The 47,757-nt window shown below is 75.2% G+C and carries 30 protein-coding genes and 1 pseudogene; 24 read left to right on the top strand and 7 right to left on the bottom strand.

Features of this window, described 5'->3' with window-relative positions:
- The 16 genes and pseudogenes from ABZW32_RS15920 to ABZW32_RS15845 form a co-directional block, all read left to right on the top strand.
- Positions 1-920: pseudogene (locus tag ABZW32_RS15920) on the top strand (hypothetical protein); the annotation flags it as partial.
- Positions 921-1,530: 610 nt separating this feature from the next.
- Positions 1,531-7,950, top strand: a complete 6,420-nt coding sequence (locus ABZW32_RS15915; protein ID WP_356215907.1) for an amino acid adenylation domain-containing protein — start codon at positions 1,531-1,533, stop codon at positions 7,948-7,950.
- Positions 7,947-8,750, top strand: a complete 804-nt coding sequence (locus ABZW32_RS15910) for an alpha/beta fold hydrolase (protein ID WP_356215904.1) — start codon at positions 7,947-7,949, stop codon at positions 8,748-8,750. Before ABZW32_RS15915 ends, ABZW32_RS15910 begins: the two co-directional genes overlap by 4 nt.
- A gap of 68 nt (positions 8,751-8,818) precedes the next feature.
- Positions 8,819-9,862 carry a TauD/TfdA family dioxygenase gene (locus ABZW32_RS15905; protein WP_356215901.1) on the top strand — a complete coding sequence of 348 codons (1,044 nt, stop codon included), beginning with the start codon at positions 8,819-8,821 and terminating at the stop codon, positions 9,860-9,862.
- A 5-nt stretch (positions 9,863-9,867) separates the two neighbouring features.
- A complete protein-coding gene (locus tag ABZW32_RS15900; protein ID WP_356215898.1) occupies positions 9,868-11,691 on the top strand; it encodes a non-ribosomal peptide synthetase in 1,824 nt (607 codons plus the stop codon).
- Positions 11,692-11,701: 10 nt separating this feature from the next.
- A complete protein-coding gene (locus ABZW32_RS15895) occupies positions 11,702-16,960 on the top strand; it encodes a condensation domain-containing protein (RefSeq protein ID WP_356215895.1) in 5,259 nt (1,752 codons plus the stop codon).
- A gap of 363 nt (positions 16,961-17,323) precedes the next feature.
- Complete coding sequence (locus ABZW32_RS15890; protein WP_356215892.1) at positions 17,324-24,430, top strand: amino acid adenylation domain-containing protein; 7,107 nt, start codon at positions 17,324-17,326, stop codon at positions 24,428-24,430.
- Positions 24,427-24,636, top strand: coding sequence for an MbtH family protein (locus tag ABZW32_RS15885; protein ID WP_356215889.1), 210 nt, complete (start codon positions 24,427-24,429; stop codon positions 24,634-24,636). The genes ABZW32_RS15890 and ABZW32_RS15885 overlap by 4 nt, the downstream gene beginning before the upstream one ends.
- Before the next feature lie 189 nt (positions 24,637-24,825).
- Complete coding sequence (locus ABZW32_RS15880; RefSeq protein ID WP_356215921.1) at positions 24,826-25,257, top strand: methylaspartate mutase; 432 nt, start codon at positions 24,826-24,828, stop codon at positions 25,255-25,257.
- Positions 25,254-26,567 carry a methylaspartate mutase gene (locus ABZW32_RS15875; protein WP_356215886.1) on the top strand — a complete coding sequence of 438 codons (1,314 nt, stop codon included), beginning with the start codon at positions 25,254-25,256 and terminating at the stop codon, positions 26,565-26,567. Before ABZW32_RS15880 ends, ABZW32_RS15875 begins: the two co-directional genes overlap by 4 nt.
- A gap of 62 nt (positions 26,568-26,629) precedes the next feature.
- Positions 26,630-27,613, top strand: a complete 984-nt coding sequence (locus ABZW32_RS15870; RefSeq protein WP_356215883.1) for an asparagine synthetase A — start codon at positions 26,630-26,632, stop codon at positions 27,611-27,613.
- The gene (locus tag ABZW32_RS15865) at positions 27,610-28,875 is read left to right on the top strand and encodes a glutamate synthase-related protein (protein WP_356215880.1); all 1,266 of its coding nucleotides are present in this window, start codon (positions 27,610-27,612) and stop codon (positions 28,873-28,875) included. The genes ABZW32_RS15870 and ABZW32_RS15865 overlap by 4 nt, the downstream gene beginning before the upstream one ends.
- A complete protein-coding gene (locus ABZW32_RS15860) occupies positions 28,872-29,252 on the top strand; it encodes a hypothetical protein (RefSeq protein ID WP_356215878.1) in 381 nt (126 codons plus the stop codon). Before ABZW32_RS15865 ends, ABZW32_RS15860 begins: the two co-directional genes overlap by 4 nt.
- Before the next feature lie 32 nt (positions 29,253-29,284).
- Entirely contained in the window at positions 29,285-30,544 is a 1,260-nt protein-coding gene (locus tag ABZW32_RS15855; RefSeq protein WP_356215875.1) for an MFS transporter, read from the top strand.
- Positions 30,545-30,636: 92 nt separating this feature from the next.
- Positions 30,637-31,329: a 4'-phosphopantetheinyl transferase superfamily protein gene (locus ABZW32_RS15850; RefSeq protein WP_356215918.1), complete on the top strand. Its 693-nt coding sequence runs from the start codon at positions 30,637-30,639 to the stop codon at positions 31,327-31,329.
- 73 nt (positions 31,330-31,402) lie between these two features.
- Positions 31,403-33,703, top strand: coding sequence for an immune inhibitor A domain-containing protein (locus ABZW32_RS15845; protein WP_356215872.1), 2,301 nt, complete (start codon positions 31,403-31,405; stop codon positions 33,701-33,703).
- A gap of 64 nt (positions 33,704-33,767) precedes the next feature.
- Here the strand turns inward: ABZW32_RS15845 and ABZW32_RS15840 are convergent, their stop codons facing one another.
- Positions 33,768-34,823, bottom strand: a complete 1,056-nt coding sequence (locus ABZW32_RS15840; protein ID WP_356215870.1) for a phosphatidylinositol-specific phospholipase C domain-containing protein — start codon at positions 34,821-34,823, stop codon at positions 33,768-33,770.
- Positions 34,824-35,019: 196 nt separating this feature from the next.
- Between ABZW32_RS15840 and ABZW32_RS15835 the strand changes: the two genes are divergently transcribed.
- Positions 35,020-35,961, top strand: a complete 942-nt coding sequence (locus tag ABZW32_RS15835; RefSeq protein ID WP_356215867.1) for a serine protease — start codon at positions 35,020-35,022, stop codon at positions 35,959-35,961.
- Between the two features lie 24 nt (positions 35,962-35,985).
- Here ABZW32_RS15835 and ABZW32_RS15830 read toward each other — a convergent pair whose 3' ends face one another.
- On the bottom strand, positions 35,986-36,369 hold the full coding sequence (locus ABZW32_RS15830) for a VOC family protein (protein WP_356215864.1): 384 nt from the start codon (positions 36,367-36,369) through the stop codon (positions 35,986-35,988).
- Between the two features lie 205 nt (positions 36,370-36,574).
- Here ABZW32_RS15830 and ABZW32_RS15825 point away from each other — a divergent pair, with 205 nt between their 5' ends.
- The gene (locus ABZW32_RS15825; protein WP_356215862.1) at positions 36,575-37,783 is read left to right on the top strand and encodes a serine hydrolase domain-containing protein; all 1,209 of its coding nucleotides are present in this window, start codon (positions 36,575-36,577) and stop codon (positions 37,781-37,783) included.
- Here ABZW32_RS15825 and ABZW32_RS15820 read toward each other — a convergent pair.
- The 3 genes from ABZW32_RS15820 to ABZW32_RS15810 are packed head-to-tail and all read right to left on the bottom strand — an operon-like array spanning position 37,780 to position 40,471.
- Positions 37,780-38,424 (bottom strand): response regulator transcription factor, encoded by a 645-nt coding sequence (locus ABZW32_RS15820; RefSeq protein WP_356215859.1) that lies wholly within the window; start codon positions 38,422-38,424, stop codon positions 37,780-37,782. The genes ABZW32_RS15825 and ABZW32_RS15820 overlap by 4 nt on opposite strands.
- Positions 38,388-39,653, bottom strand: coding sequence for a sensor domain-containing protein (locus ABZW32_RS15815; protein WP_356215856.1), 1,266 nt, complete (start codon positions 39,651-39,653; stop codon positions 38,388-38,390). The genes ABZW32_RS15820 and ABZW32_RS15815 overlap by 37 nt, the downstream gene beginning before the upstream one ends.
- Positions 39,650-40,471: a CPBP family intramembrane glutamic endopeptidase gene (locus ABZW32_RS15810; protein WP_356215853.1), complete on the bottom strand. Its 822-nt coding sequence runs from the start codon at positions 40,469-40,471 to the stop codon at positions 39,650-39,652. The genes ABZW32_RS15815 and ABZW32_RS15810 overlap by 4 nt, the downstream gene beginning before the upstream one ends.
- A gap of 177 nt (positions 40,472-40,648) precedes the next feature.
- Between ABZW32_RS15810 and ABZW32_RS15805 the strand changes: the two genes are divergently transcribed.
- Positions 40,649-41,236: a pyridoxamine 5'-phosphate oxidase family protein gene (locus tag ABZW32_RS15805; protein WP_356215851.1), complete on the top strand. Its 588-nt coding sequence runs from the start codon at positions 40,649-40,651 to the stop codon at positions 41,234-41,236.
- 32 nt (positions 41,237-41,268) lie between these two features.
- On the opposite strand, the gene ABZW32_RS15800 is transcribed toward ABZW32_RS15805, so the two are convergent.
- Entirely contained in the window at positions 41,269-42,669 is a 1,401-nt protein-coding gene (locus ABZW32_RS15800) for an FAD-dependent monooxygenase (RefSeq protein WP_356215849.1), read from the bottom strand.
- A gap of 282 nt (positions 42,670-42,951) precedes the next feature.
- Between ABZW32_RS15800 and ABZW32_RS15795 the strand changes: the two genes are divergently transcribed.
- The 5 genes from ABZW32_RS15795 to ABZW32_RS15775 all read left to right on the top strand — a co-directional run bounded on the left by ABZW32_RS15795 (position 42,952) and on the right by ABZW32_RS15775 (position 46,579).
- Positions 42,952-44,199 carry a helix-turn-helix transcriptional regulator gene (locus tag ABZW32_RS15795; RefSeq protein WP_356215846.1) on the top strand — a complete coding sequence of 416 codons (1,248 nt, stop codon included), beginning with the start codon at positions 42,952-42,954 and terminating at the stop codon, positions 44,197-44,199.
- Positions 44,200-44,446: 247 nt separating this feature from the next.
- A complete protein-coding gene (locus ABZW32_RS15790) occupies positions 44,447-45,670 on the top strand; it encodes a helix-turn-helix transcriptional regulator (protein ID WP_356215843.1) in 1,224 nt (407 codons plus the stop codon).
- Positions 45,671-45,787: 117 nt separating this feature from the next.
- Positions 45,788-46,111 (top strand): DUF6415 family natural product biosynthesis protein, encoded by a 324-nt coding sequence (locus tag ABZW32_RS15785; protein ID WP_356215841.1) that lies wholly within the window; start codon positions 45,788-45,790, stop codon positions 46,109-46,111.
- Positions 46,108-46,275, top strand: coding sequence for a hypothetical protein (locus tag ABZW32_RS15780; RefSeq protein WP_356215838.1), 168 nt, complete (start codon positions 46,108-46,110; stop codon positions 46,273-46,275). The genes ABZW32_RS15785 and ABZW32_RS15780 overlap by 4 nt, the downstream gene beginning before the upstream one ends.
- Positions 46,276-46,345: 70 nt before the next feature.
- Positions 46,346-46,579, top strand: coding sequence for a hypothetical protein (locus ABZW32_RS15775; protein WP_356215835.1), 234 nt, complete (start codon positions 46,346-46,348; stop codon positions 46,577-46,579).
- A gap of 13 nt (positions 46,580-46,592) precedes the next feature.
- Here ABZW32_RS15775 and ABZW32_RS15770 read toward each other — a convergent pair whose 3' ends face one another.
- Entirely contained in the window at positions 46,593-47,540 is a 948-nt protein-coding gene (locus tag ABZW32_RS15770) for an oxidoreductase (protein WP_356215832.1), read from the bottom strand.
- Positions 47,541-47,757 lie beyond the last annotated feature (217 nt).

Raw genomic sequence — 47,757 nt, 5'->3', positions numbered from 1 at the left:
TGCTCGGCGCCTCCTCCGCGGCCGACGCCCTGAAGATCCTGGACTCCCTCGACGAGCGCGGTCACGACCCGGCCCTGTTCCTCGTCGACCAGCGGCGATCTCCACGCTCGGCGCCTCCCAGCACGCCAACCGCCGCCACCGGCGGCGCCGGGGCCTTCGGCGAGGGGCCGGGAGGCGGGTTGTTCGAACTGCTCGGTGAGCAGCGGGTGTTGCTCGTGCTCGACGGGGCCCCGGCGGTCGCTCCCCGGTTCGACCGGCTCACCGCGCTGCTGCGGGCCTGCCCCGGACTGCGCGTGCTGGTCACCTCGGAGCAGCCGTGGGAGGTGCCGGGGGAACGGATCTTCCTGCTGTCCCCGCTTGAGGTCCCTGCCGAGGGCGCGGCGCCGGACGCCGCTGCCGCCGCCCCCGCCGTACGCGTGTTCCTCGACCATGTCCGGCGCGTACGGCCCGAGTTCACGGCCGGTCCGGCCGATCTGGCCCGCGCGGCCCGGCTGTGCCGCCGCCTCGACGGGCATCCGGGAGCGCTCGCCGCCGCCGCGTCCTGGCTGGTGGTCTGCGATCTCGCCACCCTGTGCCACAGCCTCGACGCCGACCCGGTCGCCCTGCTGGACCACCTCGGCGGGGGCGCGGGAGCCGACCGGTTCCGGGCCGCCCTGCACCGCCGGACGGACGGGCTCTCCGCCGGGGCCCGCGAACTGCTCGACGCCCTGTGCGCAGGGGATGCGCGGGGCGCGGAGGGGGAGTTCGGGCTGACGGACGTGGCGGCCCTGACGGGGCGCGGCCTGCCGGAGTCCGGCCGGATGCTGCGCGAACTGCTGCTCAGCGGGACGGTGCGGGCCGCGCACGAGAGCGGCGGCTCCCGCTTCCGGGTACTGGGCCTGGTCCGCGCCGCCACCCTCCGCACCCCACAGCGGGCCTGACGGCCCTCGGGTCCCGCGCACGAGCGGCCCGGGGCCCGCGGCCCGGCAACCTGTCGGCCCGCCCCTCCGCCCGGGCAGCCGACATCCCGGGACTGGAGCCCCGCCGACCCGGCAGGGCAGGCCACCGCCCGCAGGCCCACGGTCCCGCCGACCTGACAAGCCGCCGCCCGAAACCCCACCGGCTCACCATCCCACCGGCCCGGCACTCGGCCGGCCCCGGCGGCCCGGCACACCGTCCCGCCCCCCGGCACCCGAAGGCCGGGGTCCCCACCCGGCCCGGCACGTCGCCGGGCCCGATGGCGGCCCGCACCCCCGGGCGCCCAACGCCCCCGAGGCCCGGACCGGGCGCCTCCCGGGTCCGGCATCTCCCGCACCCGGCATCTCCCGCACCCGGCACCCCGTCGGCGCACGCCGACCAGCGGCACCCGCCCGGACGGCAACTGCTCCCGGAGTGCCGGAGCAACTGCCGCCGCGGCCAGCGGCCCGCGGGTTGTATGACGTACGGCCGGACGGCGCCCCTGAGCGACCGCGGCCACCGGCGCCCCCGCACGGCCGGATCCCGATCCGTACCCCCCGCCCCACCCCACCGCACCCTTCGAGGAGCCTCCGCATGTCTTCGACCGCGTCCGAACGGAGCAGCGCGCACGGGCCCGCCGCTGTGCGGCTGCCCCTCTCGGCAGCGCAGCGCGACATCTGGACGGCCCACGCCCTGGACGCCACCGGCAGCCGCTACAACATCGGCGAGTACCGCGAACTCGTGGGCCCGCTGGACGCGGACCTGCTGGCCCGTGCCTGGTACCAGCTGGCCCGCGAGGCCGACGTACTGCGCGTCCGGGGCACCGGCTCCGACGAGGACGGCGGCCTGTGGCAGCTGCTCCACCCCGACCCGGGCGAGCGGCGGCTGCGCGTCGTGGACCTGGACGCGGAGCCGGATCCCGTGGAGGCCGGCCGGGCGTGGATGGCGGCGGAGCTGGCGCGGCCGTTCGACCTGGCGGACGACTGGCTCACCCGGCACGTGCTCCTGAGGGCGGGCCGGACGGACGGCGGCGAACAGCGCTGGTTCTACTTCCACGCCTTCCACCACCTGGTCGTCGACGGCATGGGCGTCGCCCTCCTCGACCAGCGGCTGGTCGAGCTCTACGAGCGGGGGTCCGCCGGGGAGCCCTGGGGGCCGAGCCCCTTCGGTTCGCTGGAGGCACTGCTTGCCGAGGACGACGCCTACCGGGCCTCGGCGGAGGGGGCCGCGGACCGCGCCCACTGGGCGGAGCACCTGGCGGGGCTGCCGCAGACCCCGCGCCTGGGCGAGGGCCGGACCGGCCCCGCGGCGCCGGGCGCGCTGCCCTTCGTACGGCGGACCGTGGTGCTGCCGGCGGGGCGGACGGAGCGGCTGCGGGAGGTGGCGCGGGCGCACCGGACGCCGTGGACGATGCTGGTGATCGCGCTGGTCGCGGCGTACGTGCACCGGGTGAGCGGAAGTCCGGAGCTGGTGCTCGGCCTTCCGGTGACGGGCCGGCGCACCGACCTGGCCCGCCGTACGCCGGGGATGATGTCCAACGTGGTGCCGCTGCGGGTGGCGGTGCCGGCGGACGGGACGACGGGCGAGCTGCTGGCTGCGGTGGTCGCGGAGGCGCGCCGGGGGCTGAAGCACCAGCGCACCCGCTACGAGGACATGTGCCGCGATCTGGGGCTGGGCGAGGCGGAACGGCGGATCACCGCCCCCCTGGTCAACATCATGGCGTTCACCCCGGGCATGCGCTTCTGCGGGCTGCCGACCCTCCAGCACAACCTGGGCAACGGGCCCGTGGAGGACCTGGCGGTCGGCGTGTACGACCTGGGGCCCGAGGACGGGCTGCGGATCGACTTCGACGCCTCGCCCGAGGTGTGCGACGTCGCCGCGGTGGCGGCGCACCAGGACCGCTTCGTGCGGTTCGTGGAGTCGGTCCTGTCGTCGCAGGACGAACAGCCCTTGTCCCGAATCGAGTTGCTGGGCGCGGTGGAACGGCGTCAGGTACTGGAGGAGTGGACGGGCATCCGCGCCGACACCGGGAGGGCCACCCTCGTCGAACGGTTCGAGGAGCAGGTCCGGCTGCGCCCCGCGGCCCGCGCCCTGGTCTTCGGCGACCGGGAGCTCTCGTACGCCGAACTCGACTCCCGCGCCAACCGGCTCGCCCACCACCTCGCCGCCGGGGGCCTGGGCCGCGGCGACCTCGCCGGCATCCTCCTCGACCGCGGACCCGACTTCGCCGTCGCCCTCCTCGCCGTCGTCAAAACCGGCGCCGGATACGCCCTCCTCGACCCCGAGTTCCCCGACGAACGCCTCGCAGGCACCGCCCGGGACGCCTCCCTCACCGCCCTGGTCACCGACACCCGCCACCACACCCGGCTGACACCCACGGGCGGGGCCCCCTGGGCGACGGTCCGCGTGGACACCGAGGCCGACGCCATCGCCGCACGACCGGCCACCCCGCTCGAAACTCCGCTGACCTGGGACGACGTCGCCTGCGTGATGTTCACCTCCGGCTCCACCGGACGCCCCAAGGGCATCCTCTCCTCCCACCGCAACCTCGTCTCCACCCTCACCGCCCAGACCTACGCCACCTTCGGCCCCGGCGAAACCTTCCTCCAGTGCTCCCCCGTCTCCTGGGACGCCTTCAGCCTCGAATTCTGGGGCGCCCTCCTCCACGGCGGCACCACCGTCCTCCAACCCGGACAACGCCCCGAACCAGCCCTCATCGCCGCACTCACCCAGCAACACCGGGTGACCATGCTCCAACTCTCCTCCAGCCTCTTCAACTACCTCACCGACGAACACCCCGACACCTTCACCACCACCCGCATCGTCTACACCGGCGGCGAACCCGCCTCACCCACCCACGTCCACCGCCTCCACGGACTGCACCCGCACCTCACCATCACCAACGGCTACGGGCCCGCCGAGTCCATGGGCTTCACCACCACCCACACCACCACGCCCACCACCGAGGTCCAGGGCCCCCTCCCCATCGGCCGCCCCCTCACCAACAAGCACGCCTACGTCCTGGACGCACGGCTGCGCCCCACACCGCCCGGCACGACGGGCGAGCTCTACCTCTCCGGCGACGGACTCGCCCACGGCTACCTCGCCCAACCCACCACCACCGCAACCCACTTCATCCCCCACCCCTACGGACCCCCCGGCACCCGCCTCTACCGCACCGGCGACCAGGCCCACTGGGACACCCACGGCAACCTCCACTACACCGGCCGCACCGACACCCAGATCAAAATCCGCGGCTTCCGCATCGAACCCACCGAAATCGAAACCACCCTCACCACCCACCCCCACATCACCCAGGCCACCCTGCTCCACTCCGACGGGCAGCTGACGGCCTACGTGACCACCGCCCCCGGCGCGGCGGCCCCGGCCCCCGAAGCGCTGCGCGCCTGGCTGCGCGAGCGGCTGCCGGAGCACATGGTCCCCGCCCGGTTCGCGGTCCTGGACCGGCTGCCGCTCACCCCCAACGGGAAGATCGACAAGGCCGCGCTCCCGGCGGTCGAGCCGACGCCCACCGCCGGGGGCCGCCGGCCCCTCACCGAGACGGAGGAGCTCGTACGGACCCTCGTCAGCGAGGTGCTCGGCAGCCCGGTGCCCCTGTCCATGGACGACGGGTTCTTCGACCACGGCGGCCACTCCCTCCTCGCCGCCCGCCTGACGAACCGCATCGCCTCCACCCTCGGCGTCACCCTCACCCTGCGCGACGTCTTCCAGCACCCCACCCCCGCCGCCCTGACCCGCCGGATCGACGAGGTCGGCGACCGGCCCGCCCTGCCGCCCCTGCGGCACGCCGAGGATCGTCCCGAGCGGCTGCCGCTGTCCTACGCCCAGCAGCGGCTGTGGCTGGTCGCGGGACTCGGCGGCCCGGGGGCGACCGCCTACAACGTGCCGATGACGGTGCGGCTGGAGGGCGAGCCGGACGTGCCCGCGCTGCGCGCCGCCTTCGAGGACCTGGCCGCCCGCCACGCGCCGCTGCGGACCCGGTTCGCGACCGCGGAAGGGGACCCGTACCAGATCGTCGACCCGGTCCCGGCGCACGCGTTCGAGCTGCGCCGCGTCACTCCCGGGACCCTCGACGGCGAACTGCTCGCCGCCGCCCGCCACTCCTTCGACCTGAGCGCCGAACACCCTTTGCGCGTCACCCTGTTGCACTCCGGGGAGGGCGCGTACACGCTCCTGGTCCTGCTGCACCACATCGCCACCGACGGGCAGTCCCTGCGCCCGCTGTTCGAGGACCTGTCCCACGCCTACGCGGCCCGGCTGGCGGGGTCCGCACCCGACTGGGCCCCCCTGCCGGCCGACTACGCCGACTTCGCGCTCTGGCAGCGCACCGCCCTCGCTGGCGGCCCTCTGGAAACCCGGCTGGCCCACTGGCGGACGGCGCTGGCCGGGCTCCCGGAGGAGCTGGGGCTGCTCCCCGACCGGCCGCGTCCGCCGGTCGCCGGGCAGAGCGGCGGGGCGGTCCGGGTGGACTTCGGAACGGACCTGTACGAACGGGTGGTGGAGCTGGCGCGGGCCGAGCGGTGCACCCCCTTCATGGTGGTGCAGGCCGCGCTCGCGGCGACGCTGACCCGGCTGGGCGCGGGCACCGACGTCCCGCTCGGCTCACCGGTCGCGGGCCGGCCCGACGAGGCCCTGTCGGGGCTCGTGGGCTTCTTCGTGAACACCCTGGTGCTGCGTACCGACACCTCGGGGAACCCTGCCTTCCGGGAACTGCTGGCGCGGGTGCGCACCGCCGATCTGGACGCCTTCGCCCATCAGGAGGCCCCCTTCGACCTGGTGCTGGAGGCCTTGAACCCGGCCCGCTCCCTGGCCCGGCATCCGCTGTTCCAGGTGTGCCTGGCACTGGATTCGGGTCCCGGCATCTCGCCCGTGCTGCCCGGACTGCGGGCCGGTGAGGCGGAGCCCCTGGCCACCGGGGCCGTCAAGTTCGACCTGGAGTTCCTGCTGCGCGCCGACGCGGCGTCCGGCCTGACGGGGGCGGTGCTCTACAGCTCCGACCTGTACGAGCGGGCCACCGTCGAGCGGATGACCGGCATGCTGCGGCGGACGCTGGAGCAGGTGGCGCGCGAACCGGAGGTCCGGCTCTCGGAGCTGGAGCTGCTGGACGGGGCCGGCCGCCGGCAGGTGCTGGAGGAATGGACGGGCATCCGTACCGACACCGCCCCGGCCACCCTCGTCGAACGGTTCGAGGAGCAGGTCCGGCTGCGCCCCGGGGGCCGGGCGGTGGTCTTCGGCGGCCAGGAGCTCACCTACCGGGAGCTGGACTCCCGCGCCAACCGGCTGGCGCACCACCTCGCCGCCGGGGGCCTGGGCCGCGGCGACCTCGCCGGCATCCTCCTCGACCGCGGACCCGACTTCGCCGTCGCCCTCCTCGCCGTCGTCAAGACCGGCGCCGGATACGCCCTCCTGGACCCCGAGTTCCCCGACGAACGCCTGGCCGGCACCGCCCGGGACGCCTCCCTCACCGCCCTGGTCACCGACACCCGCCACCACACCCGGCTGCCGGAAGGGCCCTGGCGCAGCACCCTGGTCGACGCCGGGGCCGAGGAGATCGCAGGCTGCTCCGAGGAGCCGCTCGGAACTCCGCTGACCTGGGACGACGTCGCCTGCGTGATGTTCACCTCCGGCTCCACCGGACGCCCCAAGGGCATCCTGTCCTCCCACCGCAACCTCGTCTCCACCCTCACCGCCCAGACCTACGCCACCTTCGGCCCCGGCGAAACCTTCCTCCAGTGCTCCCCCGTCTCCTGGGACGCCTTCAGCCTCGAATTCTGGGGCGCCCTCCTCCACGGCGGCACCACCGTCCTCCAACCAGGACAACGCCCCGAACCAGCCCTCATCGCCGCACTCACCCAGCAACACCGGGTGACCATGCTCCAGCTCTCCTCCAGCCTCTTCAACTACCTCACCGACGAACACCCCGACACCTTCACCACCACCCGCATCGTCTACACCGGCGGCGAACCCGCCTCCCCGACGCACGTGGAGCGGCTGCACGGGCTGCACCCGCGGGTCACGATCACCAACGGGTACGGGCCGGCCGAGTCCATGGGCTTCACCACCACCCACACCACCGACCCCGACGCCCCCGCCACCGGCCCCCTCTCCATCGGCCGGCCCCTGACCAACAAGCACGCCTACGTCCTCGACGCCCACCTGCGCCCCACACCTCCCGGGACGACGGGCGAGCTCTACCTCTCCGGCGACGGACTCGCCCACGGCTACCTCGCCCAACCCACCACCACCGCAACCCACTTCATCCCCCACCCCTACGGACCCCCCGGCACCCGCCTCTACCGCACCGGCGACCAGGCCCACTGGGACACCCACGGCAACCTCCACTACACCGGCCGCACCGACACCCAGATCAAAATCCGCGGCTTCCGCATCGAACCCACCGAAATCGAAACCACCCTCACCACCCACCCCGACATCACCCAGGCCACCCTCGCCACGCACCCGGACCACCACCGCACGCCCCAGCTGACCGCCTACCTCGTCACCACCGACGAGGCCCTCTCGCCCCAGGACGTCCGCCTCTGGCTGCGCACGCTCCTGCCCGACCACATGGTCCCGGCCTTCGTCGTCCTGCTGGACCGGCTGCCGCTGACCCCCAACGGGAAGATCGACAAGAGCGCCCTGCCGGCACCGCAGGCCGTCACCACGGCGGGCGGACGCGCACCGCGCACCCCGCTGGAGGAGAAGGTGCGCACCTGGTTCGGGGAGGCGCTGGCCGCCCCGTCCCCGCTGTCGATCGACGACGACTTCTTCGACCAGGGCGGCCACTCCCTCCTCGCCGCCCGCCTGACGAACCGCATCGGCACCGCCCTGGGCGTCACCCTCACCCTGCGCGACGTCTTCCAGCACCCCACCCCCGTCACCCTCGCCCGGCACATCGAGACCCGGCTGCTGTCCGCGGGGGCGCCCGCTCCCCGGCGCGCCCGGCCCGCGCTGCGCCGCCGCACCCCCGAACAGGAACGGAGTTCCTCATGAGCACCACCGACCAGGACCAGGCCGACTTCACCCCCGCACCGGACGACGTGGTCTGGGACCTGCCGGGCGAGGGCCCCCAGCGCACCGCGCTGCTGGTCCTGCCGCACGCCGGCGGGAACGCCCACGCCTACGCGGAGTGGCGCGCCCACCTGCCCGCCGACGTCCGCCTGCTGATCGGCCAGTACCCGGGCCGGGGCGCCCGGTTCGCCGAGGACCTCCCCCGGGACATCGCCGATCTGGCCGGTCCGGTCGTGGCGGCGCTGCCCGCCGGGGTCACCGAGGACCTGGTGGTGCTCGGGCACAGCATGGGCTCGCTCGTGGCCTTCGAGGTCGTCCGCAGCCTGGAGGCGGCCGGACGGGGGCCCCGCGCCCTGATCGCCTCGGCGTGCCGGGCCCCGTTCCTGGCCAACCCGTGCGCCGTGTACCCGGAGCGGCTGGACGACGACGAGCTGGTCGCCGCCATCAAGGAGCGCGGCGGCACCGACGACGGCATCCTCGACGAGCCGGAGCTGCGGGAGATCATCCTGCCTTCCATCCGGGCCGACTTCGCCATCGACGACGTCTACCGCTGCGCGGAGTCCGAGGCCCGGGTGGCCTGCCCGGTGACGGTGATCGGCGGGGACGCCGACCCGGTCGCCCCGGCCGCCTCGCTGATCCGCTGGGAGCAGATCACCGACCGCGCGTTCGCCTCGTACGTGCTGCCGGGAGGCCACTTCTACTTCCAGGAACAGCTGCCGGAGTTCTTCTCCGTGCTCGGTCCGGTCGTCGGCGGACACGCCGCCGCCCCGGCCGCCGCCTGACCGCGCCGCGCGGCCCCGCTCCCCGCATCTCCGCACCCCTCGTCTCCGCATCCCCTTAAGGACGTTCGATGACCACGTACGCAGAGTCCCCCGCCCCGGCGGCCGGCTTCACCCCGGTGCGCGAGCCCGGCAGGCCCGTAGTCGTGCACGCGCCGGCCGGTCTCGACGCGGCCTCCGCCACCGCCTGGCTGACCGCCCACCGCGAGGCCGTCCAGGCCGAGTTGCTGCGCAGCGGGGCCGTGCTGCTGCGGGGCCTGCCCGTGAAGGACGCGGCCTCCTTCGCCGCCGCCCGGGACGCCCTGATCGAGCGGCGCGCCGGGTACAAGGAGAAGGCCACCCCGCGCACCGACTTCGGCGAAGGCGTGTTCTCCTCCACCGACCTGCCGGCGGTCCAGCCGATCCGGCTGCACAACGAGAACAGCTACACCCTCGACTTCCCCGGGGTACTGCTGTTCGGCTGCGTGACCGCGCCCGAGGAGGGCGGGGCGACCACCGTCGGCGACATGCGCGAGGCGCTGCGGCTGCTGCCGCCGGAGCTGGTCGAGCGGTTCGAGCGGGCCGGCTGGCTGCTCGTGCGCAACTACTCCGAACTGGCCGGGCTGCCCTGGTACAAGACCTTCGCCACCGAGGACAAGGCGGTCGCCGAGGCCTACTGCGAGGAGAACACCGTCGGCTACGAGTGGGTCGAGGAGGACGACTCGATGATCACCCGGCAGCGGCGGTCGGCGGTCGTCACCCACCCCGTGACGGGCGAGCGGACCTGGTTCAACCACTTCGCCTTCTGGAACAGCCGCACCCTGGACCCGGACGTCCGCGAGGTCCTCGTCGACACGTACGGGGAGGACGGGCTGCCCTTCAACACCTACCTGGGCGACGGTTCCCGGCTCACCGACGCCGAGGTCGACGCGGTCAACGCCGTCTACGACCGGGTCACGGTCCGCGAGACCTGGCAGCGGGGCGACCTGATGCTCGTCGACAACATCCTGTGCGCCCACGGCCGCGAGGCCTACAAGGGCGACCGGAAGATCCTCGTGGCCATGGGCGAGCCCGTCGCGCTGGCCGACTGCGCGCCCGTCACCCAGCCGTCCACCACCGTCTTCACCGGGAAGTGACCGCCATGACCGCCGTACTTCCCGAGCGCACCCGCCACCGCGCGGGCACCGCCGCCCCCGTCACCGACCTGCTGGCCCGGCTCGCCCTGGCCCCCGCCGACCGGACCGCCGTCGTCGCCGACGGCCGCGCCCGGAGCTTCGGCGAACTGCGCGCCGAGGCCATGCGGATCGCCGGCCGCCTCGCCGCCCGCGGCGTCGGGCCGGAGAGCGTGGTCGCCCTGTGCCTGCCGCGCGGCGCGGAGCTCGTCGCCGCACTGGTCGGAACCCTGACGGCGGGGGCCGCGTACCTGCCGGTGGACCCGAAGCTGCCGGCCGAGCGGCGGCGCTACCTCGTCGAGGACGCGGGCGCCGACCTGGTCGTCACCGCCGACGCGGACACCGAGCCCCTCGCCGAGGGCGTACCGCACGTGGCCGTGGCCGCGCTGGCCGCGCCCGGACCCGAGCTCCCGTACGTCCCGGTGGCCGTCCGCGGCGACACCCTGGCCTACGTCATCTACACCTCCGGCTCCACCGGCCGCCCCAAGGGCGTGGAGATCGGCCGGGCCGCCGCGTCCGCGCTGCTCGCCGAGCTGGAGGGCGCGGGCATCGCCGTCACCGAGGGCGGGCGGGTCGGCTGGAACGCCTCGCCGTCCTTCGACGCCTCCGTGCAGCAGTGGGTCCGCCTCTGCCGCGGCGACACCCTGGTGATGATCGACGACGAGACCCGCGCGGACCCGTCGCTGCTGGCCCGGCTGGTCGACGAACAGGCCCTGACCGACCTGGACATCACCCCCGCGCACGCCGATCCCCTGCTGGACCTGCTCACCCCGGACGGCGGCCCGCGGCCGCTGACCCTGCTGATCGGCGGCGAGGCCGTCAGCCCCGCGCTGTGGCGGCGCCTGGCCCGGCTCGGCGAACGGGGGGTGCTGCGCACGGTCAACCTGTACGGGCCCACCGAGTGCACGGTCGACGCCACCGCGGGCTGGGTGGACGGCGCCGACGAGCCGCACATCGGCAGCGCCCTGCCGGGCCTGCGCACGCGGGTCCTGGACGAGGGGCTCAACCCGGTCGCCGAGGGCGGCAGCGGCGAGCTGTACCTGGCGGGCCCCCGCGTGGGCCGCGGCTACCGGGGCCGGCCGGCCCTGACCGCGGAGCGGTTCGTGGCCGACGCCGCGGGGGAGGCGCACGGCGGCCGCATGTACCGCACGGGCGACCTCGTACGGCTCCTGCCCGGCGGCCGGCTGGCCTACCTGGGGCGGGCCGACGGCCAGGTCAAGCTGCGCGGCCACCGCCTCGAACTCCCCGAGGTCGAGGCCGCGGTGGCCGCGGTCCCCGGGGTCGCCGAGGCGGCCGTCGTGCTCCGCGAGGACGTCCACGGGGCGCCGGGCCTGGTGGCCTACTACCGGGCGGCCGGCCCCGTCACCGAAGCCGCGCTGCGCGAACGCCTCACCGCCGTGCTGCCCGCGTACATGGTCCCGGCGGCCTTCGTGGCCCTGGAGCGGTTCCCGGTCACCGTCAACGGCAAGGTGGACCGCGCCGCACTGCCCGCCCCGGCACCCGCCGCCGCGCCCGCCCCGGCCGGCGACGCCGCCGCCGGGGGCCTGACCGCCTCGCAGACGCTGATCGCGGGCGTCTGGGCCGCCGTCCTCGGCGCCCCGCACGTCGGCCCCGACGACAACTTCTTCAAGCTGGGCGGCCACTCGCTGCTCGCGATCAAGCTGGTCTCGCGGGTCCGCGCCGAACTGGGCGTCTCCCTCCCGGTGAAGGCCGTCTACGCCAACCCGCGCCTGCGGGACCTGGCCGCCCACCTCGACACCCTGGTCGCGGCCGCCGCGAGCCCGAACTCCTGAAGGACGAACCGTGATCCCGTTGTCGTACGCCCAGCGCCGGCTGTGGTTCCTGGGCCGGCTGCACGGCCCTTCCGCCACCTACAACGCCCCGGTCGTCCTGCACCTCGACGGCGAACCCGACGCCGGGGCCCTGGCCCTCGCGCTGGCCGACGTCGTGGAGCGGCACGAGGTGCTGCGCACCGTACTGCCGGCCGGGCCCGACGCGGAGCCGTACCAGCGGGTGCTGGACGAGGCGCCCGCCGCGCGGCTCACCGCCGAGGAGTGCGCGCCGGGCCAACGGGACGCACGGGTGGCCGCCTTCATCCGGCAACCCCTGGACATCACCGCCGAACCCCCGCTGCGCGCGCGGCTGTTCCTGCCGGGCGACGGCACCTCCACCCTGGTGCTGCTGATCCACCACGTGGCGACCGACGGCTGGTCGCTGCGCCCCCTGCTGCGCGACCTGGCGGGGGCCTACGCCGCCCGGCTGGCCGGCCGGGCCCCCGACACGGAGCCGCTGCCCGTGCAGTACGCGGACTACAGCCAGTGGCAGCACGAGCTGCTCGGTGACCCCGCCGACCCGGACAGCCTGGCCGCCGAGCAACTGGCGTACTGGCGGGGTGCGCTGGAGGGTGCACCGGCGGTGGTCGACCTGCCGGCCGACCGGCCCCGCCCCGCCGAACCCTCGGGCCGGGGCGCGACGCTGACGGCCCGGCTCGACGCGGCCGCGCACGGCGGGCTGCTCGCCCTGTCGCGCACCCACCGGGCGAGCCCGGCCATGGCGGCCCGCGCCGCCCTCGCGGCGGCCCTGTCGGCGGCCGGAGCGGGCGAGGACCTCGTGATCGGCACCCCGGTCGCGGGCCGCCCCGACGAGGACCTGTACGACCTGGTCGGCTTCTTCGTCAACTCCCTCGTGCTGCGCACCGACCTGTCGGGCGACCCCGCCGTCGGGGAGCTGCTGGAGCGGGTCCGCGAGGCGGACCTGGCGGCGTACGAGCACCAGGAGCTGCCCTTCGACCTGCTGGTGGAGCGGCTCGCCCCGGAACGGGCCCTGGGCCACCACCCCTTCTTCCAGGTGATGCTGACCGTGGACTCGGACGGCGGCGGTGCGGGCGACGGCCGGGTGGAGCTGGGCGGCGGGGTCGGCGGGGAGCTCGCCGACATCGCCCTGGACACGGCCAAGTTCGACCTGACCTGGTACTGCCGCGAACTGCACACGGCCGAGGGCCGGCCGGACGGGATCGAGATCGCCCTCCAGTACGCAACCGACCTCTTCGACGAGGACACGGCCCGCCTGCTGCTGGAGCTGTACGTGCGGACCCTCGAAGCGTTCGCCGACCGCCCCACGGCCCGCCTCGGCGCCCTCGGCCCGGCGTCCGGTCCGCAGGCACGGGCCCTGGCCGCGCGCGGGCGCAGCACCGTCCCGGCCGTCGCGCCCGCCCCGCGCGGCGCCGTTCCGGCCCGCCGCGACGTGCTCTCGCCCCGGGAGGAGATCCTGTGCGGCCTGTTCGCGGAGGTCCTCGGGCGCGGGGCGGGCGAGGCGTTCGCCGCCGACGCGAACTTCTTCAAGTCGGGCGGCCATTCGCTGCTCGCGAGCAAGCTGGTGAACCGGATCCGGGGCGCGCTCGGCCTGGAGCTGGGCATCCGGGACCTGTTCCTCGCCCCGACCCCGGCCGCCCTGCACGGGCGGCTGGCCGGAGCGGGCGCCGCCGGGGCGGCGCGGCCCGCGCTGGTCCCCGTACCGGACCGGCCGGAGCGGATCCCGCTGTCGGCCGCGCAGCGGGCGCTGTGGCTGCTGGACCGCATCGAGGGCCCCTCGGCGACCTACAACGCCCCGCTGGTGCTGCGGCTGGACGCGGTCCCGGAACCCGCCGCGCTGGAGGCCGCGCTCGGTGACCTCGTCACCCGGCACGAGGTGCTGCGCACGGTGTACGGGGCCGAGGGCGGCGAGCCGTACCAGCGGGTGCTCGCGCCGGCCGGGGTGCCGCTGGAGGTGGAGACGTGCGCGCCCGGCGAGCTGGACGCGCTGGTCGACGCCTTCGGCCGGGAGGCCTTCGACCTGGCGCTCCGGGCGCCGCTGCGGGCCCGGCTGTTCGTCCCGGGCGACGGCGGTGCGGTGCTGGTGCTGCTGGTCCACCACATCGCCACCGACGGCTGGTCCCTGGCCCCGCTGTTGCGGGACCTGGGCGAGGCCTACGGGGCCCGGTGTGCGGGGCGCGCCCCCGAACCGACGCCGCTGCCGGTGCAGTACGCCGACTACGCGCTGTGGCAACGCGAGCTGCTGGCCGACCCGGACGCCCTGCTCGGCTTCTGGCGCGAGGCCCTGGCCGGAATGCCCGCGCGGACCGCGCTGCCCGCCGACCGGCCGCGCCCGGCCGAGCCCTCGGGCCGGGGCGCCACCGTGTCCGCGACGGTCGGCCCGGAAGCCCACCGGACCCTGGCCGGGCTGGCGCGGGAGCGGCGGGCGAGCCTGTTCATGGTGGTCCGCGCCGCCCTCGCGGCGGCGCTGGCGGCCACCGGCGCGGGCGAGGACCTGGCGATCGGCACCCCGGTCGCGGGCCGCCCCGACCAGGACCTGCACGAGCTGGTCGGCTGCTTCGTCAACTCGCTGGTGCTGCGCACCGACCTGTCCGGCGACCCGTCCGTCGGGGAGCTCGTGGACCGGGTCCGGGACGCGGACCTGTCGGCCTTCGACCACCAGGACCTGCCCTTCGACGTCCTGGTCGAGCACCTGGCCGAGCCGGGCCGGGCCCTGGGCGAACACCCCTTCTTCCAGGTCATGCTGACCGTGCGGGAGGCCGCCGACGAGCGGATCTCGCTCGGGCCGGTCACGGGCCGGGCCGGGAGCACCGACCTGGGCGCCGCCAAGTTCGACCTGAGCTACCACTGTGCCGGGCGGCACACCGCCGACGGCGCCCCGGACGGCCTCGACGTGCACGTGCAGTACGCCACCGACCTCTTCGACGAGGACACGGCCCGGCTGCTGCTGGAGGTCTGCGTACGGGCCCTCGAAGCCTTCGCCGCCGATCCGGCGGCCCGCCTCGGTGCACTGGACCTGGTCCGGGAGCCCGAGCGGCGGGGACTGGAGCGGCGCCGGGACCGGCTGCGGGAGGCGCTCGCCGCGACGGCGGCGGCCCCGACGGCCGCGACGGCGGCGCCGTCCTCCCCGCGCGAGGAGATCCTGTGCGGACTGTTCGCCGAGGTGCTGGGCGCCGAGCGGATCGCCGCCGACGCCAACTTCTTCAAGTCGGGCGGGCATTCGCTGCTGGCCAGCCGGCTCGTCAACCGGATCCGGGCCGTGCTCGGCGTGGAGGCGGGCATCCGGGACCTGTTCCTGGCCCCCACCGCGGCGGCCCTGCACCGCCGCCTGGGGACGGGCGCCGGGGCGGGCGGGGCGGCGCGGCCCGCGCTGGTCCCCGTACCGGAGCGGCCGGAGCGGATCCCGCTGTCGTACGCGCAGCGCCGGCTGTGGTTCCTCGACCAGCTCCAGGGGCCGTCCGCCACCTACAACATCGCGCTGGTGCGGCGCCTGGAACGGCCGCTGGAACCGGTGGCCCTCGCCGGGGCGCTGGCGGACCTCGCCGCCCGGCACGAGGTGCTGCGCACCGTGTACGCGGCCGAGGGCGGGGAGCCGTACCAGCGGGTGCTGGAGGGCGCCCGGCCGCAACTGGACCTGGTACACGCGGCGGACGTGGCGGCGGCCGTCGACGCGGCGGCCGGGCACGTCTTCGACCTGGCGCGGGACCTGCCGATACGGGCCTGGCTGTTCCTGCCGGAGGGCGGGGGCCCGCAGACCCTGGTGCTGCTCCTGCACCACATCGCCGCGGACGGCTGGTCCACGGGCCCGCTGCTGGCGGACCTGGCGGCGGCATACGGGGCACGGGCGGCGACGGGCCGGGAGCCGGGCTGGTCCCCGCTGCCCGTGCAGTACGCGGACTACACGCTGTGGCAGCGCGAGCTGCTCGCCGACCCGGGCGCCGCGCTCTCGTTCTGGCGCGGGACCCTGTCCGGGCTGCCGCCGCTGATCGACCTGCCGACGGAGCGGCCCCGGCCGCCCGTGCCGTCGGGACGCGGGGCGGTCACCGGCTTCGAGGTCGACGCCGGCACGCACCGCGCGCTGCTGCGGATCGCACACGCGCGGGGCGCCACCCTGTTCATGGTGGTGCAGGCGGCGCTGGCGGCGGCCCTGACCCGGGCCGGGGCCGGGACCGACCTGGCCATCGGCACGACGGTCGCGGGGCGCGCCGACGACGACCTGTCGGGGCTGGTGGGGTTCTTCGTCAACACGCTGGTGCTGCGCACCGGCACGGACGGGGACCCGGCCTTCGAGGAGCTCGTCGACCGGGTCCGGGAGGCGGACCTGGCGGCGTACGCGCACCAGGACCTGCCGTTCGACCTGCTGGTGGAGGCCCTCAACCCGCACCGGTCCTCGGCACACGACGCGCTGGCGCAGGTGATGCTCCAGGTGAACCCGGCTCCGGCCGGGGCGGTCGGCGGGCCGCTGGCGGGCACGGAAGGGGCCTTCGCCGCGCGGACGGCGAAGTCGGACCTGACCTTCGCCCTGACGGAGCGGCCGGCCGGCGGTCTGTCGGGGGTGCTGGAGTACGCCACCGACCTCTACGGGCCCTCGGGCGCGGCCCGGCTGGCGGCGCTGCTGGTGTCCGCGCTGGAGCTGTTCGCCGCCGACCCGTCGCGGCACGTGTCCGCCCTGCCGGCCCCGGCCGACCGGCGTCCCGCACGGCCGCTCGCCGGGGGCTACCGGGTCGATCCGGCCCGGGTGGAGGCGGTCCTGACGGCGCATCCGGCGGTGGTGTCGGCGCGGGCCGGGGTGGAGGGGGACCGGCTGCTCGCACGGGCCGTGACCCCGGCCGGGGCGGTGACGGAGGCCGAGCTCCAGGCCTGGGCGGCGGACCGACTGCCGGACTACGAGGTCCCGGCGGCCGTCCTGCTGCCCGAGGCCCCGGCCGCACCGGACCCGGCCCCGGCTCCCACCGGCGCCCTGACGGACACGCTGCTGCGGCTGTTCGCGGAGGTGCTGGAGCGGGGTCGGATCGGCCCGGACGACAACTTCTTCAAGTCCGGGGGACATTCGCTGCTCGCGGTACGGCTGGTCAACCGGGTACGGGCGGAACTCGGCCGCGAACTGACGCTGCGCGAGGTGTTCCGCCACCCCACCCCGGCCCGGCTGGCGGCCCTGCTGGCGGCGGCACCCACCACCGGCCCGTCCCCGACCGCCACCCCGGCCCTACGCCGCCGCACCCGCGCGGGCACCCGCGTCCGCCAGCCGTAGCCCCTCCGGGGCCGGTCGCCCTCCGGGACCGGTGGGCCGGCCCCGGAGGCCCACCCGTAATCGCGCCCCCGGTCCCGCCGGGACCACCGGGCCATGGCCCCGCTCCCGATGGTCCGCCCGGCTCACGGCCCTCGCCCCTCCGGTCGGGGGCCACACGCGCACGCGGAGCCGCGGGCACCGGGGACGTCCGGGGTGCAGACCAGGCCCACCCCAGTCCCGGGCGGCAGCCCCCGGCGGCAGTCCCGGGCGGCAGCGTGGGGGCGGGGAGCTGCCGGAGGGACTGCCCGCCGGGGGCGGGGGCGGTGCCTAGCGTGGGGGTACGGACTGCGGTCCGCACCCACCCCCTCGCCTGGAGGCCCCGCGATGCCCTCGACCGCCCCCACCGCCCGCGCCGTCCTGGACGGCGGCCCGGCGATCACCCCGGCTCCCGGTGTGCTCGACCGGCTCGACGCCCGGGTAGCCGCCGGCCCCGGGCGGCTCGCGCTGGTGCACGGCACGCGCCGGATGACGTACGGGCAGCTGGCCCTGGCGGTGGCACTGCGGGCCGACGCGCTGGCCGCCGAAGGGGCCGGTCCCGGCCGTCTGGTGGCCGTGCACCGCCCGCGCGGCATCGACGCCGTCGTCGGGCTGCTCGCGACGCTGCGGACCGGTGCGGCCTACCTGCCGCTCGATCCGGCCGCGCCGGCCGCCCGCAACGCGGCGATCCTCGCCGACTGCACCGGACGGGACGACCTCGCGCTGGGCACCGGGGAGTTCACCCTGCCGGGCCCGGGGGTCACCCCCGGATCCGCCTACGTGATCTACACGTCCGGATCCACCGGCACCCCCAACGGCGTCGTCGTCGGGCACCGCGCCCTGGCCCACTTCACCGCCGGGGCCACCGCCCGCTACGGGATCACCTCCGAGGACAGGGTGCTCCAGTTCGCGCCGCTGCACTTCGACGCGAGCGTGGAGGAGGTCTTCCTGACCCTCTGCGCGGGCGCCGCCCTGGTCCTGCGGGACGAGGAGATGCTCGACGTCCCCGGGCTGCTGGCGGGCTGCGCCGCGCACGGGGTGACGGTGCTCGACCTGCCGACGGCGTACTGGCACGAGCTGACGCACGCCCTCGCCTCGGGCGTGGACCGGCTGCCGGACTCCCTGCGGACCGTGGTCATCGGCGGCGAGGCGGCCCTGCCCGAGCGGGTCGCGCAGTGGTGCGCGGCCGTGGACCCGGACCGGGTGCGGCTGCTGAACACCTACGGGCCGACCGAGGCCACCGTCGTGGCCACCGTCGCCGACCTCTCCCGCCACCGCGGCGGGCCCGTGCCGATCGGCACCCCCCTGCCCGGCGTGCGGGCCGCCGTCGTCGACGGCGAACTGTGGCTGCTGGGCGGCGCCCTCGCCGAGGGCTACCTCGGCCGGCCGGAGCTGACCGGGACCCGGTTCACCACCCTGGACGGGGAGCGCGCGTACCGGACCGGCGACCTGGTCCACGTACGGCCCGACGGCCAGCTCGGCTTCCGGGGACGGGCCGACGACGAGGTGAAGATCAACGGGCACCGGGTGGACCCGGCCTCCGTGGAGTCGGTGCTGACCGCCCACCCCGGGGTCCGCGAGGCGGCCGTGGTGGCGCCGGCGGGCGCGGACGGGGTGCTGCGGCTGGCCGCCTTCGTCGTCGCCGACGAGGGGGTGGGCGCGGCGGAGCTCCGGGACCGGGTACGGGCGGCGCTCCCGGCGGCGGCCGTCCCGGGCACCGTGACCCTCCTGCCCGCGCTGCCCCGGACGCCCTCCGGGAAGATCGACCGCAAGGCGCTGCGGTCCCCGGCCCCGGCCCCCGAGCGGGACCTCGACCCGTACGCGGTCTTCAGCGGGGAGGTGCTGCCCGCCGAGGACCGGGTCCCGCTGTCCTACGCCCAGCGCCGCCTGTGGTTCCTGGCCGGCCTGGAAGGCCCCGCCGCCACCTACAACCTGCCGCTCGTGCTGCGCCTGGACTCCGTCCCCGACCGGGCCGCGCTCCAAGCCGCCCTCGCCGACGTCGTGGAGCGGCACGAGGTGCTGCGCACCCTGTACCCGGCGGTGGACTCCGAGCCCTACCAGCACGTGCTCCCGGCCCCCGGGGTGCCGCTCGCGGTGCGGGCCTGCGCGCCCGGGGAGGTCGCGGAGCTGGTGGCCGGCTTCACCGGCGCCGCCTTCGACCTTTCCGCCCATCTGCCGTTGCGGGCCGCCCTGTTCGTGCCCGGAGACGGCTCCGCCACCCTCGCCCTGCTGACCCACCACATCGCCACCGACGGCTGGTCCGTGGGCCCCCTGCTGCGCGACCTCGCAACGGCCTACGCCGCCCGGCTGGCCGGAGGTCCGCCCGGCTGGGAGCCGCTGCCCGTGCAGTACGCCGACTACACCCTGTGGCAGCGCGAACTCCTGGAGGACCCGGCCGCGTTGCTTGCGCACTGGCGCGGGGCCCTCGACGGCGTGCCCACCCTGCTGGACCTGCCCGCCGACCGGCCCCGGCCCGCCGAGCCCAGCGGGGCGGGCGCCACCCTCACCGCCCGTCTCGACGCGGAGGCGCACCGGCGGCTGGCCGCGCTCGCCGAGGAGCGCGGCGCGAGCCTGCTCATGGTGCTCCAGCCCGCGCTGGCGCTGGCGCTGGCCGCCGTCGGCGCGGGGACGGACATCGCGATCGGCACCCCGGTCGCGGGGCGCGGCGACGAGGCCCTGGAGGAGCTGGTCGGGTTCTTCGTCAACACCCTGGTGCTGCGCACCGACGTGTCGGGCGAGGCCTCGTACGCGGAGCTCGTCGACCGGGCGCGGGACGCGGACCTGGCCGCGTACGCCCACCAGGAGCTGCCGTTCGACCTGCTGGTGGAGCACCTGCGGCCGCGCCGGGACGGCGCCGTGAACCCCTTCTTCCAGGTGATGCTCACCGCGCAGGAGCAGGGCGGCGAGGACACCGGGACCGACGGCCCGCTGTCGGGCCGGTTCGTCGAACCGGGCCTGGAGGTGGCCAAGTTCGACCTCAGCGCCTCCTGCGTGGAGCTGCCGGGCGGCGACGGCCTGGAGGTGTGGTGGCAGTACGCGGTGGACCTGTTCGACGCCGGTACGGCGCAGCTGCTGCTGGACCTGTTCCTGCGGGCCCTCGCGCGGGCGGCGGCCGACCCCGCCGGGCCGGTGACCGGGTGGGGGCTGCTGACCGGCGGGGAGGGCGCGGCGGTGGCGGAACGCAGGGAGCGCCTGGCCTCGGCCCGCGCCCGCGAACGGGCGGCCCGGGCGCACGAGCAGGCGGCCCGTACGTCCGAGCAGGCGGCCGGGGCCGGCGCCGCCTCCGTCGAGCAGGTGCTGTGCGCGCTGTTCGGGGAGGTGATCGGCCTCGACGGGCCGGTGGCCCCGGACGCCAACTTCTTCTCCGAGGGCGGGCATTCCATGATGGGGGTGCGCCTGGTGAACCGGATCCGGGCCACGCTCGGGCTGGAGGCCCGGATCCGGGACCTGTTCCTCGCGCCGACCCCCGCCGAGCTGGCGCTGCGGCTGGGCCGGGAGGCCGCGCCGGCCGGGCGGCCCGCGCTGGCCCCGGCGGCGGACCGGCCGGAGCGGATCCCGCTGTCGTACGCGCAGCGGCGGCTGTGGTTCGTGGACCAGCTCCAGGGGCCGGGCCTGTCGTACAACATCCCCTTCGCGCTGCGCCTGGAACGGCCCCTGGACCCGGCGGTACTGGCGGACGCGCTGGCCGACGTCGCCGAGCGGCACGAGGTGCTGCGCACCGTGTACCCGGCGGTGGACGGGCAGCCGTACCAGCGGGTGTGCGAGGGGGCGCGGCCCCCGCTGGACCTGGTCACCGCGCCGGAGGGGGGTCTGGAGGCGGCGGTGGACGCGGCCGCCGGGCACGTGTTCGCGCTGGCGAGCGACCTTCCGCTGCGGGCCACGCTGATCGGCTGCGGGGAGGAAGGGCAGGAGCAGGTCCTGGTGGTGCTGGTCCACCACATCGCCGCCGACGGCTGGTCCGCGGGGCCGCTGTTCGACGACCTGGCCGAGGCCTACGCGGCCCGGCTCGGCGGGTCGGCGCCCGGCTGGGAGCCGCTGCCGGTGCAGTACGCGGACTACACCCTGTGGGAGCGGGCCGCCCTGGAGGACGGGGCCGCGGCCGGGCACCTGGCCTTCTGGGAGCGGACCCTGGCGGACGCCCCGCCGGTCCTGGAGCTGACGGCCGCCCGCACCAGGCCGGCCGAGGCCTCGCACCGGGGTTCGGCGACGCCCCTGGGGGTGGACGCCGCCACGCACGCCCGGCTGGAGCGCCTGGCCCTGGAGCACGGGACCACCCTGTTCACGGTGGTGCAGGCGGCCCTGGCCGCGACCCTGACCCGGCACGGCGCGGGCACCGATCTGCCGCTGGGCACGGTGGTCGCGGGCCGTGACGACGAGGCCCTGAACGACCTGGTCGGCTTCTTCGTCAACACGCTCGTGCTGCGCTGCGACACCTCGGGGAACCCGCGTTTCTCCGAGCTGGTCGGCCGGGTCCGGGAGACGGGACTGGCCGCGTACGCCCACCAGGAGCTCCCCTTCGACCTGGTCGTCGAGCACCTCAACCCGCAGCGCTCCACGGCCCGCCACCCGCTGGTGCAGGTGATCGTGCAGGTGCACCCGACGGAGCCGGCCGCCCCGGCGGGCGGAGCCCTGGCCGGCACCCCGCTGGGGACGGACTCCGGGTTCACCAAGTTCGACCTGACCCTGTCGCTGCGCGAGACCCGCGACGCCGACGGGGCCCCGGGCGGGCTGGAGGGCGTACTGGAGTACGCGACGGACCTGTACGACGCGGACACGGCGGCGGTGCTCGCCGGGCACGTGGCGCGCACCCTGCGGGCGGCGGCCGAGGACCCTGAGCAGCGGATCGCGGACGTACCGCTGCTGTCGTCCGCGCAGGAGCTGCGGCTGGCCGCCTACAACGACACCGCCGTCCCGGGCGCGGCGTGCGGTCTGGCGCACGAACGGTTCGCGGAGCAGGCCCGGCGCACACCGGGCCGGACCGCCGTCTCCTACGAGGACGAGAGCCTGACGTACGCCGAGCTGGACGCGCGGGCCAACGCGCTGGCGCACCGGCTGGTGGAGGCTGGTGTGGGCCGGGACGCGGCGGTGGGGCTGCTGCTGGAGCGCACCCCGTACCTGCTGGTGGCGGCGCTGGCGGTGCTCAAGTGCGGGGCGGCGTACGTACCGCTGGACCCGCGGCTGCCCGAGGCCCGGGTGGACATGATCATGGAGGACGTGGCCGCGCGGGTACTGCTGGTCCGGGAGGAGCACGCCGAGCTGCCCCAGGTCGCCCGCCAACTCGCCCGCGGTGTGCGGGTGCTGTCGGTGGACACCCCGGTGGTGGGCTATCCGGGAACGGATCCGGGGATCGCGGTGGGCGAGGACGCCCTGATGTACGTGATGTTCACCTCCGGGTCCACGGGCCGCCCCAAGGGGGTCGGCGTCACCCACCGCAACGTGGTGGAGCTGGTCACCGACCGCTGCTGGGACCTGGCCCACCACCGCCGGATGCTGGTCCATTCGGCGATCGGCTTCGACGCCTCCACCTACGAGCTGTGGGTCCCGCTGCTCAACGGGGGCCAGTTGGTGATCGCCCCGGGCGACGGCACCGACGTCGCCGAACTGGATCACACGATCCGCACGCACGAGGTCTCGGCGGCCTACTTCACCATGGGGCTCTTCCACGTCATGGCGGACGAGGGCCTGGACACCCTCAAGCTCCTCGACGAGGTGTGGACCGGCGGGGACGTCGCGTCCCCGAGCGCGCTCCAGCGGGTCCTGGAGCACTGCCCGGAGACCGTGCTCGTCCACTCGTACGGCCCGACCGAGACCACCTTCGCCTCGCACCACCAGCGCTTCCCGCTGACCGAGCGGGAGGTGCGCGGGGTGTACCTCGGCGCGGCCCTGGACAACACCCGGGTGCACGTCCTGGACGAGCGGCTGCGGCCCGTCCCGGTTGGCGTCCCCGGCGAGATGTACCTCGCCGGTACGCAGGTGGCCCGCGGTTACGTCGGCCGGCCCGGCCTGACGGCCGAGCGGTTCGTCGCGGACCCCTTCGCCGCGGACGGCGGCCGGATGTACCGCACGGGCGACCTGGTGCACTGGACGGCCGGGGGCGAACTGCGCTTCATCGGGCGGGCCGACGGCCAGATCAAACTGCGCGGCTTCCGCATCGAGCCCGGTGAGATCGAGGAGACCCTCGCCCGCCATCCCGGGGTGGGGCAGGTCTCCGTGGTGGTCTTCGAGGACGGTCCGGGCGGCAAGCGCCTGGTGGCCTACGCCGTCCCGCGCGCCGGGCACACCCTGACGGAGGCCGCCCTGCTGCGCTGGGCGGCGGACGAACTGCCCGAGCACATGGTCCCGTCGGCGGCGGTGCTCCTGGACGCCATCCCGCTCACCGTCAACGGCAAGCCCGACCGGGCGGCCCTGCCGGCGCCGGCCGCGGCACCGCGCGGCACCGGGCGGGCGGCGCGCACCCCGCGCGAGGAGGTGCTGTGCGGGCTGTTCGCCGAGGTCCTGGGGCTGGAACGGGTCGGCATCGACGACAGCTTCTTCGCACTGGGCGGGCATTCGCTGCTCGGGGTGCGGCTGGTGAGCCGGATGCGGACGGTCCTCGGGCTGGAGCGCGGGGTGCGGGACCTGTTCCGCACCCCGACGGTGGCCGGGCTGCTGGGCGACGAACCGAGCGGCTTCGACCCGATGGGGGTGGTGCTGCCGCTCCAGCCGGGGGGTTCGCGGCCACCGCTGTTCTGCGTCCACCCGGGGACGGGCGTGGGCTGGCCGTACGCGGGCCTGGGCCGGCACCTGGGGCCGGACCAGCCGCTGTACGCGATCCAGGCGCGGGCCCTGAGCGAGCTGGGGCACTCCCCCGCATCGGTGGAGGAGATGGTGGAGGACTACCTCCCGCTGATCCGGGAGGTCCAGCCGCACGGCCCGTACCGCTTCCTGGGCTGGTCGTTCGGCGGTACGGTCGCCCACGCGCTCGCCGTCCGCCTCGCCGGGCTCGGCGAACGCACCGACCTCCTCGCGATGATGGACGTGCACCTCCTGCCGACCGAGCCCGAGCGGCGCCGGATGACCCCGGCGCAGAAGCGGGACATGCTCGTCGGCGACGCCACCGACGAGCCCGAGGACGCCCCGTTCGACGTGGACGCTCTGATCGGGCTGGTCCGGCTGAAGGACCCGGTCCTCGGTGCCTTCTCCGACGCGGAGATCCGCTCGGTCATCGGCGCCTCGATCAACCACGCCGAAATCATGAACCTGTACGCCCCGCGCCCGGTCGCCACCGATCTGCTCTTCCTGGCGGCCATCGAGGACGGGGAAACGGAAAACGACCTCGCCCAGAACTGGATTCCCTATGTGGACGGCAGCGTGGAAAATCACGTCATCGGCGTCCCGCACACCAGAATGGGCGAGCCGGAACCTCTCGCACTGATCGGCCGTATCCTTTCCGAGAAACTGAGGAGCCTGTCATGACCAATCCTTTCGACGACACCGAGGGCACCTTCCACGTCGTGGTCAACGCTGAGGGCCAGCACGCCCTGTGGCCCGTGTTCGCCCAGGTCCCGGGCGGCTGGGAGGTGGTGTGGGGCGAGGGGACGCGGGCGGACGCCCTCGCGTACGTCGAGGCGAACTGGACGGACATCCGCCCCAGGACCCTGGTCGACCAGTACGCCCGCTGACCCGTTCGGGAAATCGTTTCAGGAAATCGTTTCAGGAAAGCCGTGCCCCGCACCGCGGGACACGGCTTTCCGCATTCTCCGCCGAACCGCCGAACCGCCGATCGGCCCGGCAATTCCCCGATACTGCCGCAGCAACTTCCCCTCGACGGGGCCCGCGCTTCCTATATTCCTCGTATGCGACGACGTAATATGCACATCCTGCTGAGCGGTACGGCATCGGATTCCCACACCTGGAACCTCGTCTACCTCCAGCTCTTCCTGGAGGAGCTGGGACACCGGGTCCACAACCTGGGCCCCTGCGTGCCGGACGGCCTGCTGGCCGGCGCCTGCGCCGCCGACGGGCCCGGCCGGCCCGACCTGGTGGTCCTCAGCAGCGTGAACGGACACGGCTACCGGGACGGGCTCGGCGCCGTCCTGGCCCTGCGCCGGGCCGGTGCCACCCTGCCCGTCGTCATCGGCGGCAAGCTGGGCGTCGCCGGGATCCCGGACCCCCGCCTGCGCCGGCGGCTCCTCGACGCGGGCTGCGACGCCGTCTTCGACGACGGGGACACCGGCGCCCTGCGGGACTTCCTCGACCTCCTCGCGGGCGGCGGCCGGGCCGCCCGGCAGGCCGTGGCATGAGCGGCGGCGCCACCCTCCTGGCCCCCTCGGCGGCCCGGGAACCGGCCGCCCCCGACACCTCCTTCGGTGGATTCGTCGCCCGCGCGGCCGCCTCCGGACAGCTCGTCGTCCAGCCCCGCATGGGCTTCGGAGACCCGGACCGGATGCGGGACGGGCTGGAGCGCACCCGGGACGCCGTCGCCACCACCGTCGGCACCCTCACCATCGACAGCTACACCCGGGTCGGCGATCAGGACGCCGCCCGCGCCGCACTCGCCGAGGGCACCCCGCTCAACGGCTACCCCCTCACCACCCACTCCAGCGGGCGCACCCGGGCCCTGCTGGAGGGCGTACACGGCCCGGCGTTCCCCGTCCAGGTCCGGCACGGCTCCTCACGTCCCGAAGCCATCGTCCGGGCCCTGGCCGCCGCCGGACTGGACGCCACCGAGGGCGGTCCGGTCTCCTACTGCCTGCCCTACGGGCGCACCCCGCTCGCCGAGTCCGTGGAGAACTGGGCCCGCTCCTGCGAACTGCTGGCCGAGCTGGTCCCCGCCCCGCGGACGGCGCACCTGGAGAGCTTCGGCGGCTGCATGCTCGGCCAGCTCTGCCCTCCCGGACTGCTGGTGGCCCTGAGCCTGCTGGAAGGACTGTTCTTCGTCCGGCACGGCATCCGCAGCGTCTCCCTCAGCTACGCCCAGCAGACCGACCCCGCACAGGACGAGGAGGCGGTCCGCGCCCTGCGCCGCCTCGCCGCCGAGTTCCTGCCGGCGGGCGTGGACCGGCACGTCGTCCTCTACACCTACATGGGCGTCTTCCCGCGGACCGCGCGCGGCGCGACCCGGCTGCTGGAGGCCTCGGCCCGGCTCGCCGTACGGGCCGGGGCGCAGCGGCTGATCGTGAAGACCGCCGCCGAGGCGCACCGGATACCGACCGTGCGGGAGAACGTACGGGCCCTGGAGACGGCCGCGGCCACGGCGGCCCTGTGCGAGCACCCCGCCGATCCGCCAGGCCCGGCCGACGGCGAGGTGTACCGGGAGGCCCGCGCCTTCGTGGAAGCCGTGCTGGACCTGGCCGAGGACCCGGGGCGGGCGCTGCGCACCGCGTTCGCGCGCGGCGTGCTCGACGTCCCGTACTGCCTGCACCCCGACAACGCGGGCCGCTCGCGCAGCTTCGTCGACGCGGGCGGGCGGCTGCGCTGGTCCGAGGTCGGGTCGATGCCGGTGACCCCGTACCGCGACGCGCCGCCGGGCCGGGCCCTGACCGCGGACGGGCTGCTGGTGGCGCTGGGCTCGGTGGCCCGGCGCCACGACGGACCCGCGGCCCGCGCGTGACCACGGAACGGCACGGCCCCACCCCCACCCCCACCACCCCCTTCGGACGATCGGAAGTCGACATGGACCCGCACACCCCTCCCCCGCTCGGCGAGCACCTGCGGTCGCCGCGGCTGCGCTCCGCGATGCTCGTGCAGCAGGAAGTCCTCGACGCGGCACGCCGGTTCCTGCGCGGCGCCGGATTCGTGGAGCTGCTGCCGCCGCTGGTCGGACCGGTCACCGACCCCGGCGGGCGCGGCGCGAAGGCCCTCGACGTGGACTACTACGGGCAGCCGTACAAGCTGATGACCAGCGCGATCCTCTACAAGCAGGCCTCGCTGAGGGGCTTCCCCAGACTCTTCTACATCGCCCCGAACGTCCGGGTGGAGCCGCCCGAGACGGCCGGCACGGGCCGGCACCTGGTGGAGTTCCACCAGATCGACGTGGAGATGGCGGGCGGCACCCGCCAGGACGCGCAGGAGGTCGCGGCGGGACTGCTGACCCACGTGGTGGAGCACGTGTGGACGGCGGTGCCCCACCTGCTGCGCGAACTGGGCCGTGAGGAAATGGACTTCGCCGAGCTGCGGCAGGGCAAGTTCGACGCGCTGACCCACGCGGAGGCCGTGGCCCGGCTGGCCGGGCAGGGACATCCGCAGAGCCCCGACGCGGAGATCGACTGGGCGGGCGAGAAGGTGCTCTCCCTGGAGGCGGACCGGCCGTTCTTCGTCAACGACTACCCCAAGGGATCGCGCGGCTTCTACGACCGCGAGGACCCCGAACAGCCGGGCGTGCTCCGCAACTTCGACCTGATCGCGCACGGTGGATACGGAGAGCTGGTCAGCGGCAGCGAGCGGGAGAGCCGGTACGCGGCGATCGTGACCCGGATGCGGGAGAGCGGCGAGAACCCGGCCAAGTACGCCTGGTACCTGGAGCTGGCCCGGGAGGGCATCGAACCCAGCGCCGGCTTCGGCATGGGCCTCCAGCGCCTCGTCCGGTTCCTGACCGGCCTGGACGCGCTGTGGCAGGTCAGCGCCTACCCGAAGCTGCCGGGGGTGATCGCGCCGTGAGCGGGCTGCGGGCGGACGGGTTCCCGCAGGAGGCCGTACGGGCCCGGGCGCGGGCGGGGACGGCCGAGGTGTTCCCGCCGGCCGGGGAGTACGGGGCGGCGCTGTTCGGGGCGGACCCGGCGCCGGGAGTCCCGGACGAGCTGGACGAACTGCGGCTGGCGCCACCGGTGTTCATGCCCAGGCGGCTGGAGAAGCTCATCGACCTGGGCCGGGAGCCCTCGTACGAGGACGTGGACCTGCGCACGGGGATCGGCGGATTCACCTCGCTGCTCCCGCTGTACCTGTCGGCGTTCGGTTCCACCCGGGTCGGCAGCGGCGACCTCGGCCTGGCCGCCGCCCGGCAGGCGGCCCGGCTCGGGATCCCGATGGTGATCGGCGAGAACATGGTGCCCGTGCACGGCTACGGCAGCAGCTCGGCGCTGCTGGAGCGGGTGGCCGCGTACGCCGGGGAACTCCCCGACGGGGTGGGCGGGGTGGTGGTGCAGCAGTCCACCGAGGACGCCGACTCCGAGGTGTGGAACCTCCTCTACAGCGACCCGGGCAGCCGCCCGCTGCGCGACTCGGGCCGCCTCGGCTTCGAACTGAAGGCGGGCCAGGGCGCGAAGCCGGGCCTGGGCGGGATGACCGTGGTCGGCGCGGCGGAAGCCGACCGCCTCGGCGGGCGGTTCGCGGTACGGGACCTGCTGGGCGACCCCGGCGGGCGGCTGCTGCGCTGCGCGACCCCGGGGACCTTCACCGAGGAGATCGTGCGCCAGCAGCTGCGGTTCATGCGGAACAACTTCCCGCTGGCCCGCACCTGGGTGAAGTTCCACCCGGGCCGCGACATCGCCCGCGCGGCCGCCACCGCCTGGGCGGCGGGCGCGGACGCCGTCACCGTCGACGGCGCGGAGGGCGGCACCGGCTGGGCGCCCCGGGTGTTCCTGGAGGCGGCCGGGCTGCCGCTGGGCGAATGCCTGCGCCGCATCGGCAGCCCGGCCGGCGACCTGCTCGCCTCGGGCCGGATGTGGGAGGGCGGCCGCGCCGTACGGGCCATGGCCCTGGGGGCCACGGCCGTGGGCCTGGGCCGGGCCGCGCTGCTCGCCGTCGACGAGGACCCCGAATCGGGGCTGGTCCGGCTGGTGGAGGCCCTCGCCCTGGAGGTGCGGCTGCTGGTCAGCGCGGTCGGCAAGTACCGCCCGGCCGACCTCTCCCCCGAGGACCTCTGGTCCCCCCGCACCCCGGCGCCCGGCCCGGCCCCGCTGCCGGTCCGGGAGCCGTCGTGAACCCCCGCCCGGCGGGGCCCGCCGGGCGCCGTGCGGGCAGCCGCCGGGGCGGGGTAGTGAAGGCGCGGTTCCGGTTCGGGGAGGCGCCCGGGGTCACCCTGGCGCCCTCCCCCGGCCCCGCGACCGGCCGCGCCCCCGGAACCGGCCCCGGCCGCGCCCCCGGCCCCCGCGCCCGTACGGCCCGCGCCACCGCCACCCGGGCGGCCCGCGCCGCCGCGTGCGCCGCCGCCGCCCGGGCCCTCGCCGAGGCCGGGCTGGGCCACCTCGGCGGCTGTCTGGAACTGCGTACGTACGGGCCGGCGCCCGGAGCCCCTCGGCTCACCCGCGCCGCCCGCCGGGCCGTCGCCGTCGCGCTGACGGCCCGGCCCCGACCCTGACCGTCCACCACCCCTCGCAGACAAGGTGCACCATGGAATCCCCCGTAGAGGCAACCGCCCCCGAACGCGTGCAGTGGGGCCGGGTCGGCTCCCTGGTCGGCGGCCAGGCCGCCGTCCAGCTCGGCAGCTTCGCCCTGCTCATCGCCATGAACTGGACGGCCGTCCAGCTCGGCGGCACCCGCGCCGTGACCGTGCTGATGCTCGCCGCGACCGTGCCGCGGGCCCTGATGCTGATCTTCGGCGGGGCGGTGGCCGACACCCTCGGGCCGCGCTTCGTCCTGCTGCGCACCACCGCCGCGCGGGTCGCGCTGCTGGCCGCCGGAGCCGTACTCACCGCCACCGCCGAGCAGTTGTGGCCGCTGGTGGTGATCGCGCTCGTCGAGGGGGTGCTGCTGGGGCTGGCCGGACCGGCCTCGGGCGTGCTGCTGCCCATGTTCGCCCGGGGGGAGCAGCTGGCCCGCGCCAACTCCCTCTACGCGATGGTGCTGCGCGTGGCCCCGATCCTGGGCGCCCCGGCCGGGGCCTTCCTGATCACCGTCGGGGAGCTGTGGGTGGCCCTGCTGATCGGCGCGGTCACCGGGGCGATCTGGTTCGGCTGCCTGCTGCACGTGACCCACGGTTTCGTGCGCCCGGAGCCCGAGCCCGGGGTGTCGCTCGTCAAGCGCTCCGGTGACGGGTTCCGGCTGCTGGCCCGCCACCCGCGGCTGCGCTGGATGTTCGTGGCCGCGCTCTGCCTGGACATGGCCTTCAGCTGGCCCGCCGAGGTGGCCCTGCCGCTGCTGGTCTCCGAGCGCGGCTGGGGCGTGAGCGCGGTGGGCGTCGTCCTGGCGGCGTTCAGCGTGGGGGCGCTCGGCTCCAGCGCGGTCGGCGCGGCCCTCGCGCACCGCATCCCGATGTTCGTCCGGCTCGTGGTGACCGGGGCCGGGCTCGCCGCCGGGATCCTGGTGATGGCACTGATGCCCTCGGTGGTGTCGCTCACCGCCGTCGCCGCCGCGGTCGGCCTGCTGTCCGGGCTCAACGGGCCCGCCATCGTGACCCTGTACCAGCAGTCCGCGCCGGAGGACCGGATGGGCGCCGCGATGTCCACCCTCTCGCTCTCCGGGATCGGTACGGCGCCCGTCTCGATCGCGGTGTTCAGCTCCCTGTCGCTGGTCCTCGGCGTGCAGACGACCTGGCTGGTGTGCGGGGCGATCGCCTTCGTCTCCCCGGTCGCCGCGGTACTGGCCCTGCGCCACCCCGCGCGGGCCGAGGAGCCGGCCGCGACGGAGCTGCCCGTCGCGGCCGCGGCGTGAACGCCCCGGTGCGGGCGGCGGGGTCGGGCCGACCGGCGGGCCCGCCCCCGCCGGCCCCGCCTAGCCTGCCGGCCCTGGCACCCCTGGCACCCCTGCCGCGCGTCCTGACGGACCCCGGTCCGGCGCGGGCGGTACTGGTGGCGGCGGCTCCGCAGCTGTGGCTGGTGGACACCACCGCCTACCGGGACCACGCGGCCCGGCACGCGCCGGGCACCCTGGACGCCCAGGAACTGGCGCGGGCCGCCGAGTTCGCCCTCTCCGCCGACCGGGACAGCTACGTCTGCGCGCACGTCGCCCTGCGCCGGCTCCTCGGCGCCTACCTGGGGCTGGCCCCGCGCGAGGTGACCGTGGAGCGGGCGCCCTGCGCGCACTGCGACGAGCCGCACGGGCGTCCCGTACTGCCGGGCGGGGCCCTGCACTTCTCGCTGTCGCACTGCACCGGGATCAGCCTGCTGGCCTTCGCGGACGCCCCGGTGGGGGTGGACGTGGAGGAGCTGGTGCGGCCCGAGGTGATCGCGGACACGGCCGACGTGCTGCACCCGCGGGAGGCCGCGGAGCTGGCCCTGCTGCCGGCCCCCGCGCGGCCGCTGGCCTTCACCCGGGTGTGGACGCGCAAGGAGGCCTACCTGAAGGGGCTGGGGGTGGGGCTCTCGGAGGACCCGGCGGCCGATTACGTGGGCACCGGCCCGGTCCCGGCCCGGATGCCGGGGTGGTCGCTGGCGGACGTGACGGTCCCGGAGGGGCACTGCGCGGCCCTGGCCCTCCGGCTCCCGCCCGATGCCTAGCGGTCAACTGTCACATGTGAAATATTACCTGCGCTCCGAGCCACGGACCGAACTCCCCGAAAGGTCAACTCCGTTGCGCAGACTTGTCGCGACGGGAGCGGCGATATCCCTCGCCGCCCTCGCCCTCCTCTCCTCCCCCGCGGCAGCCGCCGCGCCACCCGCCGCCCCGCCACCGACGACCGCGGGCGACCCGCGGGACCGGGAAGCCGCCGCACCGCCGCCCGCCCCCCTCGAACTCCAGCGCCAGGCCCTGCGCCGGCAGGCCCTGGAGGACGTCGCGGCGGGCGGCGGCGCGTCCGGCCTGCGCGCCGAGGCCGACGGCACCCTCCCCCGTACCGCCAAGGTCGGCAAGCAGTACGTGGAACTCGCCCAGGAGCGCAAGGACAAGGTCTTCGTCATCCTCGCCGAGTTCGGCGACCAGACCGACCCCCGATTCGGCGGCACCCCCGGCCCCCTGCACAACACCATCGGCAAGCCCGCCGCGGACGACAACCACACCCTGTGGCGCAAGGACTTCGACCGGGCCTCCTACCAGCGGCAGTTCTTCTCCACCGACCCCGGCTCGGCCAGCATGCGGGCCTACTACCGGACCCAGTCCTCCGGCCGCTACGACATGGACGGCACCGTCACCGACTGGGTCAAGCTCCCCTACAACGAAGCCCGTTACGGCACGGACAACTGCACCGAGTCCGGCCAGTGCCGCACCAACTGGGACATGATCCGCGACGCCACGGCCGCCTGGTACGACGCCGAACGCGCCAAGGGCCGTACGCCCGAGCAGATCAAGGCGCAGCTCGCCGAGTACGACGTGTGGGACCGCTACGACGCCGACCACGACGGCAACTTCAACGAGCCGGACGGCTACCTCGACCACCTGGTCGTGGTGCACGCGGGCAAGGACCAGACCTGGGGCGGCGGCGCCCAGGGCAAGGACGCCGTCTGGGCGCACCGCTGGTTCGCGTACTGGAACCAGGCCGGCACCGCGGGCCCCGAGGGGAACAAGGCGGGCGGCACGCCGGTCGGGGACACCGGGATCTGGGCCGGGGACTACCTGACCGGCGGCGAGAACAGCGGCGCCGGCCTGTTCTCCCACGAGTTCGGCCACGACCTGGGGCTGCCGGACCTGTACAGCTCGGACGGGGACAACTCCGTCAACTTCTGGTCGCTGATGTCCTCGGCGTCCTACCTGGGCAAGGGCCGCAACACCACGGGCGAGTTCCCCGGCGACCTCGACCCGTGGAGCAAGCTCCAGCTGGGCTGGCTGGAGTACACGGAGGCCGACGCGGGGCGCCGGACCCGGGCGGTGCTGGGCGTCTCGGGCTACAACACCGCCGATCCGCAGGCCCTGCTGGTCCACCTCCCGCCGTCGGTGACCCGCACGGAGCTGGCCGATCCCTACGAGGGCGCCAGTCAGTGGTGGAGCGGCACCGGCGACTTCATGGACAACACCCTGACCCGGACCGTCGACCTCCCCGCCGGGCGGGCCGTCTTCTCCTCCCGGGTCTGGTACGACACCGAGCAGGACTTCGACTTCGTGACGGTGGAGGCCTCCACGGACGGCGGCCGGACCTTCACCGCCCTGCCGGGCACCGTGAACGGCGCCCCCGTACCCGCCAAGGGCCTCTCCGGCACCTCGGCCGGCTGGGCCGAACTCACCGTCCCCCTGGACCGGTTCGCGGGCACCTCGGTGCAACTGCGCCTGCGCGTGACCTCGGACGGCAACACGCACGGCCGCGGCGCGGCCTTCGACGACCTCCGGATCACCGCCGAAGACGGCCGGGAGCTGCTGCGCGACGGCGCGGAGCAGGGTGCGAACGGCTGGACGGCCCTCAAGTGGTCGCGCACGGAGGGCCGTACGGGCAGTGAGCAGCACCCGCGCGCGTACTTCGTGGAGAACCGGCGGTACACGGGCTACGGCAGCCTGCTGAAGACGGGTCCGTACAACTTCGGCTTCACCGGCGACACGGTGGAGTTCTACCCGTACCAGCAGGGCGTCCTGGTCTGGCTCTGGGACACCGCCTACAGCGACAACACCACCAAGGCGCACCCGGGTGCGGGGCTGATCCTGCCGGTGGACTCCCGCCCGGAGGCGCTGAGGTTCGCGGACGGCTCCCTCGTGGGCGCCCGCGCCCAGACCTTCGACGCGCCGTTCTCCACCCGTCCGACGGACCGCGTGACCCTGCACCGGGCGGGCGTCCCGCTGGTGGTCCCCTCCCGTCCGGGCGTCCCGGTCTTCGACGACCGCCACGGCTCGTACTGGAACCCGGAACTCCCCCAGCTCGGCGTCAAGGTCCCCGACACCGGCACCCACCTCCAGGTCCTGAAGGAGACCGCCACCCAGGCCACCGTCCAGCTGACCCCCTCCGCCCCCTGACCCGGAACTCCGGGCGCCCCGTCCTCGCGGACGGGGCGCCCGGCCGCTCCCGGGCCGCGGGCGGTCAGCCGCGCGGGAGGACCGTGGCGAGGACCTGCGGCAGGGGGTACCAGTCCGCCGAGGTGATCGAGGCGTGGTGGGCGGCCATCAGGGCCACGCGGGCGCGGGCCTCGGCCTCGGTGGGGTGGACGCCGTCGATGGCCGGGGACACGCTCTGGGCGTCGGTGGCGATCAGGAGGTAGTGGTTGCGGTCGTACCAGGAGGTGTCCATGGAGGCGTAGGCGCTCGCGTCCCCGTCGAAGACCACGAACCAGGGCCGCAGCGTGGCGTCCGCGTAGCGGTTGCGGGGGTCGCCCGCCTCGGCGCGGTGGACTGCCGGGAAGGCGGCGGCCTGGGAGAGGCGGCCCGCCGCGGCGAGGGAGCGCAGGTATTCGGCGTACTCCCGGTCCGTCCACAGCTTGTCGGCGGCGTTGCCCTCCTCGACGGTGCCGGGGATCAGCTCGACGAGGAACTTCCCGGCCATCGCGGAACGCGCGGGCCAGGCGCCCGCGCGGGCGGCGGTGTCCAGGTCGGGATGGCCGGCGGCGAGCTGCGCCGGGCGGTAGAGGGCGTCGCCGAGCTTCGCGGAGAGCAGGGCGTCGAGTTCGGCGGGGCCGCGGCCCAGGTTGGCGGCGAAACCGTCCTTGAGCTCCAGTTTCAGGACGACCGGACGGTGGCCGGGGTGGGCGTCGTGCCAGCTGCGGATGTCGGAGAGGCACCCGGCGAGGTTCTGGTTGCGGGACTTGGTGCGCAGCTGCGCCGGGCTGGTGGCGTTCTCGCAGTTGCTGTCGTTGCCGAAGGGGTTGTCGTGGGAGACCCGCCAGGAGCTGCCGAAGAAGTTGGTCCACACGTCGAGCTCCAGCATCGCCGCGCCGGAGTCCAGGGCGTCCGCGAAGTAGGGGTACTTCGTCTTCTCGTAGGCGTTGTGGACCCCGACGCCCGTCGAGCCCGCGTACGGCAGGTCCGCCGCGGCCGTCGTGGCCCCGGCTCCCGCCGCCCCCGCCGGGGCCGTGCCCAGGGCGAGCCCCAGGGCCACCAGGGAGGCCACCACCGCGCCCGTGGTCCGCTTCCGTATGCTCATGCTTTCGGCTCCCGTCCGCCCGTCCGACTGTTCGGTTCAAGTCGGCTGGAGCGTAGGGGAGTTGAGTGACGGGTGGAAGGACGACAGATGGCGGTCCGCACGCTGTGAGGACCAACACGTTCCGGTTCGGGAACTCTTGTCCCCTTTCTGCCGGTCGAACGGAGCGACGGAACATCCTCGACGGCGGGAGCACCACATGGTCGGCAGCACGGTGAGCCGCAGGGCGGTACGGCTCTGCGTCCTGGCCGGATTCTGCTGCGCGCTCGTCGCCGCGGGCCTGTCCTACCGTTCGGAGCTGCGCGCCCTGCTGGGGCCCGTCGCCGAGGGCGACGCGGCGCGCGGCCGCTACGTCCAGGACGAGGCGCTGGCCGACGAGGCCGCCGCGTCCGCGCTGGAGCGGCTCACCGAACCGGCCGGAGCCCGTGCGGGCACCCGCGCCCTGGCGGAGGCCGCCCCGGCCGAGCCGCAGCCGTGGCGGCCCTCCGAGCCGCTGGAGGCCCGTACCGCGCCCGCCGAGCCGGCGATCGGCGCGCTGTTCTCGCCCGGCGAGGACTGGGACTCCGACCACCACTGCTCGGCGAGCGTGGTCCACTCCCCCGGCGGGGACCTCATCGCGACCGCCGCGCACTGCGTGTACGCGGGCGGTTTCCGCACCAACCTCGCCTTCGTCCCCGGCTACGAGGACGGCACGGCCCCCTACGGCGTGTGGGTGCCCACCCGCGTCTACGTCGACCCCCGCTGGACGGAGTCCTCCGACCCCGACCACGACGTGGCGTTCCTGCGCGTACGCCGCCCGGGCCGGCCGGGGCTGCGGCTGGAGGACGTCACGGGCGCGCAGACGATCCGCTTCCGGCCCCCGCTGCCCGCGCCGGCCCGCCTGGTGGGCTACCCGAACGACACCGAGCAGCCGCTGGCCTGCTCCAACACCGCCGTGGCCGACGGCCCCACGCAGCTGCGACTGGACTGCGCGGACGTGCCGAACGGCACCAGCGGCGGCCCCGTCCTGACCGGCGGGCACACGCTGATCGGGGTGATCGGGGGTCGCGACGGGGGCGGGGACGAAGAGACCTCGTACAGCACCTACTTCGGGGACGACGTCCGCGCCCTGTACGAGCGCGCCGTCGCCGACGCCCCGTAGCCGCAGCGGTAGCCGCAGTCGCGGTCAGGAGTTCGCGGCGGCCCGGTCGGACTCGCTGCGCAGGACGCAGAACTCGTTGCCCTCGGGGTCGGCGAGGACCACCCAGCCCGCACCGTCGGGATCGCGGTGGTCGGCGACGAAGGCGGCACCGAGGCCCAGCAGCCGGTCCACCTCCCGATCGCGCGAGCCCTCGGGCCGCAGGCACAGGTGGAGCCGGTTCTTGGCCTTCTTGGGCTCGGAGACCTGGTTGAAGTACAGCACCGGCCCCTCGGCCATCAGGACCTGTGTCTCCCGGGCGCCCGGGACGTCCTGCGGATGCAGCGGACGGCCCGTCACACCGCTCCAGAACCGGGCCAGCCCGTAGGCGTCCGCACAGTCGATCGCCACGTTCTGCACTGTTGAGACCATGCGCGAAGTCTGCCCCGTGCCACCGCGCGACACGCCGGGGTACGGGGGGTCGGGGTGTCCGCCGACCGGGGGTGGTGGCGGGTGCGGGTGCGTGCCGTGCCGGGTGCGCGGCCTCCGGGCTGTTAGGCAGGCAGTCGCACCGCCGGGTGTCGCCGACCCCCTCGCCGGCCCCCGCCGCCCTCACCGCATACCGGGAGACACGCACGTGCTGACCCGCGCCGGCCACCACCGCCTCCGCACCGCACTGGCCACCACCGCCCTCACCGCCGCCGCGCTCGCGGGCCTGCTCCAGCCCGCCTCGGCCGCCGCGGAGGACCCGGCCCGGGACCCCGACCGGCACCTGCGGCAGCAGCTCGACCGGCTCGTCGCCCAGGACGACGGCCCGCCCGGGGCGATCGCCCTGCTCACCCGGGACGGCCGTACGCAGGTGTACACCGCCGGGGTCGGCGACATCGCGACCGGCCGCCCGCCGCACCCCGACGACCACATGCGCATCGCCAGCATCGCCAAGGCCTTCAGCGGGGCCGTCGCCCTCCAGCTCGTGGACCGGGGACGGCTCTCCCTCGACGACACCATCGGCCGCTGGCTGCCCGAACAGCCCGAAGCCTGGCACGCGGTGACCCTGCGCCAGCTCCTCCAGCACACCAGCGGGCTGCCGGAGTACTCGGCCGACCCCGAGTTCCTGGAGATCCTCACAGCCGACCCGCGCCACCTCTTCGACCCGCGCCGGCTGCTCGACTTCGTGGCCGGCGAGCCGCTGCGCTTCCGCCCCGGCTCCCTGTACGAGTACGCCAACTCCGACAACATCGCCGTCGCGCTCATCGCCGAGGCCGCCACCGGCCGCCGCTACGAGGACCTCCTCAAGGAACTCGTCTACCGGCCCCTGGGCCTGCGCCGCACCAGCCTGCCCCTCGGCTACCGCCTCCCCGAGCCCTACCTGCACGGCTACGACGTCACCCCGCCCGCCGCCCCCGAGGACATCAGCGAGGCCGTCGGCGCCTCCGGGGTCTGGGCCTCCGGCGGCATCGTCTCCACCCCCGAGGACCTGGGCGCCTTCATCCGCGCCTACGCCGGTCCCCGGCTGCTCTCGGAGAAGACCCGCGAGGAGCAGTTCACCTTCCTCCCCGGCGACTCCTCCGAGCCCGCCGGCCCCGGCACCAACGCCGCCGGGCTCGCCCTGTTCCGGTACACGACCCGCTGCGGGGTCCTGTACGGCCACACCGGGAACTTCCCCGGCTACACGCAGCTCGCCGCCGCCACCCCCGACGGCAGCAGGTCGCTGACCTTCTCGATCAACACCCAGACCAACAAGGCCCTGAAGCCCGCCCTGCTGGCCCGGCTCCGCACGGTGCAGGAGGACTTCGCCTGCGCCCTGCTGAAGGACCACCGGCGGCCCGGGGGCGGCGGGTCCTAGCGGCGCAGGTACGCGAGGACGGCGAGGACGCGGCGGTTGTCCTCGGTGGACGGGGCGATGCCGAGTTTGGCGAAGATGCTCGCGGTGTGCTTGGCGACCGCGCTCTCGCTGAAGTGGAGGGCCGCGGCGACGGCGGCGTTCGAGCGGCCCTCCGCCATCAGTTCCAGGACGTCGCGTTCCCGGGGGGTGAGGGCGGAGATGGTGCCCCGGGCGTCCCCGCGCGACAGCAGCCTGCCGATCACCTGCGGGTCCAGGACGGTGCCGCCCGCGGCGACGCGCCGTACGGCGTCGACGAACTGGGCGGTGTCGGTGACCCGGTCCTTGAGGAGGTAGCCCACGCCCCCGTCGTCGCTCGCCAGGAGCTCGTTCGCGTAGAGCTGGTCGACGTACTGGGACAGGACGAGGACGGGCAGCCCGCGGTGGTGGCGGCGGGCTTCGAGGGCCGCCTGGAGGCCCTCGTCGGTGAAGGTCGGCGGCAGGCGTACGTCGACCACCGCGACGTCCGGCTCCTCCTCCAGCAGGGCGCGCAGCAGCGAGGGGCCGTTGTCGACGGCGGCGACGACGTCGAAGCCGTGCTCCCGGAGCGTGCGGACCAGGCCGTCCCTCAGGAGGAAGAGGTCTTCGGCAAGGACGACGCGCACGGGATCTCCAGGGTCACTGTGGTCGGTCCGCCCTGCGGGCTGTGCAGGGCGAGGCTCCCGTCGAAGGTAGCCAATCGGGCCCGGACGCCGAGCAGTCCGGTCCCCCGGGCGGGATCCGCCCCGCCGTGCCCGTCGTCGGTGACGGTGGCGCGCAGGCGCCCCTCTTCGTGGGCGAGGACGATGTCGACGCGGTCGCCGCCGGAGTGCTTCGCCGCGTTGGCCAGCAGCTCGTTGACCGCGAAGTAGGCGGCTGATTCGACCGCGGCCGGCATCCGTCCCGCCAGGCGGACCTCGACGCGCACGTCGAGGAAGCTGTCGAGGGCCAGGGAGCGGACGGCGTCGCCCAGGCCCCGGTCGGTGAGGATCGGCGGCTGGATGCCCCGGACCAGGTCGCGCAGGTCCTCCAGGGCGCGTGCGGACAGTTCGCGCGCCTCCAGCAGCGCGGCGCGGGCGGCCGGCGGATCGTGCAGCAGGCGCGTCGCGCCGTCGAGGCGCATCCCGAGCGCGACGAGCCGGGCCTGGGCCCCGTCGTGCAGGTCCCGCTCGATGCGCCGGAGTTCGTCCGCCCGGCCGTCCAGCGCGACGGCCCGGGTGTCCGTCAGCTGCTCGATGCGGCGGACGAGCTCGGTGGTGCGGGGCGCGGCGAGGAGCAGCCGGCTCCAGCGGGCGTGCAGGCGCAGCACGGCGGGGGCCAGGAGGAGACCGGCGGCCGTGAAGACGAGGCCCAGCAGCAGCGCCGCGAGCATGCCGGCGGTGCTGTGCACGGGGACGAACGCGTACCAGTTGCCGTCGTCCAGCAGCCGCCACACGAACGGCTGGACGAACGCCCCGAACGCCCCGTACACCAGGAGCGACGGGGGTACGGCGACCAGCAGACCGCCGGCCAGGGGCTCCAGCCACGCCCAGCCCAGGTCGCGCCAGAACCCGGCGTCGGCCAGGACCGCGCGGGCCCCCGCCGTCCGCGGGAGGGGGGCGGGCGGGCTGACCGGCACCCCCGACCAGCGCGCGGCCCGCTCCCGGGCCCGGTCGGCGCACCGGCGCAGCACGGCCGCGGCGGGCGGCAGCAGCCGGTGGCCGAGGCCGACGGGCAGCAACAGCAGCGCGCCGACGACGGCCGGCCCCACGCAGGCCACCACCGCCAGGCCCAGCAGCCCGGCCAGGTGGCAGCGGCCTACGGCGGTCAGGGCGCGGAGGGTCCCCGCGCGGGAGCGAACGGCTGTCGAACTCATGTCCCGTGCAGGGTAGTCGGCGCGGACACGGCCTGCGACGCGGGCTCCGGGGCCGCCGCCGCCGCGCGCCGCCGCGCCCACGCCAGGGCCACCACCAGGCAGGAGAGCCCGAAGCAGAGCATCGGCGTGACCGCCCCCGACTCCTCGTCCATGAAGAGGAGCAGTCCGAGGTTGACGAGCGTGTGGAAGCCGCCCGCGAGCAGCAGCCGGTACGGTCCGCCCGTACCGTCGAGGGCCACGCCCAGGACGACCGACATGGCCACGGTGGCGAGGAGGAAGCCCGCGGCGTAGGCCGGGGCCTGCGCGAAGACCGGTACGTGCCAGGCACCCCACACCGCCCCGACCGTCACCGACGAGACGAGGGTCCCGAACCGGGTGCGCAGCAGCGGCTGGAGGAAGCAGCGCCACCCGATCTCCTCCCCGCACGCCCCTACCAGCTGCGCCGCCGCGATCAGGACGAAGGGGTGGTGCAGGGCCCCCGGCGCGGTGAAGCCGACGCCCCCGCGGAGCGTCCCGTACGCGCCCGCGGTCAGCGCGACGATCAGGACCGCCGACCCGAGCAGCCCCGCCGTGCGCCCGCCGCCCCCACCCCCGCCCGACCACAGCTCGCGGGTCCGCCGCCACCGGTACAGGGCGACCACGCCCACCCCCGCGGCGGGCCCGAACTGGGTCAGCTGCACCACCTCGGTGGGCACGCCGGTGGCCGGCTGCACCGCCCCCAGCACCCCGGCCGCCACGAAGGCCACCGCGGTGAACACCCCCGCCGCACCCCACGTCCCGCCCCGCCCCACCCGTCCCACGCCGTCCGCCCTCGCCATGCCCGCCCCGCCCGTCCGTCCGTCCGTATCCCGATTCCCTACGAGGACGACGATGCCGGGCACGGCGGCCCCGGACACTGCACCCGGCACCCGGGTGGGGGTGCACCTGGGTCCACCCCCACCCGACCGGCTCCATTCGTTAGACAGGCGAATGTTTTCCTCGCATAATCCTTAGACATGGGAAAGACTTACGAACGGATCGACGGCCGGCTGCGCGCCTTCATCGAGCAGCAGCCGGTGTTCTTCACAGCGACCGCCCCACTGGTCGGCGACGGCACGGTGAACCTCTCTCCCAAGGGCCTCAAGGGCTCCTTCGCGGTGCTCGACGAGCAGCGGATCGCCTATCTCGACTTCGCCGGCAGCACCGCGGAGACCATCGCCCACCTGCGGGAGAACGGCCGTATCACGGTGATGTGGTGCGCCTTCCAGGGAGCGCCGAACATCGTGCGGGTGCACGGCCGGGGCGAGCCCGTCTTCCGTGACGACCCGCGCTTCAAGGAACTGCTCACCCACTTCCCCGACATCGACCCCACCCCGCACGGGCTGCGCGCGGTCATCGTGGTGACAGCCGAACTCGTCCGTGACTCCTGCGGATACGGGGTGCCCTTCATGTCGTACGACGAGGACCGCGACCTGCACGGCAAGCGCTTCGCACGTGAGGACGACGCCTCGCTGAGCGCGTACTTCGCCAAGAAGGAACACATCGCCCAGAGCCTCGACGGCCTGCCCGGCCTCCCCCTGCCGCTGCCGCCCGCCGACTTCTGAGCGGCAGCCCCGCGCCGCGCGGGGGTCCCCTCCTAGCTCCGGCCGGGCTCCGGGTGGTGGGGCGGATAGGCCGGGGCCTGTGGAGAGGTGGGCAGGCGCCACTTGGACAGGACGCGGAGCACGGTCCACGGGCTGAGCAGGGTGGTGGGCGGCTCGGTCAGGGAGAGGACTCCGAAGAAGGGCGCCGAGAGTTCGGGGTCGGTGTTCGCCCCGACCATCACCCGGGACATGTACTGCTGGAGGATCCGGGTGGCGCGGTCGGGCGGCGGCCCCTCGGTGCCGGGGTAGCGCAGGTCCTCGCTGGTGGCGATCTGCCAGGCGACGGCGGCCGCCGTGGCGGTGCGCCGCTGGAGTTCGCGGGAAGCGGCCGGGATCCGGTCCGCCGTCAGGCCGGCGAGGGCCTCGCGCAGGGCCTCCGCCCCCAGGGCGGCGACGGTCATCCCGTGCCCGTACACGGGGTTGAAGCGGCAGCCGGCGTCCCCGGCCACCAGGAGGCCGTCGGGCAGCCGCTCCAGGCGCTCGTAGTGCCGCCATTCGTTGGCGGTGCCGCGGAAACCGGCGGGCTCGGACAGCGGCTCCGCGTCGCGGACGGCGTCGTACAGGGCGGGGCTGCGCAGTCCGCGGGCGAACTCCAGGAAGCCCGGGTCCTTGGTGGGCGGGGCGTGTTCGCCGTTGCCGATGAGGGTGACCAGCCAGCGGTCCCCGTCGACCGGCACGAGGACGCCGCCGCGCGGGCTGTCCGGGCGGCCCTGTACGTACATGCCCCGCCAGCGGCGCGCCGGGTCCGGCGGGATCCGGTAGGTGCGGCTGGAGTAGCCGAGGTGGGAGTCGTAGCGGGTGACGGCCGGGGCGGGCAGGCCCAGGGCGGCCAGCCAGGCGGGGGTCTTGGAGGTCCGGCCGGTGGCGTCGACGACGAGCCCGGCGTGCACGGGGCCGTCCTCGCGCAGGGTCACCCCGGCCACGGAGCGGCCGTCGGCCCCGGCGATCAGTCCGGTGGCCGTGCGGCCCGTACGCACCTCGATCCGCGGGTCCCGCAACACGGCCCGGCGCAGCGTCCACTCGGTCAGCTCCCGGCTGGCCAGCAGCACGCGGGTGCCGGGCAGCGGCCCGAACCAGTCGGCGGGGCTCAGCCAGAGGAAGTCCCGGGGCGAGTCCAGCAGGGCGGCTCCGTCCTCCGTCAGTTCGCCGGTGATCCCGGGCAGCAGCCGCTCCATCGCCTCCAGGCCCCGCTCCCACAGCACGTGCGCGTGCCTCGACTGCGGGACGCCGGGCCGGAACTCCGGTGCGTCCCAGGGCAGTTCGTCCCGCTCCACCACGGTGACCCGCGCGAACCGCTCCGCGAGCACCCGCGCCGTCAGCAGGCCGGCCAGGCCCGCCCCGAGCACCACCGCGCGGTCGCGGCCTTCTGAGTGGTTGTCCGGAGTGTCGTCCATGATGCGAGTGTCCGGCGCCCGCAACCCTCACGGTGAGCCCCCGCCCGGGGCGGACGGAGGCACACCGGGGGCGGACGGAGGCACGTCCGGGCGAACCGGCGCCGCCCGCAAATGCCGTCAACACCGGCTACCGATAAGGGGGTTCACACTCCTCCGAGGAATCCGGCACCCCGTCTCCGGCGCACGGCGCGGGGAAGAGAGGGTTCTCGTCGGGGCCACACGGAAAAGGCCCTGCCCCCTACCCTGGCAGGGACGAGCTGCAAGGAGAGGGGCAAGGCCGCCATGTCTACCGATGCTACCCCGGACCCGTACCGCGACCCGCTGGTGCTCGGCCAGAGAATGCAGGTCCTCCGCACCCGACGAGGGCTCACCCGCGACCAACTCGGCGGTCTCGTAGGCCGGTCCGGGTCCTGGGTGAAGGCCGTCGAGACCGGCCGGCTGAAGACGCCGACGCTGCCGGTGATCCTGCGGATCGCCGAGGTGCTCCGCGTCCGGGATCTGTCCGACCTCACGGGGGACCAGTCCATGCGGGTCAACCTGTTCACCGGGCCCGGCCACCCGCGGTTCGCCGCGGTCCGCGAAGCCCTCAACGCGCTCCGGTTCGGCGCTGACGGCCGCGAGGCGCCGTCCGCGGCCGACCTGTCGGCCCGGCTGTCGAAGGCGTGGCGGGCCCGGCACTCCGCACCGAACCACCGGGACGTCATCGGTGCGCTGCTGCCGGACCTGATCCGGGACGCGCAGTGCGCGGTCCGGGCCGCCGACACGGTCGCCGACCGCAAGGCGGCCCAGGCCCGGTTGGCGGAGACCTATTTCCTGGCCCAGTTCTTCTGCGCCTACCAGCCCGACGCGCCGCTCGTCTGGCGCGTCGCGGAGCGCGGCATGACGGCCGCGCAGGACTCCGAGGACCCGCACGCCATCGGCCTCGCCGCGTGGCTGACCACCCAGGCACACCGCGAGAGCGCGCACCTGGACGCCGCGGACGCGGTCACCCTGGAAACCCTCCGGTACCTGGAGCCCCTCCTGCCCGACGTGGGCACGGACGTCCGAGCGGTCGCCGGGGCCCTCACCGTCGAGGCCGGGCTGACGGCGGCGCGCCGCGGGCAGACGGGTACGGCGTGGCGGTACTGGGACGACGCCCGCGCCCTGGCCGAGTCCCTGCCCACCGGCTACTTCCACCCGGTCACCTCGTTCTCGCGCGCGGTCATCGGCGCGCACGCGGTGACCGTGGCGGTGGAACTGCACGCCGGCGGGGAGTCGGCGCGGCAGGCCGCCCGCGCGGAGGCCGAGGCGATCCCGTCCCGGCCGCGCCGGGCCCGGCACCGGATCGAGCAGGCCCGCGCCTACCACCTCGACGCCCAGCCCGACGTGGCGCTGGCCACGTTGGAACAGGCCCACGAGGCGGCGCCCGAGACCGTCCGGTACAACGGGCACGCCCGCAGGATCGTCCTGGAGGAGGCGGAAGCCAAGTCCCCCCGCCGGCGGCGCCGGGCGTCCGAACTGGCCACCCGTCTCGGCATGCTGACCGCGTGACCTGACGGTGGGGGCACGATTCGTACCCCTGCCGCCGTCGGCCGTCAGGCCCCGACCGCCGGGCCCCGGCCGCCGGGCTCATCGCAGAAGGGCGTCCGGCCCCGAGGCCCACGGAGAGCGGGAACGGATCCCGCCCCACGACACAACGCCCCTCCACGGCTGTCGCCTTGGGCTGGCGTTCGCTGTTCCCCCACCACCCAACGGGAGTAGCGTTCTGGGAGTCGAGGCCAGAAACGGAGTGTCCAGGATGCCCGAGCAGCACGACACCGAACCCGCCGTCCAGACGTTCGCCCACCGCGCCAGGGCGGCGAGGGACCGTGCAGGCCTCACGCGGCCGGTCGCGGGCGGCCTTGTCGGCCGCTCGGCCGAGTGGGTCAAGGGGCTTGAGACGGGCGCCATCGGAATGCCCCGCCTCCCCATGCTGATCCGCATGGCCACGGTCTACGAGTGCGACATCGCGGATCTGACCGGCGACGAGCGCATCTCCGCCGCCACCTACACGAAGGCCGCCCACGCGGCGCTGCCCGCGATCAAGCGGGCCCTGACCACCTACAGGCTCACCCCGGCCGACGCCGAGCCCGAACCGGCCGAAGTCCTCGCCGCCCGCGTGCGGCAGGCCTGGAAGCTGTGGCACGACCGGGGCGACCACCGGTCCAGGATCGCCTCGCTCCTTCCCGACCTGCTCGCCGACACCCAGCACTCGGCCCGCGCACTTGAGGGAATCGACCGGCGGCGCGCGCTAGCCGCCCAGGCGCAGACCTACCACCTCGCCCAGTTGTTCCTGGCGTTCCAGCCGGCACCGGAACTCATCATGCTGACGGGCGACCGGTCGATGACCGCGGCGCAGGACGCCGACAGTCCGCGGGCCATGGCCGGTGCGGCCTGGTACATGAACCACGTCTACCGCGACGCGAACGAGGCGGCGGAGGCACGCGTAGAGCTCGCCGAGCAGGCCGCCGCGCTGCTCAGGCAGGACGAAGCGGAGGAGCTCGCCCGCTGGGGGCTGCTCCAGCTGGCCTCGGCGCTGTCCTTCGCGAAGGTCGGGCGGGCCGGCGACGCCTGGCGGCACTGGGACCGGGCGAATGACGCCGCCGGCCGGCTCGGCGTCGGCTACACCCACCCCTGGCTGCTCTTCGGCCAGGGAGTGGTGGACGCCTACGCGCTCACCATGCACAACGACCTCATGCAGCCGGGGAAGGCGCTGGAGGTGGCTTCCGCGCTCGACCTGGAGGCCGTGCCGTCGGCGACGCGCCGCGCGTACCACCTGGTGGAGATGGCGCGTGCCCACGGACTGCGCGACGAGGGTGTCGCCTCCGTCGCCTTGCTACAGAAGGCGCACCGGGAGTCCCCCGAGACCGTCCGCTTCAACATGCACACCCGGATGGTGCTGCCCGAGCTCGCCAAGTCCGGCCCCCGGTCCGTCCGAGGTGACGCCCGCGCCCTCGCACTGGAGCTGGGCGTAGCCGTCTGACCACGGAGGGGTAGGACTCCTACCTCCCGGCAAGGGGGCAGGAGCCCTACCCCCACACCCTTCCGGCAGTCCCTACCGTCATCCCACCACTCGCTGACGACGGTAGGGAGCACCCGCATGAACCACGGCGAGACGCACTTCGAGGACCTCATCGGGCGGGCACTCGCGCCCTACTCCGAGCGGCCGGACGCCGCCGGGGTCGCCCGGCTCGTCGACGACCTGATCACCGGCGGGGAGGCGCTGCACGCCCGGGTGGCCGCGGTCCCCCGCGAGCGCCGGACCGAGCTCGCCGGGGCCGCCCTGGCGGAGTGGACGTACTTCGTCGACGCCGGTCCGACGGGGCGGGGCGACCACGCGAACTGGAACCACGCCCGCACCCTGGCCCGCATCCTGCGCAGCCTCGCCTCCCTCCTGAACGAGCAGCCGAGCACGGCACGGTGACCGAGTACGTACGACAACTGCTCCACGTCCTCATCGCGCTCGGCATGCTCGCCGCCATCGCCGTCGGCACCTGCCCGCGCACGACCGTGGACCGCGACGCCGACCCCAGGGCCAATGCGGTAGACCTTGCACCCCCCGAGCCGACACGCCGCCCCCGGAGCTAGCACATCGGTGCGATCGGACACATTCTGTAGTCGATCGTCACGTTGAGCTACGACACACAGGAGGAGCGCAATGGGGAACAAGAACGACGACATCGCCGCCGATCGAGTCCTTTCCGTGGAGGAAGGCACCGAGATCAAGGAGCGCATCGCCGCGCAGAGATCGCTCAAGCGCTGGCGCTGGATGGGCAACTACGGAGACCCCACCCAGGCGGCCGCGGTCGCGAACAGCGGCGTGCCGTGCCTGGCCGGGGAAGTGATGTTCGGCTTCAACGGCAACCTGGTCCCGGCCTGGATGTTCTACTGACGGTGACCGTGCGTCAGCGCGGCAGCGACGCGTACGAGACTCCCGTGAGCTTCTCGGAGGCCGCCCAGAGCCGTTCGCCCGCCGCGTCGTCGAGGGTCCGCCCCGCCCGCCAGGACGGTACGGGCGCGCCCCGCCAGCCCAGCCGGGGGCCGAAGAAGGCGTCCTGGCCGACGCCCGGCGCGGTGGCCGCGTAGAGGGTGGGCAGGGCGCCCTTGGCGGCGGGCTGGGCGAGCACGCCGTTGCCGAGGGCCAGCAGGCGGGAGGTGAGCGTACGGCCCTCCTGGGCGGAGGCCCCGGCGTGCAGGTTGGTGGAGGCGTAGCCGGGGTGCGCGGCGGCGGCGGTGATCGTGGCGCCGGCGGCCGTGAAGCGCCGGGCGAGTTCGTGGGTGAAGAGCAGGTTGGCGCTCTTGGAACGGCCGTAGGCGATCCAGCGCCGGTAGCCGTCCGCCCCCCGGGCGGGATCGGGGTCGAGGTCCTCGGGGCGTACGTCGCCGAGCACGTGGAACCCGCTGGAGACGTTGACGATCCGGGCCCCGGGGCCGGCCGCCCGCAGCCTCGGCAGCAGCAGCCCGGTCAGGGCGAAGTGCCCGAGGTGGTTCACCCCGAACTGCGTCTCGAACCCGTCGGCGGTCCGCCCGTACGGCAGCGCCATCACCCCGGCGTTGTTGACCAGCAGGTCCAGGCGGGGGCTGCGCTGTCCGAAGGCCCGCGCGAACTCCCGTACGGAGGACAGGTCGGCCAGGTCCAGCGGGGCGAACTCCACCTCGGCGCCGGGCACTTCACCGCGCAGCCGGATCACCGCGGCACGCCCGCGCGCGGCGCTGCGGCAGGCCAGGGTCACGGCCGCACCGTGGCGCGCGAGCTCGCGGGCGGTGACGTAGCCGATGCCGCTGTTGGCCCCGGTCACGACGGCGGTCCGGCCGCTCTGGTCGGGAATGTGCGTGGCGTTCCAGCCGGTCACGGCGGCTCCCTGGGCACGGATGCGCGGTCTTGGACGGTCCCCGCCACCCTACTCAGCCCCCGCCCCGCCCCCGCGGGACCCCCACCCTCCCCGGGAGGGGCCCGGGAGGGAGTCCGGGGAGCGGCCCCCCGGGCCATCGGGTGCAAGCGGCCGGCGCCACCGCTTCCGCCCAGGTCACCCTGCCACCCGGGGCCCGGCGGAGCCACCGGTAAGCTGC

It is taken from the genome of Streptomyces sp. NPDC004667, assembly GCF_040609475.1.
In the GTDB taxonomy this organism is placed as follows: Bacteria; Actinomycetota; Actinomycetes; order Streptomycetales; family Streptomycetaceae; genus Streptomyces.
The sequence above is the reverse complement of the archived record's forward strand: the minus strand, read 5'-3'. Positions and strand labels throughout refer to the sequence as shown.

Coding starts and splice junctions, on each gene's coding strand:
- ABZW32_RS15880 (WP_356215921.1), top strand. CDS start 24,826: ATGCACATCCTGCTGAGCGGTACGGCATCGGATTCCCACACCTGGAAC.
- ABZW32_RS15915 (WP_356215907.1), top strand. CDS start 1,531: ATGTCTTCGACCGCGTCCGAACGGAGCAGCGCGCACGGGCCCGCCGCT.
- ABZW32_RS15795 (WP_356215846.1), top strand. CDS start 42,952: ATGTCTACCGATGCTACCCCGGACCCGTACCGCGACCCGCTGGTGCTC.
- ABZW32_RS15805 (WP_356215851.1), top strand. CDS start 40,649: ATGGGAAAGACTTACGAACGGATCGACGGCCGGCTGCGCGCCTTCATC.
- ABZW32_RS15790 (WP_356215843.1), top strand. CDS start 44,447: ATGCCCGAGCAGCACGACACCGAACCCGCCGTCCAGACGTTCGCCCAC.
- ABZW32_RS15810 (WP_356215853.1), bottom strand. CDS start 40,471: ATGGCGAGGGCGGACGGCGTGGGACGGGTGGGGCGGGGCGGGACGTGG.
- ABZW32_RS15785 (WP_356215841.1), top strand. CDS start 45,788: ATGAACCACGGCGAGACGCACTTCGAGGACCTCATCGGGCGGGCACTC.
- ABZW32_RS15875 (WP_356215886.1), top strand. CDS start 25,254: ATGAGCGGCGGCGCCACCCTCCTGGCCCCCTCGGCGGCCCGGGAACCG.
- ABZW32_RS15900 (WP_356215898.1), top strand. CDS start 9,868: ATGACCGCCGTACTTCCCGAGCGCACCCGCCACCGCGCGGGCACCGCC.
- ABZW32_RS15835 (WP_356215867.1), top strand. CDS start 35,020: ATGGTCGGCAGCACGGTGAGCCGCAGGGCGGTACGGCTCTGCGTCCTG.
- ABZW32_RS15890 (WP_356215892.1), top strand. CDS start 17,324: ATGCCCTCGACCGCCCCCACCGCCCGCGCCGTCCTGGACGGCGGCCCG.
- ABZW32_RS15905 (WP_356215901.1), top strand. CDS start 8,819: ATGACCACGTACGCAGAGTCCCCCGCCCCGGCGGCCGGCTTCACCCCG.
- ABZW32_RS15910 (WP_356215904.1), top strand. CDS start 7,947: ATGAGCACCACCGACCAGGACCAGGCCGACTTCACCCCCGCACCGGAC.
- ABZW32_RS15800 (WP_356215849.1), bottom strand. CDS start 42,669: ATGGACGACACTCCGGACAACCACTCAGAAGGCCGCGACCGCGCGGTG.
- ABZW32_RS15855 (WP_356215875.1), top strand. CDS start 29,285: ATGGAATCCCCCGTAGAGGCAACCGCCCCCGAACGCGTGCAGTGGGGC.
- ABZW32_RS15775 (WP_356215835.1), top strand. CDS start 46,346: ATGGGGAACAAGAACGACGACATCGCCGCCGATCGAGTCCTTTCCGTG.
- ABZW32_RS15885 (WP_356215889.1), top strand. CDS start 24,427: ATGACCAATCCTTTCGACGACACCGAGGGCACCTTCCACGTCGTGGTC.
- ABZW32_RS15815 (WP_356215856.1), bottom strand. CDS start 39,653: ATGAGTTCGACAGCCGTTCGCTCCCGCGCGGGGACCCTCCGCGCCCTG.
- ABZW32_RS15830 (WP_356215864.1), bottom strand. CDS start 36,369: ATGGTCTCAACAGTGCAGAACGTGGCGATCGACTGTGCGGACGCCTAC.
- ABZW32_RS15840 (WP_356215870.1), bottom strand. CDS start 34,823: ATGAGCATACGGAAGCGGACCACGGGCGCGGTGGTGGCCTCCCTGGTG.
- ABZW32_RS15870 (WP_356215883.1), top strand. CDS start 26,630: ATGGACCCGCACACCCCTCCCCCGCTCGGCGAGCACCTGCGGTCGCCG.